We start from the raw sequence: 54076 nt of genomic DNA, 5'->3' as shown, positions 1-54076 counted from the left end.
CCCAGCGGGTACAGCAGGGCGCTCAGAACGGGGTGGCCGTCGGTCGAGCCGTACATCGAGGCGTACAGCAGGAACGTGATCGTGATCGCGAACCCGGCCGCGATCCCGCTGAACAGCAGCTCGCGGCTGCCGGAGGTGACCTCCTCGTCGGCGGCCGCGACGATCCGCTGAAAGACCTCGTCCGCGGAGAAGCGATCGCGGACGACCGACCCGACCGCCGGCGCCCCGCTCGCCGAGCGCTCGAAGGCGCCCCGGACGGCGTCCTGCTGTCGTTCCCGATTCCGGCGCTCCTCGAGCTCGTCGGCGGGCCCGCGGGCTCGCGGCGACTCGCCCGGCGGGGTCGAGTCGCCGTCCGCCTCCGGATCGGGAGCGGACGTGTGCTCGTGTTCGGACGTATCCATTACTAGGTGGAGTCTCGCAGACGAACTAAGACGTTGGTATTTCGGCCCGGCGGGTTCGGAGCGTACATTCATCACCCTGCTACCGCTACGATTCGAGTATGCACTCCCTGAACGGAACGTCCGTCGCCGTGATCGGCGCCGGCGTCGGCGGGCTCTCGACGGCCTGTTACCTCGCCGACGCGGGTGCGGACGTGCGCGTGATCGAGAAGAACGAACAGCTCGGCGGCCGAGCGAGCCGCCTCGAGCGCGACGGGTTCCGGTTCGACATGGGTCCCTCGTGGTACCTGATGCCCGACGTCTTCGAGCGGTTTTTCGGCCACTTCGATCGAACACCGACCGACTACTACGGGCTGACCCACCTCGATCCCCACTACCGGCTCTTCTTCAAGGACGGAGACGAGGTCGACGTCACGCCCGACCTCGAGCGCACCAAACGGGTCTTCGAGTCCTACGAGGACGGCGCCGGCGAGGCCCTCGAGCGCTACCTCGAGAAATCGCGGGAGAACTACGAGGTCGGGATGGAACACTTCGTCTACGAGGACCGCCCCCGCCTGCGGGACTACCTCGACCTCGACGTCGCGCGACAGGCCCGCGGGCTCTCGCTGCTGGGCTCGATGCAGGACCACGTCGAGAACTACTTCGACCACCCCAAGCTCCAGCAGATCATGCAGTACACGCTGGTCTTTCTGGGAGGGTCGCCGAAGAACACGCCCGCCCTCTATAACCTGATGAGCCACGTCGACTTCAACCTCGGCGTCTGGTACCCCGAGGACGGGATCGGCGGCGTCATCGACGGGATCGCCGAACTGGGCCGAGAACTCGGCGTCGAGTACGAGATGAACCGCCCTGCGACCGAGATCAAGGGTCGGGAAGGGGCCTTCCTCGTCGAAACCCCGAAGGGGCCGCTGCGGCCCGATCTGGTCGTCAGCAACGCCGACTACCCCCACACCGACCAGGAGCTGCTACCGGCCGAACGGCAGGGGTACGACGCCGACTACTGGGAGTCCCGAACGTACGCCCCCTCCGCGTTCCTGCTGTACCTGGGCGTCGAAGGCGACGTCGACGAACTCGCCCACCACACCCTCGTCCTCCCGACCGACTGGGAGGAGCACTTCGAGCAAATCTTCGAGGACCCAGCCTGGCCCGACGATCCCGCCTACTACTGCTGTGTCCCCTCCGAGACCGACGACGACGTCGCCCCCGACGGCCACAGCGCCCTGTTCGTGCTCGTCCCCATCGCGCCCGGGCTCGAGGACACGCCCGAACAGCGGGATCGGTACCGAGAACTGGTCCTCGACGACCTGGCCGACCACACTGGAACCGAGCTGCGGGACCGGATCGTCCTCGAGGAGCGCTTTTGCATCGAGGACTTCGCCGACCGGTACAACAGCTACGACGGGACGGCGCTGGGCCTGGCCCACACGCTCCGCCAGACCGCGCTCTTCCGACCGCCCCACCGCGCCAAGGAGGCCGATGGGCTCTACATGACCGGCGGGGACACGACGCCGGGGATCGGCGTTCCGATGTGTCTGATAAGCGGCGAGCTGACGGCCGAGAAAGTCCTCGAGGATCACGGGTGAGCCGGATGGCGGACGCCGACGGAGGGCCGGCCCAGCGATGACCGACGACTCGGACTCCGTCGCATCGAGCCAGTCAGCGAGTGATCGCGGCGTCACGGCGGAGCTATCGTACCTGCTGGTGCTCTCGCGACCCCGGTTCTGGCTCTACCTGGCAGGGCCAGTGCTTGTCGGGGCTGCCTACGGCGCCTCGTCGATCGGGGAGCTGTTCGAGCCCGCCGCGGTCGCCCTGTTCGTGTACTTCCTGGTGCCCGCGAACGTCTTCCTCTACGGCATCAACGACATCTTCGACCGCGACATCGACGCGGCGAACCCCAAGAAGGACGACCGGGAGGCCCGCTATCGGGGCCAGCGAACGGTCCCGCCCGCGGTCGCGCTGACGGGCGGGCTCGGCCTCGCGCTGTTCCCGCTCGTCTCGCGGGCGGCCTGGCCCTGGCTCGTGGGGTTTCTCGTCCTCGGCGCGGCCTACAGCGCCCCGCCGCTGCGGTTCAAGACGACCCCGCTGCTGGACTCGGTCTCGAACGGGCTGTACATCATGCCGGGAGCAGCGGCCTATGCTGCGGTCGCCGGCTCGCAGCCGCCCGTCCTCGCCGTCGTCGGCGGCTGGCTGTGGGCGATGGGGATGCACACGTTCTCGGCGATTCCCGACATCGAACCCGATCGGGAGACGGGGATCCGGACGACGGCGACGGTCCTCGGCGAGGACCGCACCTACGCCTACTGCGGCGCGTGTTGGCTCGCGAGCGCGGTCGCCTTCGGCGCGCTCGATCCCCGCCTCGGCGCGGCGATGGCCGTCTACCCGCTGGGGGTCGTCGCGATCGCGACCTCGAGCGTGGCCGTCGATCGGGCCTACTGGTGGTTCCCGGCGATCAACACGATCGTCGGCGCGGCGCTGACGATGGGCGGTCTCTGGGTGATCCTGTATGGCTAACGACGGAGGTGTCCGAACGTGGACGGCGTGACGACGGATCGAACCGAGGAGCGGACCCGTGCCGCCCTCCAGCGACGGCTCGAGGACGTCGTCCGCGAGAACCGGTTTACGATCGCGGTGGTGTTTCCCGCGATCGGCGCGCTCACGCTGCTGGCCAGCGCCGAGGGGCTGTTGCCCGAACCGCTCGCGTACAACCCCCTGCTGATCCTGTTCGGGACGGCGGTGATGCGCTCGCCGCTGGTCGTCGGCCTCCTGCCGCGGATCGACCGACGGGCCGCGGCCTGTCTCGCCGTTCTGACCGCGTACACGTACGCGATCGAGACCGTCGGCGTGCGGACCGACTGGCCCTACGGCGCCTTCGAGTACACGATCCAGCTCGGGCCGATGCTGCTCGGCGAGGTGCCCGTCGCGCTACCGCTGTTTTTCATCCCACTGGTGCTCAACGCCTACCTGCTGACGCTGCTGGTGCTCGGCGATCGGGCCGACGCCGCGCTCGTCCGGATCCCCGCGGCGGTCGCCGCCGTCGTCGCGATCGACCTCGTGCTCGACCCCGCGGCCGTCGCGATCGGGTTCTGGGCGTACGAGTCGGGATCCTACCACGGTGTCCCCGCCTCGAACTACGTCGGCTGGGCGATCTCGGGTACCGTCGCCGCCGTCCTCGTCGATCTCGCCTTCGATCGGGCGGCGCTGCTCGAGCGCGTCCGCACCTGCGTGTTCGTCCTCGACGACCTGGTCAGCTTCGTCCTGCTGTGGGGGACGATCAACCTCCTCTACGGCAACTGGATCGCCGCGGGGGTCGCCGGCCTGTTCTGTCTGGGACTGTTCCGGACCGACCGGTACGACCTCGAGATGGTGAAAACGGCGCTCCCGGGCGGGAGCTGATCGGGTCGGCACGAGAAGGCGAGTCGGTTTTCGGCGCCGTTCAGACGAAGAGTCCGCTGATCGCGGGCCCGAACTGGAGCAACAGGGCGATCGCGAAGACCGTCAGGGTAAGCCAGGCGGCCAGCCCGGTCGCAGCGAGACGGGCGTTCTCTCGGTCGAACTCGAGTGGGTCGTGTTGGACGCTCATACCTCGTCGTTCGAGCCCGCGAACAACGAACTCACAGCCTCGATATCGGGGGAGTTTAAGGTATCGGCAGCTGGTGAGACAAGTTCGTTCTTCAGAGTAGGGGTGGAACTCACGTTCAGCACAGGACAAAGACCTACCGAGTTGATGCCGAACACGAAATGCGAATCTGTTCCTGAGTTGTATAGTCCCGTGATTGGTATTTATGCTCAGGGCACCACGGATCGGACGATGGCTACAGAGCCTGAATAGAGCACGCCGATTCCAGGCATTTCGCAGTCTCGAATTAGAACAGCTGTCAGAGTCAGTGGGGATATTAATATGTTTGCACCCGCTCTTGTAACGGAGTGGCTAACCTGATTACCAAATTCGCCGATTACGACTCATTTGCCCGTGAGTGGCATTCAGATACCCTCACCGACTATGATGTCTCTCTCGAAGATGCTCGGGAACGGGGGCTTCTCAACGAACAGAAGACCCGCCAACTATGGCAATTGTTAGGGCTTCTTGATACCGGTGAGCTTTTCATTCAACTTCCGGAGTGGTTAGCCATCGAGAAGGTTGGGTCCAAGGATAGAACTACATCCACCATGTTCATTGGATACATCTCCAGAGAGACTGAGGACGCAATTCTGTTCAAAGAGTCCGCGGCGGCCCAGCCGTTGATGCAACTCGCACATAAGATTCACTCACTCGAAAAGGGGGTTGCTAATACAGAGGCCGATACCGACCGCCACAAGCGGTCAGAGAAGCGTCTTCGGGAACACTATCAAAAGTTAAGCAACCGAGATAATCTTCCTAGCCTCTCCGATGAGTGGCTTCCAAAAAGCCAACTCATAACGGCTGTTCAGCGGTGTGAATAACTCGAATTTCGGAATTCATAATAAAATCGTACTGCTATCGCGTCGGGACGCCGTCGCCGTGTTCCGGACCGCGCCGATCCGGCTCGAGGGAGGGGACCGCCGACACCCTGTCGAAGACCGCCTCGGGATCGCGGTTCCAGTGCCAGTGCCAGCGGGTCTTCGCGAGGCATTTGAGTTTCCTTACCGTCGACAGCGACGGCTCCGCCGAGAGGACGTCGTACTCCCGGTTGCGGATCACCGTGTGGTGTTCGGCGTACAGCACCGCCGCGAGCAACACCGGGAGCTGGCAGTCCTCGGGCAGGTAGCGGATGCCGGCGACGCCCTCCCGGTAGAGCGTCTCGGTCCGCCGGAGCTCCTCGGCCATCGCGTCGCGGAACGACTCGGAGTACTCGAGGCGCTCGATCTGACGCTCCGGAACGTCGTGGGCTCGAAGCGTCTCCAGGGGGAGGTAGATCCGATCGCGCTCGAGGACGTCCTCGCGGACGTCCCGCAGGAAGTTCGTCATCTGGAACGCCTCGCCGAGTTTGATGGCGTGGAGGAGAGCGGTCTCGGGGTCGTCGGGCTCCATGATCGCGGTCATCATCACGCCGACGGAGGCCGCGGAGCCCCGCATGTACCCCTCGAGGTCCGCGTAGGTGTCGTAGCGGTCGGTGTCAATGTCGGACTCCATCGCATCGAGGAAGGTCTCGACCTCCGCGTCCTCGATCCCGTAGCGGTCGCAAAGCTCGCGAAAGGCCTCGAGCACCGGGTCCTCGGGCTCGGCGCGGCCGAGTGCCTGCCGGCGAAGCGACTCGAGTTCGGCGCGCTGCTCGGCCGGCGGAACGTCGGCCGCGTCGTCGACGATCTCGTCCGCGATGCGGAAGAACGCGTACAGGACGTGAGTCGCGTTGCGAACGCGTTCCGGAAGGAACCGCGTCGCGAGATAGAACGTCTTTCCGGTTCGCTTCTGAATCGCCTTGCCCGCGTCGATGTGTTCCTGTTGCATTTGCGACTCCAGCCGTCCGACAGTCGCCCGTCCGGGGGCGTCGCCCGACGGCGATCAGGAATAGCTCATACGACAGATACATATAAAACTACTAGCCCTCACAGAGATGGCTTCGTCGCCGAATTCCGACGAGACGGGGCCGAAAGCGGGCGATGCTGCCGACTCGAGCGGGCTACGTCTCGTAGCTCTCCACGAGCAGTTCGTCGGCGAGCATCGGGATGAACGCCCCGATATCGGTGACCATTCCGATCGCCTGGGCGCTGCCCCGGTCCAACAGTTGGGTGACGGTCGCGGGGTTGATGTCGACGCAGACGGTCTTGGTCGTCGAGGGGAGGCAGTTGCCGACGGCCACGGAGTGCAACAGCGTCGAGAGCATGAGCACGAGGTCGGCCTCCTGGGCCTGCTCGCGGATCGCGTTCTGGGCCTCGATCGAGTCGGTGATCGTGTCAGGCAGCGGGCCGTCGTCGCGGATCGACCCCGCGAGCACGAAGGGGACGTCGTTGGTGACGCACTCGTACATCACGCCCTCGTCGACGACGCCCTCCTCGACGGCCGCCTCGATCCCGCCCAGGCGGGCGATCTCGCTGATCGTGTAGATGTGGTGTTTGTGGCCCTTCCGGGGGTGTTCGAGGCTCTCCGTGTCGACGCCCAGCGAGGTGCCGTACAGATCCCGCTCGAGGTCGTGGACGGCGAAGCCGTTGCCCGCGCTGATCGCGTCGATATAGCCCGCCCGGACGAGGGCCGCCAGCGCGTCCCGCCCGCCCGAGTGGACGATCGCCGGGCCACAGACCGCCAGCACGGTGCCGTCCTCGGCGTTGACCTCGCGCATCTCGTCGGCGATCTCCTCGATCAGCGACGCAGAGGGTCGCTCGCTCGAGACCCCGCCCTGCATGAACCCGAACGAGCCCCCGCCGCCGTTGCGTGGGCGTTCGGGCGGATCGACCCGGATCCCGGTCTCGCCGGTGACGACCAGGTCGCCCTCCTCGATCGCGTTGAGCACCTTCGTTCGGATCCGGACCTCGTCGCCGCGGTCGACGACGAGCGCACAGTCCATCTCGACGTCCTCGACGTCGTGCCACTCGCCGTCGACGCGAACGGCCGTCGGGTGGTTCGTCGTCGAGTAGAAGTCGACCGGGACGATCCCGTCCCCCGGCGCCGCCTCGAGGGTTGCGTCCCGGGGATCGGCCACGGTCGCCCCCTGCTGGTTGAGCTCGTGGAGGATCGCCCGTAGCTCCTCCTCGGTGTCGGCCATCACCCGCAGCCGGCAGTAGGTCTCGGCGTGTTTGTGCCGGCCGACCTCGAACTCCTCGACCTCGAACTCCCCGTCCATATCCATCACGGCGCCGAAACAGGCGCCCATCGTCCCCGAGTCGATGATATGCCCCTCGAGCTCCACGGTTCGCGCGACTGTCATTGTCCCCTCGTTGGCGAGCGGGGACCGTCAATCTGTGCGTCTCGACTCGCGGATACGGGCGGATCGTCCCGGAATCAAGCTATATAGGCCTCCAGGACGTACGGTACCGTATGGCATCCACACTCGGCCAGTCGCGGTGTCGACGCTGCGGGTTCGAAGCGCCGGGCGGCGACGACGCCTGGGTTCGACTCGAGGTTCCGAAGCTCGGTCGGATGACCCAGTGTCCGGACTGTGGCAGCACCGACGTCATGACCCACCGGTAGGGGAGACAGACTCTTGCCCGTCAGGATCCTATCGGGTTCCATGAGCAACGAACCCGACGTGCCGACCGACGACCGGGAGTGGCGCGAGGAACTCACCGACGAGCAGTACCGCATCCTCCGGGAGGCCGGCACCGAGGCGCCGTTCAGCGGCGAGTACGTCGACCACAAGGCAGACGGCAGCTACGCCTGCGTCGGCTGTGGCGCCACCCTGTTCGACTCCGAGACGAAGTTCGACTCCGGCTGTGGCTGGCCGAGCTTCTCGGACGTCGACGACGACCGCGTCGAGACCCGCCCCGACACCAGCCACGGGATGCGCCGCACCGAGGTTCTATGTGCGAACTGCGGAGGTCACCTCGGGCACGTCTTCGACGACGGCCCCGAACCGACGGGGAAACGGTACTGCATCAACTCGGCGGTCCTCGAGTTCGACGGCAAGTAACCCGATCGGCCCGCTTCGGGGCTCGGCCGACGCCGCGACGCGAATGCAGGCACTACCCTTTTCGAACGCACGCGCCCACCTCCGTCCATGTCGAGCGAGCGCCCCACCGCCGAGGAGCTGCGACAGGGACTGACCGTCGAGATCGTCCAGGAGGACCAGGACGTCCACTCCGAGGACACCGAGCCGCTGATCGGCGAGGTCGGCACCGTCTACGAGGACACCCCCGACGGGCCCCGCGTCGAGCTGCAAAACGGCGTCGTCGGCCACGTCCAGTCGGTCGTCCACGACGAGTAGCTCTCGACGCTATTTTACCCCGGGCCGCTCGAGTTCGTCTCGAGTAGTCGATGAGAAGATCACGCTGGCTCGAGGTCGGCCGTCGCGTCGTCGCCGTCGCCAGGGAACGACAGATCAGCGTCAAGTCGGCGGGACTGGCCTACCACGCGTTCAACACGCTGGTCCCGCTCGTTATTCTCGTGCTCGTCGGCGCGGCGCTCGTCGACGCCCTCGAGCCGATCCTCACGGGGGTCGCCGAGACGTTCGGCCTCGGGAGCGTGCTGGCCGACGCGGCGATCGAGGAGATCGCGGGGGGACGCGGCGGTCGGCGCCGAGCGGCCCTGCTCGCGCTCGCGATCCTGTTGTGGAGCGCGGCCCGTTCGTTTCAGGCCATAAACAGCGCGTTTACCGGGATCTACGGCTCCCGGGAGCGCCAGTCGTACGTGGGAAGCGTCGCGACCGTGACCCTCGTGACCGCGCTCAACGCGTCGCTCGCGACGGTCACGATCGCGCTGGGGGTCGTGCTCGTCGGGGTCGTCGGGATCAGCCTCCCGATCCGGGCGGGCGGACTGCTCGCGGCGGTCGGGAGCGCGGTCGGGCTCCTCGTCGCGCTCCCGCTGGTCTTTCTCCCGATGTACTACCTCTTCCCCCAGACCGACGTCTCGGTGCGGGAGGTGGTTCCGGGAACGGCGTTCACCGCCCTCGCCTGGGCGGCGCTGGCGGTCGGCTTCCGGCTCTACGTCGCGAGTTCGGAGAGCGTCGCGCTGTTCGGGATCGCCGGCGCCGTCCTGTTGATCCTGAGCTGGGTCTACCTGGGCGCGCTCTGCCTGCTGCTCGGGGCCGTCATCAACGCGGTGCTGGCCGACCGCGTCGCCGCCGACGAGGAGTGGCTCCCGCCGGCGGAGCTCGAGGTCACCGACGACTGACCCCGCTTTCGACCGACAGCCTCCCGCGCTCGCGACGATCGCCGACGGCGACCGTCCACCCGTGGTCGCCCGGGCCGAACCGGTCGCTCGCGTAGCTCGCGTACGCCTCGACTTCCTCGCCGGGCGCCAGTTCCAGGGGCTCGAGTTCGTCGACCAGGCAGGCGATCTCGAGGACGATCGGCGCCGACGCCGTTCCGTCGCCGCAGTTCCGGACGATGAGCAGGAACTCGACGCGCCCGTCCGTCGCCGAGACCGAGTTCGGCGCCGAGACGGACAGCCCGAGGGCGGACGCGGCGGTATCGTCTCCGCCGGTTTCGTCGTCGGCCTCGTCAGTTCGCTCGCCGTCGGCCGTCCCTCCGACGTCCGCGCTGCTACCGCTCGAGTCCGCGTCGACTCCCTCGCCGGGGCCGACGGCTCCGACCACGCCGCCGATCGACGCGAACCCGACCGCGATTACGCCCCGTCGATACGGCTCTATCATACGCAAAACATCTCAACTACAGTATATCAGTATCCGGTTAATATGGACGATTAGGACTGATAGAACAATTTACAGAGATATGTTACCGAACTTCGACTCGGTTTCGCTTCGCCGAACCGGGTGAAACGTCGTGAAACGGACGAAACGTCGTGAAACGAGGCCGTCTCGAATCGTTCCCGCGCTATCGGTCGGTTCCGCGAACCGCGGCGTGTATCGTCCGCGCTCGCTGCGCACCGATCCCCTCGAGCGCCTCGAGGTCGGCGACGCTGGCCTCGAGCAGGTCGGCCACTGACGGGTAGGCGTCGTACAGCGTCGCCGCGAGTTCGGGTCCGATCCCCTCGATGCAGCTGTACATCCGCTTGGTGGTCGGTTCGTTGCGGCTCGGCACCGAGCCGACGGGCAGCGCACGACTCGACGGAGCCTCGGTGTGTTTTCGCCCGAGTCGGACCGCGAAGTCGACGAGCCGTCGGCGGTCGGTACACGGGATCACCGGGACCCCGTAACGGGCCGTGATCGAGGCCATCGAGCCTCGGATCGCTGTCGGCTCGACGCTCGTCCGCAGCGACTCGAACGCCGAGACGTCCCCCTCGAGGAGGACGTAGGCGTGGTCGTAGCGCTCGGCCAGGCGCTCGAGCTGGTCGTACAGATCCGGCCCCGAACGGCTCATGACGCCGTTGACGTAGTCTCGTGGAGTCTTTCGCTCGAGGCCGACCGGGCCGACGACGAGATCGCCCGCGGGAAGGCGTTCGACGGCGGTCTCGGCGACGTCGGGGTGGCCCCGAACGGCCTCGACGACGGCGGCGGGCTCCCGGTCGTCGACGGTAACCGCGACGCACATGGACGTCCGTACGGGCTCGGTCGGTGAACGAGTGTCGGTTCGCCGCGCGGTCGATCGATACGTTCTCACGGGACGGGGACGAAGGGACGGCGAATGGATTCCGCACGGATCCGCGACGATCGCCGACTGCTCGTCGTCGAGGCCGAGGCCGCGAGCCGGCTCGCGGACGCCGTCTGCGACCTCGAGTCGGCCGAGAGCCGCGCTGTCGCGAGCGTCGACGCCGCGCTCGAGGCGCTCTCGGAGACCGGGATCGACTGCGTCGTCGCCGCCCGGGAGCTCGAGGACGGAACCGGACTCGAGCTGCTAGAGCGGATCCGGGAGGAGGATCCGGCGTTACCGGTCGTCCTCGCTCCCGAGACGGGCGACGAGAGTCTCGCGAGCGACGCGGTCGCCGCGGGGGTCACCGAGTACCTCCCCCGCGAGCGGCTGGCCGAGCTCGCGGACGCGGTCGACCGCGCGATCACGGCGGAGGCGGCCGGGCGAGCCGACCGGGAGCGAGCCCGGCAGTTCGAGTCGATCTTCGCGGACCCGGACGCCTACTCGTGGATCCTCACGCCCGACGGGCGGATCCGACGAACCAACCCGGTCGCGCGCGAGGCCCTCGAGGCGACCGCGGACGCGCTCGAGGGACGCTCGTTCTCGAGGCTTTCCTGGTGGGACGGAGCCGACGCCGATCCGATCCGCGAGGCGGTCGACCGGGCCGCGGCGGGAACGATCGCCCACCGGGAGCTCGAGGTCGTCATCGACCCGGAGCGGGACTCGGAACCGCGAACACTCGACGTGACGGTCCGGCCCGTCCGGGACGCCGACGGCGGCGTCGTCTCGCTGCTGGCCCGCGCGGTCGACGTCACCGAGCGGGTCCGCCTCGAGACCGAGCTCCGCGAGTCCGAGCAGCTCCACCGGGTGACGCTCAACAACATGACCGACACCGTCCTCATCACCGACGACGAGGGCGCGTTCACCTACGTCTGTCCGAACGTCCACTTCATCTTCGGCTACACCGACGACGAGATCCGCGAGATGGGGACGATCGACGAACTGCTGGGGCCAGAGCTGTTCGATCGCGAGGAGCTCGCCGCCGAGGGCGTGCTGACCAACATCGAGCGCACCGCCACCGACAAGGCGGGGCGGGAACACACCCTGCTGGTCAACGTCCGCGAGGTGTCGATTCAGGGCGGAACCGTCCTCTACAGCTGTCGGGACGTCACCGCGCGAAAGCGCCGCGAGGAGGCGCTGACGGCGCTGCACGGCACCGCCCGCGAGCTGCTCTACGCCGAGACCGACCGCGAGATCGCCGACCGCATCGTCGCGGACGCCACCGACGTCCTCGGCCTCGAGGCCAGCGCGGCGCTGCGGTTCGACACCGACGAGAACGTGTTACGGCCCGTCGCGTCCTCGCCCGGGATGGATCGGCTGCACGGCCCGCTCCCGGCCAGGCGCGCCAACGACGACACGATCTCCGGGCGAGTCTTCCTCGAGGGCGAACCCCGCTTTTTCGCCGACGTCCGCGAGTCGCCGACGCTGTCGGATCCGACCACGGCGCTGCGGACCGCCGGGTTCGTGCCGCTTGGCGACCACGGCGTCTTCCTCGTCGGCTCGCCCGAGGTCGACGCCGTCGACGAGGTGACCAGGGAGGTAACCGAGTTGCTCGCGGCGACCGCCGAAGCCGCGCTCGATCGGGTCGAGCGCGAGCGGCGCCTGCGCGACCGCGACCGCGAACTCAAGCGTCGGAACCGCCAGCTCACACGCCTCAACCGGATGAACGAGATCATCCGCGAGATCGACGCCGCCCTGGTCCGGGCCGAAACCCGCGAGGAGATCGAGCGTGCAGTCTGCGAGCGACTCACCGCAGCCGAGCGGTTCGCGTTCGCCTGGATCGGTACCGTCGACGCCGCCGGCGATGCCCTTGAGTCGGCCGCCCACGACGGCAGCGCGCGGGGACGGGAGTACCTCGACAGCGTCTCGCTGTCGCTGACCGAGGCGACCGAGCCTGCGGCGCGGACGGCGACGACCCGCGAGGTAACGGTCGTTTCGAACGTCGTCGACGACCTCCGCGACGAGCCCTGGCGGCGAGCCGCGCTGTCGCGGGACTACCAGTCGGCGATCGCGGTCCCGCTGTCCTACGACGAGTTCGCCTACGGCGTGCTGGCGGTCTACGCCGACCGCCCCGACGCCTTCGACGACACCACCCGCGCGGTGCTGGCGGAGCTGGGCGAGACGATCGCCTCCGCGATCGCCGCCGTCGAGCGCAAGCGGGCGCTGCTGTCGGACTCGCGGACCCGCCTCGAGTTCGACGTCGCCGACGAGGAGTTCGCCTTCGCGCGGCTCGCCCGCCATCTCGACTGCGTGCTGTCGTTCGACGGCGGCGTCCGCCAGCACGAGGGGACGGTGGCGGTGTTCGTCACCGTCGACGGCGCTCCCGCGGCCGACGTCGCGGCCGCCGCAGCCGAGCTCGTCGCGGTCGAGAACGCTCGGCTCATCGGCGACGAGGACGGGTCGACGGTGCTGCTCGAGTTCTCGCGACCGTTCCTGGCGCCGCGGCTCGCGGACCACGGGATGACCCTGCGCCGGCTCGAGGCCACCCCCGAGACCACCCGCCTGGTCGTCGACGTCCCCAGCAGCGTCGACCCCGCCGCGGGCACCGACGTCGTCGAGAGCGCCTTCGCGGACGTCGAGCTCCGCTCGAAGCGACGCGTCGAGCGGACGGCGCCGCGGGACCTGCGGGCCGACCTGCTCGAGCGCCTGACCGACCGTCAGCTCGAGGTCGTCCAGATGGCCTACTACGGGGGGTACTTCGAGTCGCCCCGCGAGCGCTCCGGCGAGGAGATCGCCGACGCGCTGGGAATCTCGCCTGCGGCGTTCTACCGCCACGTGCGACGCGTCCAGCGGACCCTCTTCTCGGTGATCCTCGAGGAGATCGGACTTCCGTCGGCGTCCGGGGTTGAATAGTGAACCCCGATTCGAGGGCGAGGCTAGTTATCTGACGGACACGTTGAACCTAGTATCCCTATTATTGTTCATACACGGCGACAGCTTCCCCGAACCGCTCGTCGTCCCCCACCATGAAAGACGTCAAACTCGACCCGAGCGAGGAATCGACATACGAGTGTTTCGACTGCGGGACCGTCGTCGTCAGCGCGACGGCGCCCGGCAGCTGTCCCAACTGCGGCGCGGACATGCGAAACCGCGCCACGCCGCTCGAGTAACTCCCCCGCGACCGAAGCCGCGACCGTTCCTCGCTGCGAGCACCCCCCGGCCGAATCCGTCCGCGCCGGTGGCTACTCCCCGCGGCCCTCGAGGTACGCGACCGCTTCCTCGTCGGCGACCTGCCCGAACTCCCGGTAGAACTGTCCGACCGCCCGGAAGGTCTCGGGGGCGAGCAGCGCGATCACCGCGTCGGCCTCGGACTCGAGGGCGGCGACGGTGTCGGGCGCGCCGACCGGCACCGCGAGGACGACCCGTTCGGCGCCGGCCTCGCGGACCTGCCGGAGGCAGGCGATCGCGGTCGCCCCGGTCGCGACGCCGTCGTCGACGACGACGACCCGTTTTCCCGCGAGATCGGGCACGGCGTCGCCCGATCGGTACCGGTCGGCCTTCTCGCGGGCGTTCTCGCTCTCCCGTCGACGGACGTCCTCGAGGTACGACTCCGAGACGCCCAGCCGATCGACGAGGTCGTCGTTCAGCCAGACGCTGCCGTCGCTCGCGACGGCGCCGATCGCCAGTTCGGGGTTCGACGGCGCGCCCAGCTTTCGGGCCACGACGACGTCCAGGTCGGCCTCGAGCGCGTCCGCGACGGGCCGGGCCACCGGTAATGCGCCGCGGGGGATCCCGAGGACCACGTCGGCGTCGATCCCCCGATCCGCGAGTTCGGCTGCGAGTCGATCGCCCGCGTCGGTTCGGTTCGCGAACATGGGCGTCGTACGACGTCCACCTACTACGTTGTTACCGCTGACCGGAGAGCGCTTGCCGAACGGCTACCCCGACCGCCGACGAAGCGGTACGTATGGGACGACTCCAGCGAACGCTTTCGAACATCAGCGAGGAGTCCGGGATCGACAGCGGCCGCGTCGGCGTCGTCGGCGGGGGCGTCGACTACCCGAATCAGCCCGCGCTCGTCGGGCGGGCCGCGCTCCGAACCGGATCCGACCACGTCCGGGCCGTCGTCACCGAGGAGATCTACGAGATCGTCGCGGGCCACGACCCGAACCTGCTCGCCAGCAAGTACGAGGGCGAACGCTTCGACGCGGTCGCCGTCGAGCGCGCCGTCGAGGTCAGTGAGTGGGCCGACGCGATGGTGATCGGGCCGGGGCTCGCCGACGCCAAACCCGGCGCAATCCGCGAGGCGGTCGATCGGTTCGAGGTCCCGACCGTCGTCGACGCCATCGCGATCGATCCCTCGCTCGAGGCCGACCTCTCGAGGGCGGTACTGACGCCGAACGAGGCGGAAGAGGAGCGGATCTACCGGGAGTACGACTCGCTGAGCGAGTTCACGGACGAGACCGACGCGGTGATCACGCTCACCGGCGGCACCGACGAGATCGTCGCCAGGGGTGACCGAATGGAAAACGACACCGGAACGTCGGCGCTGACCGTCGCCGGGACGGGCGACACGCTGGCGGGGATCACCGCCTCGCTGCTGGGCCAAGGGATGGACCGCGAGGACGCCGCCGAACTCGCCGCGTGGATCCTCGGCAAGAGCGGCGAACTCGCGACCGCGAAGATGGGTCCCGGGGTCCTCGCGACCGACGTCATCGACGAGATCCCGGCTACGATTCGCTGACCGATCCGCCCCGGAAGCAGCTTTTTGTCGCCCCGCGTTCGACTCGAAGGCGTATGCTCGACTCGAGCCCGCAACGGGAACTCGGAGGGATCGACCACCCGTTCGTCGCGGCCGTCTACGATACCGCCGTTCCGGATCGGCTGCTGTTCGGGACCCACCGGGAGTACCTGACCGCGGACCTCTCGGGTCGGGTGCTCGACGTCGGGGCCGGGACGGGGGCGAACTTCCCGTACGTCGCCGACGGAAGCGACGGTATCGACTACCGTGCGATCGAGCCCGATCCCCACATGCGCCGACAGGCGGCCGAGAAGGCCCGCGAGGTCGGCTGCGAGGTCTCCCTGCGGGACGCGCGGGCGGAGTTGCTTCCCTACCCCGACGACAGCGTCGACGTCGTCCTCTCGAGTCTGGTCTTCTGTACCATCGCCGACCCCGACCGCGCCCTCGAGGAGGTCGCCCGCGTGCTGAAACCGGGCGGCGAGTTGCGCTTCCTCGAGCACGTCCGCGCCGACGGCTGGCGGGCGACGGGCCAGGAGCTGCTGAACCCTCTCTGGAGTCGCGCTGCGGGCGGCTGCCAGCTTACCCGGGACACCGTCGAGCGGTTCGTCTGCCACGACGCCTTCGCCGTCGAGGAGATCGAGCGCACCGCGGTCGGGATCTTTCCCGCGACGCCGATCGTCCGCGGACGGCTCCGGCGGCGTCGCGACGGGAGCCGGGGCTGAGGTCGGGCCAGCTTTATTGGGACGGAACTCCCCGGTCAAGCTATGTCCGACGACAGGCTGCGGATGACGCCGGGACCCACCGCGGTACCCGAGGCCGTCCGACAGGCGATGGGGGAGCCGACGCCGAACCCGGACCTCGAGCCCGAGTTCTTCGAGTTCTACCGCGGGCTGACCGACAAGCTCGAGCGGGTCTACCGGGCCGGCGACGGGACGGACGGCGACAGGGACGTCGTGGTCCTCGGCGGGGAGGGGATCCTCGGGCTCGAGGCTGCGGTCGCCTCGCTGGTCGGTCCCGGGGATCGCGTGCTCTGTCTTTCGAACGGGATCTACGGCGACGGGTTCACCGACTTCGTCGAGAACTACGGCGGCGAGGCGGTCGTCAGCGAAGTGCCCTGGCGGGAACCGCTCGACGGCAACGTCGTCGCGGACGTCCTCGACAGGCACGGCGAGTTCGACGTCGCGACGATGGTCCACTGCGAGACGCCGACCGGGTCGCTGAACGACCTCGAGGGGATCCTCGACGTTCTCGGAGATCACGACGTGCTCTCGATCGTCGACGCGGTCTCCTCGCTGGGCGGGACCCCGGTGCCGACCGGGAAGATCGACGTCTGTCTCGGCGCGAGCCAGAAGTGTCTCAGCGCGCCGCCGGGGCTGGCCACCTGCGCCGTCAGTGACCGCGCCTGGAAGCGCATGGAGTCGGTCAACAACCCCTCGCTGTACGCCGACCTCGGCCCCTGGCGAACGGCGGCTGAGGAGGAGTGGTTCCCGTACACACACCTCTCGTCGAACCTCTACGGACTCGACGCCGCCGTCGACCTGCTGCTCGAGGAGGGCCTCGAGGACGTCTTCGCGCGCCACGAGGCGGCCGCGAGGCGGTGTCGCGAGCGCGCCGCGGCGCTGGGCCTCGAGCCGTACCCGACCGACGAGGCCGCCTGCTCGCCGACCGTCACCGCCCTCGCGGTCGAGGGGCGAGCGACCGACCTCCAGCGGGCGGTCCTCGAAGAACAGGACGTCCTGCTGGCGACGGGACTGGGCGACCTCGAGGACGACATCCTTCGGATCGGCCACATGGGGCACAACGCTCGGGTCGACCGCGTCGACCGGGCGATGGACGCCCTCGAGGCGGTGCTGTCCTGACGGCGGATTCCGGGCTCGAGGCTACCCGGAGCCTGCAGGTGGAACCGTTTCTTGTGCGTCGACGCTACATCGACGCATGGACGAACCCGACAGGGAGCCAACCGAGAAGACGACCGACGACAGGCGGGAAGCCGAGCGGGAGACGAAGTGGATGGCCCGCAACTGGATCGGCGTCGCCGTCGTGTCGATCCTCGCCTTGCTCGTGCTCGTCGTCGGGATGATGCAGGCGACGGGACTGGTCGACGTCCTCGCGCCGATCGCCGACTCCGGAACCGGACAGTGGGCCGCCTTCGGCGTGCTCGCGCTCGTCGTGCTCGCACTGGCCGGCTGGAGCTGGCGCGCAATCGTGAGCTAGCGACCGCCGACTCCCTCTCGAACCCACCCTCGCCCGGCCGTGCCGTCCCGTGACACGCCGACTCCGGACAGAAACCCGTTTAGGCGTCGACGAACCAGACAGCCCAATGAGTTACCGGATCGGGCTGGTCGGCAAACCCTCCGTCGGCAAGTCCAGCTTTTTCAACGCGGCGACGATGAACGACGTCCCTGAGGGGGCCTACCCGTTCACGACCATCGATCCCAGCGTCGGCGAGGCGTACGTTCGCGTCGACTGCGCCGCCCCGGAGTTCGACGAGGAGTGTACGCCGTCGGTCGGCTACTGCGACGACGGGACGCGGTTCGTCCCGACGAAGCTCGTCGACGTCGCCGGGTTGATCCCCGGCGCCCACGAGGGCGCGGGGCTGGGCAACCAGTTCCTGACCGACCTCAACGAGACCGACGTGCTCGTCCACGTCGTCGACTTCTCCGGCAAGACCGACCTCGAGGGCGAACCCACCGAGGGCCACGACCCCCGAAAGGACATCGACTTCCTCGAGACGGAACTCGACCAGTGGTACCTCGGCATCCTCGAGAAGGGGATCAACAGGTACGAGTCCGGATACACGACCGAGGACGACGCCGTCGAGGAGGAACTCGCCGAACAGATGAGCGCGTTCAAGACGAACGAGGACGAGATCAAGCGCCTGATCCGCAGAGTCGGACTCGGCTTCGAGCCCGCCGAGTGGGACGCCGACGACAGGCTCGCCCTCGCCCGCGAGATCCGCACCGAGACCAAGCCGATGCTGATCGCGGCGAACAAGATGGACACGCCGGAGGCCCAGGAGAACTACGCGGAGATCACCAGCGATCCCGACTACGACCACCTGACGATCGTCCCCTGCAGCGCCCACGCCGAGCGCGCGCTCAAGTCCGCGGACAAAGCCGGCGTCGTCGACTACCGGCCCGGCGACGACGACTTCACCATCACGGGCGACGTCTCGAGCGAGCAGGAGCAGGGTCTCGAGGAGATCCGCGAGTTCCTCGAGCGCTACGGCGCGACGGGCGTCCAGGCCGCCCTCGAGAGCGCGCTGTTCGACGTCCTCGGCGTCGTCCCCGTCTTTCCGGGCGGCGCCAACGGCCTGGGCAACGAGCGCGGCGAGGTGCTGCCCGACTGCTACCTGATCCCGCCCGGATCGACCGCCGAGGACTTCGCCTACAGCCTCCACTCCGACATCGGCGACGGCTTCCTCCACGCCATCGACTGTCGGTCGAACCGCCAGGTCGGCAAGGACTACGCCGTCGAGGACAGGGACGTCCTCGAGGTTATCACGACGAACTGACGGGAACGACTAGCGACGGCCCCAGGCGACCCGGTCCCCGACCGAGCCGATCCGGTCGGCGAGCCCCGAGAGCCAGGCACCCGGCGAGAGTCGCCTGAGTTCGCGTTCGTCGACCTCGATGCGGGCCTCACGGTACGGATCGTGCTCGGCCCGCTCCCCGTCGTCGCGGTCGGCGTTGGCCGCCTCGACGGCGACCGAGACCCCGCAGCGACCGCAGGACTCGCGTTTCTTGGCCATACGCGGGACACGTCCCCGAGCGACTAAAGCGTACCCGCCGACGCGTGCCGACGAGTTTTTGGCCCCGCCGTGGTATCTCCAACCATGGATACCGACGGGCCGCCAGAACCCGACCTCGAGGAGCCGTCGGGCGACGGTCCCGCGAACGTCCCCGACTGGGACGACGAGTACGTCGATCGGGTGAGCGATCGGCTCATGCACAACTACGACCTCGAGAAGGCGTACCGGGTCGACGGCGAGCGCTTCGCGCTGTACGGTCGGATGGAACTGCGCAGCCAGAAGCACTTCCTCCACCCCTCGATCTCGATCGGCGAGCACGGCTCGACCGAGCACCTGTTCGTGCGACGGGTCGACCGCGTCGACGAGCGGGCGCTCGACCGGTTCGTCGAGCTGGGCGAGCGCCTGGCCGACAAGTGGATCGACACCGACGAGGAGCACTTCTCGACGGATTTTACGTTCGTCGCCGTCGCGCCCGCGATCCCCGGTTCGATCCGCGAGCGCGTCGCCGGCTTCGACGGCCGAACCCTCCTGAAGTACGGCTACAACGGCCACTACGAGATCAACCTGATCGTCGTCGCGCCCGACGAGGAGGAGCTGGTCGCCAGCGAGAACGCCGACGTCGCGGCCGCCTTCCGGCTCTGGGAGCCGATCGAACGCGAGGAGCCGAGTTTTCTCGACCTGGTCGCGAGACGGCTCCAGCTGTAGTCGAGCAGCCCGAACACCGCCGGTTTCGTCGGGAGATCCGACTCGGACGCGTCTCGAGCCCGCCTCGGATCGGCGGCGAAAAGGCGTCGTCGCCGCGGTCGAAACCGCGAGTTCCGGCCGCGGTCAGTCGTCGTCGGAACCGACGTCGGTCGTGAGTCCGTCACCCGTTCTCCGGGCCGTCGTCATGTTGTCGTAGCCGATCTTGAACAGCGAGAGCGCCAGTCCGATCAGGACGGCGATGATGATCAGCTGGACGACCGCCGAGGCCTGACCGAGCAGCCCGGTCTCGGCGTCGGCGGTGATTCCGAGCAGTCGACCGCCGAGGATCTGGTAGAGCCCGGTCCAGAGGAGGCCGATCGTCGTGATAAAGCCCATCAGCGCCATCGGTCCGCCGGTCGAGATCAGCTGTTTGGACCTGTCCCAGTTCGCCAGCCAGATGGTGCCCGTAAGCAGCGCCAGCGACGCCAGCAGCTGGTTCGCACCGCCGAACAGCGTCCAGAGGTCCTCCCACCGACCGCTGGCCAGCAGGAAGAACGCGACGACGGCGATGACCGACGTGTTAACGTAGCGGTTCGCCGCGAACGACTCGACCTGCGTCTCCGGTGTGCCGACGATCTCCTCGAGCATATACCGACCCAGTCGGACGGCCGTGTCCATGCTCGTCAGCAGGAAGCTCGCGAGCACGAGCGCCATGAAGGGCGCGGCGTACTCGAAGGGGATCCCGAGGGCGGTGAGGATCGCCCCGCCGCCGGTCGCGAAGTTCGGCAGCGCGAGCCCGATACCGCCCGTGGCCGCCGGGATGGCGACGACCGTCACCGCACAGAGCGCGACCGCGGCCAGCAGTCCCTCCGCGAGCATGCCGCCGTAGCCGATCAGCTTGGCGTCGGTTTCCTTGTTCAGCTGCTTGGCCGTCGTTCCCGAGGACACCAGCGAGTGGAAGCCGCTGATGGTCCCGCAGGCGATGGTCAGGAACAACAGCGGGAACAGCGGCATGAGCGGGAGGTCAGCCGCGAGGGGACCGCTCGCTCCGAAGAAGCCGTACCAGGCCCCGGTCGTCATATCGAAGCTCAGTTGCGCGCCGGTTTCGGGGTGGACCGCGTCGGTACCCATCCCGGTGACGAACGTACCGACGATAACCGCGAGCAGACTCCCGCCGACTCCGGTATAGAGGAGGAACGACGAGAGGTAGTCGCGGGGCTGCAACAGCATCCAGACGGGGAGGACGCTGGCTGCGGCGCCGTAGACGAGCATCACCAGCACCCACGCGCCGATGTTCGCGCTCTCGAGCAGTTCAGGGAAGAACAGCGCCGAGTCGAACAGCACGATCGTTCCGGCGGGGTAGTCGCCGGGAACGATCGCGAGCGGGTACTGGATGCCGGCCCAGACCGACGCGAACACGCCCGCGACGAAGACGACCGTTCCGACCGAGAACGGCAGCCCGAGCTGGTAGAGCCAGACTCCGAAGACGAACGCGAGCGTGACGTACAGCAGGCTCGCGGTCGCCGCCGACGGGTACGCGTTCAACACGACCCCGATGACCAGCGCGAACACCGCCACCACGAGGATCGTCAGCAGGAACGCGAACCACAGCAGCATGTTCTTCCCGCGCTCGCCGACGTACTCGCCGATGATGTACCCGATCGACTTCCCCTCGTGTCGCAGGCTGCTCGACAGCGAGACGAAGTCGTGAACCGCACCCAGCAGCGGGTTGCCGATCGCGACCCACAGCACCGCCGGAACCCACCCCCAGACCAGCGCGGCGGTGATCGGTCCGACGACGGGCGCGCCGCCCGCGATACTCGAATAGTGATGCCCCAACAGCACCGGCTTCTTCGCCGGCACGTACTCCTGTCCGTCTCGATACTTGTGCGCCGGCGTCTCCCGACTGTCGTCGAGCCCCACGAACTGCGACAGGTACCGCCCGTACCCGACGTACGCGACGGTAAACGTCGCCAGCACCAGCGCCACGATCCAGATTACACCTACCATGATATCCTCTCTCGAACGGGTGGTCGTACGGAGTGACTATAAATATAATTCATTGCGTTCAGAGAGCGCGGATCGTAGACAAATTTCGGCGCGGTTATTGAGTATTTTTGCCGAAGATGGTGAGAAATCCGACACGTGGACACCGAGCCCCCCTCTCGACCCGGTCCCGGCGAGCCGCGGCCCGCCTCAGTCGGTCCGCGCGCGCCCGCCCGCCTCCGACTCGAGATCGAGGTCGCTCGCGACGTCCTCGAGCAGGCTCCCACGGACCTCCTCGACGCGGGTCTCGATGGTCGCCGCCACGGGCGCGTCGAGTTCGCGCTCGATGCGCTCGAGGCGCTCGCGCTCGGTCGCCACCCGCTGGCGGAGGTAGCGCGCGCCTCGTCCCTCCTCGTGGGGCTCGGGCTCGGGCGTCAGTCGGTTGACCACCAGCCCGCGGACCGGCAGCTCCGCCTCGGCGAGGGTCTCGAGCGAGCGCTCGGTCTCCCGGATCGAGAGCTCGTCGGGGTTCATCACCAGGTAGAACGCGGCGTTCCCGCGCAGCGTCTCGCCCGCGAACTCGAAGCGCTCCTTGCGCTCCTGGAGTCGGGCGAGGATCGGATCGCCGTCCATCACGCGTCGGGGCTCCCGGTTGCCGATCGCGGCCTTCTCGTAGCGATCGATGCTGCGCTCGCGTTTGTCCACCAGCCGCGCGATCCAGCCCTCGAGCAGTTCCGGCAGCGCGAGCAGTCGCAGCGTCGACCCCGTCGGCGAGGTGTCGAAGACGACCCGATCGTACGGCTCGGCCGACCGCATCACGTCGACGAACCGGTCGAACAGCGCCGCCTCGTAGGCCCCCGGGGTCTGGTGGGCCATCTCGAGTTGCACGTCGACCTCGTTGACCATCGCGGCCGACAGCTGGGCGTTCAGCTGGCGTTTCAGCCCCTGGAGGTGGTCCTGGACCTCCGCTTCGGGGTCGATCTCGAGCGCCGAGAGCCCGTCGTACCCCTCTACCGGACGGGGCTCGTCGCCGAACTCCTGGTCGAAGACGTCGGCCGTGCTGTGGGCCGGGTCCGTCGAGACGACCAGCGTCTCGAGCCCGTCCTCGACGCAGTTCAGGGCGTACGCGCTCGAGACGGTCGTCTTGCCAACCCCGCCCTTCCCGCCGAAGAAGACGAACTCGGTCATCAGAAGTGGTACTGGTGGCCCTTCCGTTCGATCACCGACCCCCGGTCCCACAGGCGTCGCTGCCAGGCCTCGTACTCGTCCTCGAGGTAGGGCAGCAACTCGGCCGTGTAGTACGACACCGGGCTCGGGATCCCGAAGGCATCGGGGAAACACGCCAGCATGAACGCGTCCTCGAGGTCCTCGGCCTCGGCCTCAATCTTCTCGTAGGCCGGGTGGCTGATCATCCCGTGGTAGAGTCCCCGGAGCCACTCCTCGAGAGTTTCCCGAAACCGCTCGATCCGGTCGGCGAGTGTCATTATCGATGGTGCTCGGCGCTCGAGCCTAAAAGGTGTCGTGCTCCCATCCTCGAGCCGACGCACCTTAGTCGTCGAGTACCAACACACCCGTATGTCAGCGATCCCCGTCACCGTCCTCTCGGGCGGCCTCGGCGCCGGCAAGACGACGCTGCTCAACCACCTGCTTCGCAACGCCGGCGACCGCGAGCTCGCGGTCCTGGTCAACGACATGGGGGAAGTCAACGTCGACGCCGAGCTCGTCGCCGAGGGGTCGGACCTCGACGCCGGCGGCGTCGCCGAGCTCTCCAACGGCTGTATCTGCTGTGAGCTGCAGGACGACCTCGAGACGGCGGTCGTCCGCCTGGCCCGCGAGCGGGAGTTCGATCACCTGCTCGTCGAGTCCTCGGGGATCTCCGAGCCCGAGCCCGTCGCCCGGCTCTTTACGACCAGCTCGCGGGTCGCGGCCCGCTACGAGCTCGACGCGCTGGTGACGGTGCTCGACACCCGACGCTTCCTCGACACCTTCGCGGGCGAGGACGTCCCCGAACGCCGCACCGACCCTGACGAGGCCGACCGCCCGCTCTCGGACCTGCTGATCGAACAGCTCGAGGTCGCGAACCTCGTCCTCCTCAACAAGGCCGACCTCTGTGAGCCCGACGAGCTCGAGGAGGCCGAGGCGCTGGTTCGGGCGCTCCGTCCCGACGCCGAGTTGTGCAAAACGGAGTTCAGCGCGATCGATCCCGACGAACTGCTCGGGATCGACCTGTTCGATCCCGGCCAGCTTGGGGAAGGCGCGGGGTGGCAGCGCGCGCTCGAGGACGACGACGGCGGGGCCGAGAGCAGGAGAGCCGAAGCCGGGGACCCCAGCCGGGATCACGACGGGCACGGACACGATCACGACGGGAACCACCACGACCACCGCCACCCCGACGAGGTCTACGGCGTCGACTCGATCACCGTCCGGGAACGGCGCCCGGTCCACCCCGAGCGCTTCGCCGCCTTTCTCCGGGAGCTGCCCGCGAACGTCGTCCGCTCGAAGGGGGTCGCGTGGATCGCCGGCAGCGACGCGAGGGTAGATATCTCCCAGGCCGGGCCCTCCGTTCGGGCGACGAGCGACGGCCCTTGGATCGCCGCGCTGCCGGAGGTACAACGGGACCTCTACCGGTCGAACCGCCCCGACCTCGAGTGGCACGACGAGCACGGCGACCGCCGGACCGAGCTCGTGTTCATCGGGACCGACCTCGAGGGCGAACCGCTGCGCTCGCGGCTCCGGGACTGTCTGGTCACCGACGAAGAGTGGGAGCGGGCGGAAGCGCTCGAGGACCTCTTCCCCGGCGAGGACGACGAGGCCGTCGTTCTTCGGGAACCGTAGAACACGTCGAGTGTCATCTCAGGGACGCTAAAACCGTCAGCCGTCGCCTCGAGGGCTCTAGAACGCGTCGGCCATCGCCTCGAGCGCCCGCTCGAGTTCGCCCGTGCGCTTCCAGGCGGCGATCCGGTCGCCGAAGGGCAGCGGGACCGCGAGCGAGACCGACGACCGAAACCGGACCTCGGTGCCGTCCTCGCGCTCGTCGAACTCGAGCCACGTCTCCATGTGCTCGAACGGTCCCTGCTCGCCCTCCTGGGTGTAGTACAGCGCGTCCTCGCGGTACTCGAACCGCAGCGGGAGCGACATGCCGGGCCCGCTGGCGACGACGACCGTCGCGTCGCCGTCCTCGCGGACGTCCGCGACGGTGAAACTCCCCTCGGCCTTGACGATCGCCGGCGGATCGAACCGCGAGGAGAGCTCGACCGCCGTCGCGTCGATCCGTCGAGAGACCGTGACTTCCCGCATGGGTGTGTCGTTCGCGGGCATCGCCATAAGTGTCGGCCCCGGCGGCCGACGGAAACGGCTAAGTGAGCCACGTTCCCGTACTCCGGTATGGCCGACCCCGACGCCGACCGGGACGGGTTCCGCGAGGGACTCGAGTCCTCCGGCGGAGACCCGCGCGTGCTGCTCGTTCTCAACGCGGTGCTGTCGCTGCTGTTCGGCTGGACGATCGTCGCGGGCGCGGCGGTCGTCGGGCTGGTCGAGGTCGGGCCCGCGACCGTGCTCGCGGTCGCGGCCGGACTGTTCGTGCTCGCGCTCGTGATGACGCGGCCGTAGCCGGCTCGAGGCGGGACGGGATCGAGCCGACAGGTACTCACGGTCCCGGCCACACTGTGACAACGAATGCGGAACGCGCTCGCGTCCTACCGACCGACGAAGCCCGAACTCGCCGTCTTCGTCTCGGGAATCACCAGCATGGGGCTCGAGATCCTCGCGGTGCGGATCGTCGCGCCGCAGTTCGGCAGCCACATCTACACCGTCGGCGGCATCCTGACGGTCCTGCTCGCCGCGTTGAGCCTCGGCTACTGGCAGGGCGGCAAGCGGGCGGCGCGGGCGACCGTTCGAGAGATGGTCTGGCTCATGCTCGCGACCGCGGTGTACGTCGCCGCGGTGGTCTACGCCGACGAGTTGCTGTTGTCGTACACGTCGATGCTCGCGCTCCCGCCCAGGTACGCCTCGCTGCCGGCCGTCGTCATCCTCTTCGGGCCGCCGACGTACCTGCTGGGGTTCATTAGCCCCTACGCGGCCGAACTCTCCCGGAAGCGCGGGGTCGGCGAGGCCTCTGGCCACGTCTACGCGCTCGGGACGATCGGGAGCATCCTCGGTTCGGGCGCGACGACGTTCGTGCTCATCCCCGCTCTGAGCATCACCCAGATCGGGGTGGCGTTCGGGCTGATACTGGTCGCGACGGCGGTCGCGCTCACGCTGCCGTCGCCACCCCGCAGGCCGACCGTCGCCAGCGTCGCCGTCGTTGCGTTGCTCGTCGTCGCCGCCAGCGGGACCCCCGCCGCGCTCGACCACCGCGGCGACGTCGTCTACGAGACCGAAACCGCCGTCCAGCAGCTCGAGGTGGTCGACGACGGCGACGTCCGGACGATGTACCTCGACGGCGCCCGCCACAGCGCGACGGACCTCGAGGACCCCGATCGCCACGTCTTCGCCTACACGGAGTACTTCCACCTGCCGATGCTGATGGCCGACGATCCCGACGAGGTCGAGGACGTCCTCTTCATCGGCGGGGGCGGGTACACCGGCCCGCAGGACTTCCAGCGCCACTACGACGTCGATGTCGACGTCGTCGAGATCGACCCCGAAGTCACCGCAGCGGCCGAGGAGTACTTCGGGCTCGAGCACGGCGAGAACATGACCAGCCACGCCGAGGACGGTCGACAGTTCCTGCAAAACGCCGACGAGGAGTACGACGTGATCGTCCTCGACGCCTACAAGAAAGACCAGGTGCCGTTTCACCTGACCACCGAGGAGTTCATGCAGTTGGCCGCGGATCGGCTGAGCGACGACGGCGTGTTGCTCGCAAACGTCATCGCGGCACCCGAGGGATCGGGCTCGGAGTTCTACCGCGCCGAGCACGCGACCGCCGAGCAGGTGTTTCCGCAGGTCTACGGCTTCCGGACCTCGGACTCCGACGCCGTCCAGAACGTCCAGCTCGTCGCGACGAAAGACGACGAACGGCTCACCCGCGAGGAGCTCGAGCGGCGCAACCACGAGCGCGACCTCGGGGTCGACCTGAGCGACGAGCTCCGGAATCGGCTGGACGACCCCGAGACCGACGACGTCCCCGTCCTGCGCGACGACCGGGCGCCGGTCGACACCCTACTGGATCCGATGTTCGGCCAGCGCTACGTCATCGAGGAGACCGAGGACTCGGAGCCGACGACGGCGAATCCAGCGATCGTCGCGGGAGCGGGGTAGACGTCGACTCCGAGAACGCGGTGGAAGAAGGATAGGGCTCGAGCCCGTCGGTCCGCTATGGACGCCGAAACGACGGAGGTCGAGTTCCTCGTCATCGGTTCGGGATCCGGACTGGACGTGGCCAACGCCGCCGCCAACCGGGGCCAGTCGGTCGCGGTCGTCGAGAAGGGACCGCTCGGTGGCACGTGCCTCAACCGCGGTTGCATCCCCTCGAAGCAGCTGTTGTACCGCGCCGAGGTGATGGAGACCGTCGCGCGCGCCGACGAGTTCGGCATCCGCGCCGACGTGACCGACGTCGACTTCGCCGGTATCGTCCGCGAGGTTACCGAGGACGTCTCGGAGAGCGCCGACTCGATCCGCAACGGGCTCGGCGCTTCCGACCAGCACGCGCTGCTCGAGGGGGAGGGTCGGTTCGTCGACGATCGCACGGTCGAGGTCGTCGACGGCCCCGACGCGGGCAGGCGCGCGCGGGCCGACACGGTCCTGATCGCGGCCGGAACGCGGCCCTGGATCCCGCCGATCGACGGCATCGAGGACGTCGACTACCTCACCAGCACGGAGGCGCTGCAGCTCGAGACGCCGCCCGAGCGCCTGGTCGTCGTCGGCGGGGGCTACATCGCGGCCGAGCTCGCCCACTTCTTCGGCACCTTCGGGAGCGACGTCTCGATCGTCGGCCGCCGTCGGCACCTGCTGCCGGACGCCGACGGGGAGGTCGCGGCCGCGTTCACCGAGCGCTACGCCGACCGGTTCGACGTCTACGCGGGGTACGAAGCCGTCGCCGCGTCGCAAGCCGACGGCGAGGTGACCGTCGAGGCCCGACCGTACCCCCCGGCGTGGAACGACGCATCCGATCGCGAACCCGTCTCCGTCACCGGCGACGCCCTGCTCGTCGCCGCGGGTCGGCAACCGAACACGGACCTGCTGAACCTCGAGGCGACGGGCGTCGAGACCGACGCCGCGGGGTTCGTCGAGACCGACGAGTACCTGCGGACGACCGCGGATGGGGTCTGGGCGCTCGGCGACATCGTCGGCGAGTACCTGCTGAAACACAACGCGAACCACGAGGCCCGGACCGTCGCCCGGAACCTGTTCGGCGACGAACTCGAGCCCGTCGACTACACGGCGATGCCGTTCGCCGTGTTCGGTTCGCCGGAAGTGGCCGGCGTCGGCGCTCGAGAGGGCGAGCTCCGGGACGCCGGGCGGGAGTACGCGACGCGGACGTACCGGTACGAGGACACCGCCCGCGGGAAGGCGATGAAGGTCGAGGGGTTCGTCAAGGTGCTGATCGACCCCGACGGGACGATCCTCGGCTGTCACGTCGTCGGCCCGGAGGCGTCGAACCTGATCGAGGAGGTCGTCGTCGCGATGAACGCGGGCACCGGGACGGTGTGGGACATCCGCGAGTCGGTCCACGTCCACCCCGCGCTCTCGGAGGTCGTCGACCGGGCGTTCGCCGGGCAGTTCACCCACCGTGGCGGGGCGGACGACCACGACGGTCAGCATCACCACCACGGTCACCACGAGCACGATCACGACCACGAATGATCGGTCGAGGCGCCGGGGCGTCGCCCCTCGAGTGCCACAAACGATATACAGACCGTTCCCGTTGACGTGACCGATGGCGACGAACTCGGAGACGGCGTCGCGACGGGCGAAGCTCGGACTGGCCGGGCTGGCGAGTCTCTGCTGTCTCGGCCCCGGAGCGACCGCGGTCTCGGGCGGCGCCCTCGCGTACGGGCTGGCCGCCGGCGGCGCCCAGCTGCTCGTCACCGCGCTCGCGCTGGGCGTCATCGGACTCGTCGTTCGGCGTCGGAACTGTTCGACCTGTAGCGACTAGCGATGCTGTCGCGCAAACTCGAGATCTCTCGAGCGGCGCGAATCGACTCCGAGTTCGGCGACGCCCGCGTCCGCAGCGTCGAGGGACGACCGGCTGTGGCTCTCGTCGTGGGCGAACGAGAGGCGGTAGCGTTTGTAGGGGTTCGGCGAAAGACCGTCCGCGCCAGCGCATCCCCGCCGCGAACGCACGGAACCCTCCACCTCGAGGACGGCCACCTCGGTTCGCGCCTCGCCGCGGTCCGAACTCCACGCTACCGTCCCAGCACGGTCGAGTTCACTCGCACACGAGGACGTCGTTTTCGATCGGTTCGACGGCGCCGATCCGACCGTCCGGATCCACTTCGGCGAGGTCCCGAACGGCGACGATCGGCCCGTCGTACTCCCGTGCGATCAGTTCCATCTCTCGCTCGATCTCCGTCTCGTCGGTCTGACTGAGGTGGGAGAGCACGAGCGTCCCGACGTCGGCGGCGCTCGCGCTCGCGCCGATATCCGTCGCGTAGGCGTGCAGATCCGTCTTTGGTTCGTCGGGATCGACGTGGGCGTCCACGATGCGGTTGTGGACGAGCACGTCCGTCCCGTCCGCGAGCCGCCGGAGGTTGTCGGTCTCGAGGGACGTGTCGCCGCTGAACGTGATCGACCGTCCTCGACAGGTGAATCGGTAGGCGAGCGCCGGAATCGCCCCGTGTGTCTGGGGGATCGCCTCGACGGTGACGCCCTCGTCGCGCACGCAGGCGATTTCGTCGTCCTCGCCGACCGTCGCGTCGATCTCGGTCGGCTCGACCTCCAGCTCGCCGTCGGTGTAGCGCTCGACGAACGGCTCGAGGTAGTTGTACGCGCCCGTTTCGGGATCGAACAGCCGCGAGAGGAAGGTCTCGGTTCCGGGAAGGTCGTCGGTTCCGGTCGGACCGTAGATCGGGAGGGAGCGGTCGCGACCCTGCTGGTAGCTGGCCTTGACGACCGCCGGGAGAGCCGCGGTGTGGTCGATGTGGAGGTGTCCGAGGAAGACCCCGTCGAGGGCGGTGAGATCGACGCCGGCCTCGCCGAGTCGCGCCCCGACGCCGCCGCCGGCGTCGAGCAGAAACGTCGGCTCGCCGTCGACGTGAACGACGTGGCCGGCGTTCGCGCGGCCGTTCTGGAACGAGGACGCCCCGGAGCCGAGGACGGTGACCGAAATCCCGTCCGATCGACTCCGATCCGACGAGGTCGAACGTTCCGCGGTCGACGACTCCGTGCCGCTCGCTACTCCCGCGATCGCGCCGGTTCCGGACGCGATCCCGGTCAGCTTCACGACCGTTCGGCGTTCCAGATTCATCGGGTCGACGTCCAACCCGCCGTTCAATAAAAACGCGAGTCGATATTCTATATCAGAAAACGAATTAGTCACTTCACTGACCGGAAGACGGGTCGATACGAGTGAAACGAGCGGACTCGGACGAGCGAGCGGTCGTCGACTTCGTCCCCTCGGGTCGGCCGAAATCCGATCCCGTCATCCGTCCGTTCCCGGCGCGATTGCACACCGCTCAGGGTGTCCCGCCCGTCCCAGAAAGAACACCAGGAGGACGAGCCCGCCGAGCTGTAGCAACGTCCCGTCGTAGGGCAGCAGCGTCAGCGCGCCAGCGAATCCCAGAAAGCCGAGCAGCCCGGCGCCACAGCTCGCACAGCCAGACGCGAGGAGACCGGGAACCACGCCGGAGATGTCGGTCAGGCTTGAGAGCCCGACCAGGCGGAGCTGCGCGGCGGCGTTGACGACCGCGACACCCGTCAACAGGGCGTAGAGGCCGATGATCGCGAGTCCCGAGAGGCCGTCGGTACGGTAGATCGTCTCGGTCAGCGAGACGAGGACGTCGTCGAACCAGTGGAGCCCGTCGCCGAGCATCTGCAGCGTGAACTCGGGCATCGTGCTGCCGACGAGCAGGACGTACGTGGCGAACCCGACGAGGACCAGCCCGGCAGTTCCCGGCCAGCTCTCGAAGGGGTAGGTCATCGATTCGGTGAGATTTCGGGCGAAGCCGGCGACACGGCTGCGCGGGCTCACCGCTCGCTCACTCCGTTTCCGGCTCGGACGGCCGTGGAGACTCGCCCCGGGATCGCCGATCGGATCTCGCTCGAGTGCACGGACGAACCGACGGGCGCCGTCGGCAAATCACCGACCCCGTTTTACAGGCTCAGTAAATCGGCGGATCCGTTACGGCCCGACGGTTCGAACGTCGGCCGTACCGAATGAGTCTCGACCAGCCGTCCCGTCGCGCCCTACTGGCCGGTACCGTCGTCGCTGCCGGCGGCGGCGGGGCCTACTTACCTCGCGCGCGACGACGGAAACGACGACGAGCACGACCGTTCGTTGACCCTCCACGCGAGCGACGAGACGACGTCGTTCGGCATCGACCTGACCGGGAAACCGATCGTTGGATCGCCGGACGCGGCGCTGGATATCTACTACTGGACCGACTTCCAGTGTCCGTTCTGCGCGGAGTTCGAACGAGAGACGTTTCCCGAACTCGTCAGGGACCACGTCGAACCCGGGCGGGTTCGAATCGTCTGTATCCCGCTGCCGTACTTCGGCTCGGATTCGATGACCGCCGCGGTCGCCTCGCGGTGCGCGTGGGCACAGGTCCGCGACGACGACTCGTCGGCCTACTGGAACTGGCACGCGGCGGTCTTCGACGAACAGGGCGAGAAGGAGTCAGAGTGGGCCGACGCCGACGCACTCCTCGAGTACACGCGCTCGGTCGATTCCGTCGACGCGGACGACCTCGAGACCTGTCTCGAGGAGCGAGGCGACGAGTTCGAGTCCTCGGTCGAGGGCGACGCCGAGCAGGCTCGCTCGTTCGGAATCTCGGGTACGCCGACGTTCGCCGTCTTCGATCCCGATACCGAGAGAGCCGGAACGCTCGTCGGAGCCCAACCGCCCGAGCGCTTCGACGAAGCCATCGAGCGAATCCAATCGACGGAAGAACGATAGTCCCTTGCGGCTAGCGGTACCGTCTCGTATCGAGCCCGCTCTCTCGCATCCAAAAGACCTTGTACTACTGGTTCTATTTCGTGAATGAATGGAACGGAGACAGGTACTCGCCGGAGCGGGAACGGTCGGGCTCGCGAGCCTCGCGGGCTGTCTCGGGACCGTCGGGCTGGACAGCCACGAGGCCACGCCCGCCGGGATCGATCCAGCGGTCCGCGAGGAGGCCGGCTACGAACGAACCGCCGTCGACGAGCTCCGCCTCGAGGAGACGGTCAGCGCCTGGATCGTCTCCGAGGAGGTCGTCCTGATCAACGCGCTCACCGAGTACGAGAAGACGATCGACATGGGACTGCTCGGCGAGCACAAGGGCGCGGAGTTCGCCGTGCTCTCGAGCCCGCAGGTCGGGGTGCTCGGCCGGGAGTTCAACCCGCTCGCTGAGCGATCGACGAGCGGGCTCGTCGACCTCGTCGCGAGCGTCCACGGCGGGCTCGGCGACGTCGAACACGAGGCCGACGAGGAGCTGCCCGTTCTCGGGCAGTCGACGACGGTGTCGACGTTCGCCGGCGAGGCGACCTTCAGCGGACGAACCGTCGACGTCGAGGTCCTGGTCAGCGAGACGGTCGACGCCGGCGACGACCTGGTCGCGACGCTGGGTGTCTATCCGACCGCCTTCGAGGACGAGGGTGCGAACGTCCGCTCGCTCATGGAGGGCGTCCGCGAGGAGCTACCCGACTGACTCAGCGCCCGGCGCCCGTCGGGGCGTCCGGAAGCTCGTACTTTTCGCTGTCGATCCCCAGTTCCTCGAGGGCCGCCTCGAGGTGCCGTTCCTCGGCGAAGTCGGCGCCGTCCGCGACGCGCAGGCGCTGGGCGGTCGCCAGCACCTCGCCGCGGCGGTCGTCCGGGATATCGAACTTGTCGGTGGCGAGCTCGATCGTCAGTCCGTTGTGATCGCGGGTGTACAGCGAGTGGAAGATACCGCGATCGAACTCGTTGTAGCCCCGACCCGCGTCCTCGAGGGCCTCCCTGGTCTCGACGAACCGCTCGGGTTCGACCGAGAAGGAGAGGTGGTGGACCGAGCCGACCTGGTGGCGGAGCGGCTGTTCGCTGGACTGTCGGTCGTCGTTCACGAAGAAGGTGAGGATCCGCCCGTCGCCCGTATCGAAGAAGAGGTGTGTTGACTCCGGGTCGTCGAGATTGGGCTGTCTGAGCACCAGCGGCATCCCCAGCAGGTCGCGGTAGAACTCGATCGTGTCGTCCTCGTTGCTGCCGATGAGGGTAATGTGGTCGGTGCCGGCGAGTCGGATCGGGCTGTCGGGTCGGTCGGCCGTGATCTCGGGATCGTCCGTCATCACCGTCCGGTAGGGGCTCCGTGACGTAAACGGTTCCCACGCTCGAGGCAACGATCCGGCCGACGAGCGATCGAACGACCCGGGGTCGCCGTCTCCGGGGCCCGAACGATTATGAGCGGGGTCGGGTACGTATACGCCATGCAAACGGCAGTCATCGTCGACGCGGTACGGACCCCCTTCGGCAAGCGAGACGGGTCGTTCCGGGACACCCACCCACAGGACCTCGCGGCTGCGCCCCTCGAGGCTCTCGAGGAGCGCAACGGGTTCGACCCGGAGACGATCGAGGACGTGATCTACGGCTGCGTCACCCCGGTCGACGAGCAGGGGCTCAACATCGGCCGCATCGCGCCGATGGTCGCGGGCTGGGGCGACACCGTTCCGGGCGTCCAGCTCAACCGGATGTGCGGCTCGGGCCAGCAGGCGGTCAACTTCGCGGCGACGAACGTCATGGCGGGTCAGCACGGCGTGCTGGTCGCCGGCGGGGTCGAGCACATGACCCGCGTGCCGCTGGGGTCGGACGGCGTTGACGGCGTCGCCGGAGAGAGCGCCGTCACCGACACGTACTTCGAGCACTTCGAGGAGCTGACCCACCAGGGCGAGGGCGCCGAGCGCATCGCCGAGAACTACGGGTTCGCGCGTGAGGAGCTCGACGAACTCGCGGTCGACTCCCAGCGCCGCTGGGGCGAGGCCTGGGACGAGGGACGGTACGACGACCAGGTGGTTTCCGTGGAGACGGAACTCGAGGGCGAGGAAAGCGAGTCGCAGCGCGACTCGAACGATCGAGCGGGGAGCGAAGCGACCCGCGAGACGGTCGTCGTCGACCGGGACGAACACCCCCGCCCCGAGACCGACCGCGAGACCCTTGCCGAGCTCCCGCTGTCCTTCCGCGAGGAGGGCGCGGGCGTCCACCACCCGGGCAACTCCTCGGGGATCGTCGACGGCGCCTCGGCGCTGCTGATCGCGAGCGAGGAGGAAGCCGCGGCCCGCGGCTGGGAGCCGATGGCCCGGATTCGACAGACGGAGGTCGTCGGCGTCGATCCCGTGACGATGCTGACGGGACCGATCCCGGCGACCGAGCGCGTCCTCGAGCAGTCCGAGTACGAACTCTCCGATATCGACCTCTTCGAGGTCAACGAGGCGTTCGCATCGGTCGTTGCGGCCTGGCTCGAGGAGACGGGCGCCCCCTGGGAGCGAACCAACGTCAACGGCGGCGCGATCGCCCACGGCCACCCGCTGGGGGCGACGGGTGCGGCCCTGGTGACGAAGCTGGTCCACGAACTCGAGCGGACCGGGCAGGACGTCGGGCTCTCGACGATGTGTATCGGCTTCGGCCAGGGGATCGCGACGATCGTCGAGCGGGCGTAGGGCGAGCCCGGGGCGACGACCGCGCTCGAGGTCACTGTAAAGTATCGCTACCGAGACTCCTCCGGTATGCGACTCGACGGCGTTCGAATCCTCGATCTCTCGAGGCTGTTGCCCGGACCGTACGCGACCCAGCTGCTGGCGGACTCGGGCGCGGAGGTAGTGAAAGTCGAAGACACCGGAGCGGGCGACTACGCCCGATCGATGGAACCGATTACCGACCGCGGCACCGGAGCGATCTTCGAGATGGTCAATCGGGGCAAGCGAAGCGTCGCCATCGACCTCAAAAGCGAGGACGGGCGGGCGGCGTTCTACCGGCTCGTCGCCGAGAGCGACGTCGTCCTCGAGAGCTTCCGTCCGGGCGTCGTCGAGCGACTGGGCGTCGACTACGAGACGCTGGCCGAGCACAACGAGGAGCTGATCTACTGCTCGCTCACGGGGTACGGTCAGGACGGCCCGTGGGCCGATCGGGCGGGCCACGACCTCAACTACGTCGCGATCGCGGGACTGCTCGACATGACCAGAGAGTCCCCCGACGCGACGCCTCAGACCCCCGGCTACCCGATCGGCGACATGGCCGGCGGGCTCTTCGCGGCGTTCGCGATCGTCGAGGCCGTTCTCGCGCGCGAACTCGGCAACGCAGAGGGCGAGTACGTCGATATCGCGCTGGCCGACGTCGTCGCCTCCTTCTCGCAGGCGGTCGCCTACCAGGCGCTCACCGGGGACCCCGCCGAGCCCAGACCGGGCGAGACGCCGCTGACGGGCGGGCTGCCGTGGTACGACAGCTACGAGACGGCCGACGGGAACTGGGTGACCCTGGCCGCCCTCGAGCCGAAGTTCTGGCGGGCGTTCTGCGAGGCCGTCGGCCGGGCGGACCTCGTCGCGGAGCACGGCTCGGACGACCCCGACGCGCGGGCGGCCCTGCGGGTCGAACTCGAGGAACTGTTCCGCCAGCGAACGCGCGACGAGTGGGAGGACGCACTCGAGGGCGCCGACGCCGCGTTTGCGGGCGTATACGCGCCCGGCGAACTCGGCGAGCACCCGCAGTTTCGGGCCCGCGATCTCGTCGAGCGTCCCGAGGACGCACCGCCGAGGATCGGGTTTCCGGCCCGTCACCGCGAGACGCCGACGGAAACGAGCGAGGCCGTCCCCGAACAGGGCGAACACACGCGGCGGTACCTCGCCGAGATCGGGTACGACGAGGCGGCGATCGAGCGACTGCTCGAGTCGGGCGCCGTCCGCTGACCGCGCTGTGGGTACCTACTCGAACAGATCGCCGTGTCGGTTCGCCAGGTCCGTGTACGCGCCCGAGGAGAACTCCTCGAAGATCGCCTCGGGGTCGATCCCGGTCTCCGCCAGCGGCGTGACCTCGGCGGGGACGCCGCGGACGAACGACTCCGGCGGGATCGCGTACTCGTCGGGCACGACGGTCCCCGCGGCGACGATGCTGCCGGCCCCGACCGTCGCGCCGGTGTTGAGCGTGGCGTTGAACCCGACCAGCGCGCCCGTCTCGACGACCGCCTCGTTGAGGACGGCGCCGTGTCCGACCATCACCCGGTCCTCGAGGGTCGCCGCGTGCAGCGTGGCGTTGTCGCCGACGTGGGTCCCCCGACCGACGCGGACGGGACCGACGTCGCCCCGCAGGACGACCCCGGGCCAGACGCTCGCCTCGGCCGCGACCGCGACGTCGCCGACGAGGACGGCGTCTCCGCTCACGCGGGCCTCGGCGTCGATCGACGGGCTGGCGCCCTCGAACTCGTAGGTTCGGCTGTCGACCATACCGAGAGGATCCACGACAGGGCGTATAACCGTTCGTCAGGCGATCCGTGACGGTCACCGCTCCCGACGGGTCCGGCTCGCGGCCGACGGTATTTCCGGCTCCGACCCCTGGCTTCGGGTATGCTCGTCCTCGGCGACGCCCACGCCTCGGATCCGGACCGACGGGAGATGCTTCTCGAGCACTACCGACGGCTCGAGCCCGACGCCGTCCTCCAGGTCGGCGACCTCGAGCGCTACGAGTTGCCGGCACCGACGTGGTTTATCGCGGGCAACAACGAGGACTTCGAGACGATCGAGGCCCTGCGGGAGGGGAAGACGGCGGGAACCCGGAACGTCCACCTCCTGGCGAGTTCGGCGGCGACCGTCGAGGGCATCCGCGTGGCGGGGCTGTCGGGCAACTACGCGCCGACGAAGTACGACCTGCCACGGTCCGAGCTCTCCGGAGAACGGCGCCGACACTTCACTCACGAGGACGTCGAGCGGGCGGCCGAGCTCTCGGACGTCAACGTCCTGCTCCTCCACGAGGCGCCGACGGGACTGCTGTCGTACGGCTACGACCCCGGCTGCGAGCGCGTCAACGAGCTGCTCGAGGCGCTCTCGCCGGAACTCTGTCTAGTTGGCCACCACCACCGCCACCGCGAGGTCGAGCTCGAGGGGGCCCGGGTCGTGAGCCTCGCGCCGGCCTGGGAGCGCTACTACGAACTCGAGCCCGAGACGCTGGCCCTCGAGAGCCGCGGGATCGACGCGGGCGAGTGAGGGCGAAGCGCCGTCACCGTCGAGGCGCGACGCGCTGGCGCATGAAGTTTCGGATCCGCGCGGTGTACGTCTCCGGACGGTGGAGGTTGCAGATGTGGCCGACACCCTCGAGCACCTCGATGCGCGCGTCCTGCGCGGCGGCCGCGTGGGCGCGCTCGCCCCGACGCATGATCTTGTCGTTCTCGCCGTTGATGATCAGCGTCGGTCCCGGGTACGTCGAGAGCTTCTCCCGGAAGTCCACGCCCGCGACGTCCGGTCCCGCGTCGCCGAACTGCTTCGGGTAAAAGCCCGCCTCGATGATCGCCCGCTCGACGTCCGGCTCCAGGTCGCGGTTGCGGACCCACCGCGTCGCCAGCCGTTCGACGGCGCGTTTCCCGACGTCGGGACGGGTGAGCAGGCGGGCGAGCGCGCCGTTGGCCCGCGTCGCCAGCTCCATGCCGCGGACGGGGTTCGCGCTAGATCCCGTGAGCACGAGTCCGTCGACCGCCTCCGGGTGGCGGGAGGCGTACTCGGTCGCCACGTAGCCCCCCAGCGAGAGCCCGACCAGCACCGCGCTGCCGTCGGTCGCGGTCTCGATCGTCTCCGCGAGGCGGTCGATCGCCGGCTCCATCCGGAAGCTCTCGTCGGCGTAGACCCCGTGACCGGGGAGGTCGAACGCGGCGACCCGAAACTCGTCGGCCAGTACCCGCCGCTGGGGGAGCCACATCGTCCGGGTGAACATCGCGCCGTGGACGAACACGATCGCCTGCGCGTCAGTCGGTCCGTCGACGTCGATACGGTCTCGATCGCGGCCGTCGCCGAGTATCGGCATAGCCGTCGTAGGACGGACCGCAACTTAGTTCGCAGCCCGGCAACGGCGCTCGAACGCCACCGAGACGATCGAGTGGACGGCGCTTCCGATCGGTGAACCCTCGAGCGCTATATCGAATCGGGGCCGAGACGTCCATACGTTCGAGATACCCTACCGGGATCAGGAATCGCTCGAGCGAATCCGGGAGACACTCGTCACAGGCGGATGACGATGGACGACTCTCGGGCGTGTGGGGCGACGCCGGCGAGGTCGATCCCGTCACACGTTTCCTCGGAACCGCGATCGCCCGGGCGGAGTCCGGAGACGGACGGGTTCGTCCTCCGCGGACGCCCGAGCAAAACGACGGCGACACGCCCACGTTGAGGGCGTCCCTGTCGACGGGTACTGGTCGGTCACCGTCTACAACAGCGACTGGTGCCTCGAGGACACCGAGTACGACGCGTACTCGACCGACGACGTACCATAGAGCGGGGCGAGGGCCGTTTCGACGCCCTCCGTGAGCGGGGACAGACGGCGACGGTATCGACGGTCGAGAAAAGTACGTGGTACCTGCGACGGTCGGTTTTCGTGGGACGGCTCGAGCGAATTCGGCGTCGGCTCTTACTCGGTCGCGGCCGTGGCGCCGTCGGTTCCGGACGCCGCCCCGCCCGTGGGACGGACGAACTCGCGCTCGAGGTGGATTCGGGTGGCGCTGATCTCGTCGACGTCGCCCTCCTCGAGGACGAAGGCGTCGCCGACCTCCGCGCGGCCGAGTCGAACCAGCAGCTGGTCCAGCGCGTCCGGGCGCGGTTCGACGCGGGCTCGATCACCGCCGACCTCGGCGACGGTGCCGATCACCTTGCCGTCGGCGCGCTCGACGAGCTTCCCCAGCTCGTCGTCGGTGAACGTTCCCTCCGTGACGCTGCCGGCGCCTCCGGCGAGGGCGTCGTCGGAGACGGCGCCGTCGGCTAATTCCGCGTCTGCCGTTCCGGACGAGGCGGTCGGTTCCTCGGCCTCGGCGGTGTCGGCCCGGGAGGCGGTCGTCCGGTCGTCCTGGGAGGTGGCCGCGGCCATCCGGTCCTCGCGGGTATCGGAGGCGGTCGCTCGGCCGTCCGCGGGAGCCGCCGCGGCGACGCCGTCAGTTCCGAGCCGCTCGCTCCACGTCGAGGAGACGACGGGCGCGACGGCGAAAAACACCATCGCGAGCATGAACACTGCAAGCATGGCGGTCGCGACGATCGTGACGCCGTACGTGGGATCGAACGGGACGATACTCGCTGCGATGCCACCGGTAGTGACGAGACTCATTGACGTTAGTCCGGGTATTTCGCTCCGGCTCCTATGAGGATTTCTCTTCGCGGTCGGGACCGATCACTCGATCGGGAACCGAAGGATCGCGCCGATCCCATCGAAGGCGTCGGCGAAGCGGTCGCCGTCCGGAAAGTCGTCGGGGACGAGCAGCGTCTCGCCGCCCTGCTCTTCGGTGCGTTCGCCAAGCTCCTGGAGGGTCGTCCCCTCGAGGGTCGTCGAGAGCAACAGCGTGTCGACGGCCTCGTACTCGAGGGCCTCCGCGATGTCGCGTTCCCCGTAGGCGACCTCGTCGGAGCCGACGTCCGCGAGGAACTCGTCGAGTGCTTCCCGGACCGCCTCGCGGTCGCGCTCCTCGATCGCCTCCTGACCCTTCCCGGCGAGCTGCTCGAGGCCCTGTGCGGTGGCGTACTCGACGGCGAACTCGCCGGCAATGAGATCCTCGAGCTCGTGGTCGAGGTCGGCCTCCTCCCGAAACTGTTCGACGGTCACCGTGGTACCGCCGAGCAGCAGGCCGTCGATCGCGTCGTCCTCGAGGAACGTGACGGCGGCCCGGTCGGCGACGTCGTCGAAGAACTCGCGTTTCTGGCATTCGCGGTCGCGCTCGAAGCGCTCGGCCGACTGGCCGCCCGCGCTGGACTTGTCGGGGACGTCGCTGTCGAAGACGTCGATCTCCTCGACGCCCTCGTCGTCGAGCCGGCCCAGCGCCGCGCCGCCTCGCTCGACGACGAGCAGCCCGTAGGTCGCAGAGGGCTCGGTGACGGCCTCGAGCGGAGAGAGGTCGAACTCGTTGCCGTGCTCGTAGATCGACTCCTCGATCGCGACGGGGAGGTCGTCGAACGTCGCGGTTACGAGGTCGCCGTCGGGGACGCCGGCGTAGACGGCGAGTCCGTTCTCGGGCACCGCCTCGTAGTCGTTCAGTCGATCCCTGATCGCCTCGAGGGCGTCGACCAGCGGCTGTGAGAGCGACTGCTCGTTGAGCTGGGTCGCCTCGGCGTAGTCGGCCTCGACGGGCTGGCGGGCCTCGCCGATCGATTCGTCCGGGGGAACCGCCAGGGAGACCAGGACGTCGCGGTCGGCGGCGGCGTTCGAGAGTCGATCGAGTCGTTCGTGGAGGTCGTAGTTCGAGAGTGACATAGGCACGACGGTCGATCCGAAGCGTCGCGGCGTGTCGGCCCCGAATCGGAACTACTTCACCCTACGCGGGGCGGGCGATTAGGAATCGGGCCGGCGCTCTCAAGCACGCTCGCTCAGTCGGACCGGGAGGGACGGGAATCGCTTTGCACCGACGGTCGATCGGTCGATTCCGCGGCGTTCGACCCCGATCGCTCGAGGGGAAGCCACGCGCGCAGCCGCGGGCGGACGGCGATCGATTCGCTGCCGAGCACCGCAAAGCCCGCGAAGATCGTCAGGAAGCCGACGACCGCGAGCGGGGCGATCCGTTCGCCGAGGATCGCCCACCCGCCCAGCGTCGAGACGACGGGGACGACGTAGAAGACCAGGTTCGCCTCGATCGCACCCGTCTCGTCGAGCAGGGCGAAGTACGCGAGGTAGGCGAACACGCCGGCGAAGACGCTGACGTACCCGAGCGCGGCGACCGCGCCGGGAGCCCAGGTGATCGCGGACGCCGACTCGCCGGAAGCCAGCGACAGCGTGTGGGACAACCCCGCGGCGAGGGGCAGTCCCCAGGCGATCCGGACCGGACTCGAGAGGGTCGCGTCGACCCGCCGGATGAGGACGGCCCCGAGGGCGGCGCTCGAGGCGCCGGCGAACAGGATCGCGTACCCGAGGGCGTCGCCCCCGACCAGCAACTCGGGATCCGGACCGACGACGAGCGCGACACCGACCAGCCCCAGTCCCAGCCCGGTCGCGCCGCGTCTCGAGATGCGCTCGCTCGAGAGCAAGACGGCGGCGAACACCGGCGTCAGGATGGGGTTGAGGCTGAAGACGATCGCGCCGACGGCGCTGGTCGCGTACTGCTGGCCGACGAACAGCAGCGAGTTCGCCAGCCCGATCACCAGCCCCCCGGTCGCGAGGACGCCGATGACGTCGCCGGCGGTCGTCGGAGTCAGCTCCGCCCGCGAGAACCGCAGCGTCGCGTACGCGACCATGACGACGGCCGCGACGTCGAACCGCAGCGCCACGAACAGCAGGGGCGGGAAGTACTCGAGGCCGGCCTTCGCGGCGACGAACGTGCCACCGAAGAAGAGGCTCGCGAGCGCGAACAGCGCGACCGTTCGGCGATCGATCACCGATCGAACACCTCGGTCGATTCGTCCGTAGAGAGTTGAAATTCCGGAAGCATCGTCGTACTACTCCGTAGGGGTCGCGGGGATATAGTTTCGTTCGTAAAAAATTTCATAGTAAGAAAGGTGCGGCGGGGGCGACCGAGTTTCGCACTACGAAACTGTTTCACGGTACGAAAGCGATTTCCGACGGGACCGACGAGACGGAGTATGGAATCGGCACTCGAGGAGATCGAGTTCCTCGCGCTCTCGGAGAACCGCGTCGACGCGCTGGCGTTGCTCGCCGAGGGGCGGCGCACCCGCAGCGAGCTGGCCGAGGCGACGGGTGCCTCGCAGGCGACGCTCGGGCGCATCCTCCGGGACTTCGAGGAACGGTCCTGGATCGGACGCGACGGGGACGCTTACGTGGCGACCGCGACTGGCCGACTCGTCGCGGCGGGGATGACCGAGCTCCGGGAGATCCTCGAGACGGAGCTGCGGCTCCGGGAGGTCGTCGACTACCTTCCGACCCACGCGATGGACGTCGACCTGCGGCGGCTGGCCGACGCGACGATCACCCAACCCACCCAGATGCGGCCGAACGCGCCGCTGTCACGCCTGCTCGAGTTGCTGCGCGAGGGCGAGGAGGTTCGGACGTTCTCCCACGCGTTCAACGAACAGACGCTGACCGTCGTCGAGGACCGAACGGCCGCGGGCGAACAGCGGTTCGAAGGGGTCTTCTCCCGGCGCGCGATCGACGCTCTCGCCGGCGAGTCGGCGCTTCGCGATCGATTGCGATCGCTCGTCGCGTCCGATCAAGCCGAGCTCAGGGTCCGGGACGAGGGCGTTCCGATCGCGGTCATGATCGTCGACGACGTCGTGTGCCTGCTGCTTCGGGACGACAGCGGCGTGCTCAGGGCGGCGATCGACACCGACGACCCGGCCGTGCGCTCGTGGGCCCGGGACACCTACGAGGACTACTGGCAGGCGGCCGACCCGCTCGAGGTCGACGCGTTCGCCTCCGAGTCCTAACCGTCGCCAGCGGGGCCCGCGGGACCGATCGCCTCAGTCGGCTCCGTCGTCCTTCCACTCGCCGGCCTTCTCGTCCTCCCGGAACTCGCCTTTCGCCTTGCGCTCGCGGGGCCACAGCGTGACCGCGACGACTGCGACGTAGAACGCGCCGACGACCGCGAGCACGACGGCGCCGGACAGGGCGCCGACGCTCGCGGCCTCGAGAGGCGACTCGCTCGCGGCGAACGCGGTGATCCGGAAGAGCCAGGCGAGCAACAGGACGACCAGCAACGCGAAGTAGATGCGCCGAAGGCGGTTCGCCACCGCCTCGCCGAGCGTGATCTTCATCGTCGGCGTTCGGTAGTCCTCGCCCAGCTCGGTCCGCCAGTTCGGTCGCTCGGCCGATCCCGACGGATCGAGCGCCTCCGCGAGCAAGTTCTCCTGGATCAACCGCACGCGCGATCGGTAGACGTCGTAGTCGCGGTACCGCCGGGACTCGATCAACAGGAACAGTCCGACGGCCAGCACGCCGACGAGGACGATGTAGTGAGGGTTGTCCGGACTCGAGAACGCCCACGTGAGGATGGCCGCCATCACCGTTACCGCCCAGGAGGTCGTCTGGTCGAGCCGTCCGCGCCAGGTCGTCTCCCGGTCGAGCTCGCCCCGGTAGGTGTCGCCGAGGATCGACGTCATATCGGTCACGTCGCCTTCGATCTCCGCGCCGATATCCGGGGACGACCCCTCCGTGCGTTCGCTCATGGGACGTGATATCGTTCGACGCCGAGGACGAAGTAGTTCGCTCCGCTTCGCGGACACTCGAGGATTCAGTCGTCGCTCGGACCTGGTCGGGTGATGGACTCGAGGGCCGCCTCGTCGAACAGCGGACTCTGCTCGCCGGGGACGGCGGTGTTGAGCGCGAGCGCGGAAAGCGCCGTCAGGATGACGGGTTCGCCGAAGAACGTCCGTGCGGCCGGGGGAAGGCCCTGGATCGCCTCCGGCGTCGTCGCGATGCCGAGCCCGAGTCCGAGCGAGACGGCGACGATCACCATGTTCCGGCGATCGAACTCGGTGTGCAGGACGATCAGCCGAACCCCGCTGGCGGCGACCATTCCGACCATCAGCAGCACCGCGCCGCCGAAGACGGCGCTCGGAATCGTCGTGACGACGGCGCCGATCTTCGGGCTCAGTCCCAGCAGGGCGAGGATACCCCCGCTGACGGCGACGACGTGGCGGCTCATCACGCCCGTGAAGCTGACGATTCCGACGTTCTGGGAGAACGTCGTGACGGGAAAGACCGCGAAGATCGAGCCCAGCGAGCTCACGACCCCGTCGGTGAGGAGGGCGCCGCGGACCTCCTCCCCGTCGGGTGAGCGACCCTCGACGGCCGTCACGCCGGACATGTCGCCGACGGTCTCCATCGCCGAGACCAGAAAGAGGAAGGCGAAGGTGACGATCGCGATCGGCTCGAACTCGAAGCCGTACCGGGTCGGCGAGGGGACGGCGATCCAGGACGCCTCGGCGATCGGCGAGAAGTCGACCATCCCGAGGGGGACGGCGACGGCGTAGCCGACGACGATCGCCGCGAGAATCGAGAGCAAGCGGGCGACGCCGCGGGTAAAGAGGTTGAGTACGACCGCAATCGCGAGCACGAGCGCGGCCAGCCCGACGTTGTGTGCGGCGCCGAAATCCGCGGCGCCGGCACCGCCCGCGGCGTACTCCGTTCCCGTCGGGATCAGGTAGAGGCCGATGATGACGACGACCAGTCCGGTGACGAGCGGCGGGAAGAAGGGTTTGACGCGGTCGAACTGCCAGCCGATGGCGCCCTCGACGACGAACCCGCTGACGAGGATGGCACCGAAGACCGCGGCCAGCCCGAATTCGGCGCCGACCGTCGTGATCGCCCCGACGAACGTGAAGCTGGTTCCCATCACGAGCGGGAGCTTCGCGCCGACGGGACCGATCGTGTACGCCTGGATCACCGTCGCCAGCCCCGAAAAGAGCAGGATCATCTGGACGATGTAGGCCGTATCCCCCGGCGCGAGTCCGACGCCGTCGGCGACGATGTACGCCACCGCGGTCGCCGGGACGATCATCACCGCGACGTGCTGGAGCCCGAGCAGGATCGACTTCGGCCACGGCGGTCGATCGTCGAGGCCGTACTCGAGGTCCAGCTCCCCGTCCCGTTCGGTCGACATCTGTGGCCGCCAGGTTGCGAACCGCCGTACAAAAGCGTTCGCAATCGCGATCAGATCAGGTCGAGTATCGCCGTTATCTATCCACTATCGTGGACAGAGTCGGGGATCGCGCCCGCGTCGATCGACTCCGGCACGTCGTGGACGATCACCTCGCCGTCCTCGACGGTGATGTCGAGGAGGCTGGTCGCCTCGTAGGGGGTGTCGTCGAGCGCGGAGTCGCCGACCTTGCGCATCACGACGACGACGTCGACGATCTCGGCGCCGATCTCGTCGAGGGACTCACAGATCGCGGCCAGGGTTCCGCCCGTCGAGAGCATATCGTCGAGGACCACCACGCGGTCGCCCTCGTCGACGTCGTTGATGTACATCTCCGACTCGGAGTAGCCCGTCTCCTGGTGGAGCGACACCTCCCCCTCGAGCCCGTAGGGGCGCTTGCGGATCACCACGAGCGGGATGTCGGTCTGTAAGGAGACTGCGGTCGCGAGGTGGATGCCCATCGCCTCGGGGGCGACGATCTTGTCGACCTCGAGGTCGGCGGTTCGCATGACTTCGACGACGACCTCCCGCAACAGCGCGGGCTCGAGTTGCGGGACGCCGTTGCTGATCGGGTGGACGAGGTACTCGTAGCCGTCCTTGTCGATGATCGGCGCGTCGTCGAGCGAGGCGAGCAGGCGCTCCATGGCGTGGGTTCGGCTGATCCGAGTAAAAGCGGTTCGTTCTCCGCGGACGACTCAGTCGTCCGCGCGACGCCGCGCGCCCAGGTCGTCGGCCGCCACCAGCGCGTCGCGGACCTCCTCGACGCTCGCGTCGAAGGCGTTGTGGATCGTCTCGCCCTCGGCGACGGCCGCCCGTGCGACCCGCTCGAGGTCGTCCTCGGAGGGGTCGTCGACACCGACCTCCTCGAGCGTGACGGGCAGCCCGAGCGCGATCGAAAACTCGATTACGTCGTCGACGATCGCGTCGTCCCGGCCCTCGAGGACGAGCTGGGCGATCGTTCCGACGTTGACTTTCTCGCCGTGGGTCGCGCCGTGGGCGGCCTCGAGTTGCGTGAGCCCGTTGTGGATCGAGTGGGCGGCGGCGATCCCGCCGTTTTCGAATCCCAGGCCGCTCAGGAGGGTGTTCGCCTCGGTCACCGCCTCGACACTCTCGGTGACGACCCCCCGCTCGACGGCTCGGACCGCCGAGCGGCCGTGCTCCCGCAGGAGGTCGTAACAGAGCCGCGAGATCGAGTGGGCGGCGTGGGTCGGCCCCTCGCCGAAGAAGTTCTCCCCGTCGGCGCGGCGAACCGCGTCGGCCTCGAACCAGGTCGCCATCGCGTCGGCGATCCCGGACCTGAAAAACCGCGCGGGGGCCCCGGCGACGATCGCGGTGTCGACCAACACCAGGTCGGGATGGGCCTCGTAGAACCAGTAGCGCTCGAACTCGCCCTCGTCCGAGTAGATCACCGACAGCGCTGACGTCGGCGCGTCGGTCGAGGCGATCGTCGGCAGCGAGACCATCGCCCCGCCGGCGTTCTCCCGGACGGCCTTGGCCGTATCGAGGGCCTTCCCGCCGCCCGCGCCGACGATCGCGTCCGCACCGCCCTCGCGGGCGATCTCGGTGAGGCGGTCGATCTCGTCCTCGGAGGCCTCGCCGCCGAACTCCTCGAGGGTCGGCTCGACGTCGGCGTCCCGGAGACTCGCTTCGGCCCGATCGCCGACGATCTCGAGGACGTCCGCGTCGGCGAGCACCAGCGCCGACGCCGCGACTGGCTCGAGTCGATCGCCGAGCTGATCGAGCGCGTCGCGACCCTGAACGTACGCCGCCGGCGATTTGAACGATCGAATCATGGGAACCCCTCCCGCACCGGGGACGAAATAAGTGACTGCTTGCGTACCGCGCGATCCGTCGGGAGACGTCCCAGAGGCGCTCAGTCCGTCCGACGCGGGCGCTCGGCGGACGCGAGCGGTGCCCGTCCCGTTCGAATCCGGGGACGACGACCGACCGCTACTCGGGCGGGGTCGTCACGCGGAGTTCGGTATCGACCTCGTAGAGGTACCCGCGCTCGAGCAGCCGCTCGAGCGCGTGTTCGGCGTCCGCGCGCTCGAGTGCGAGCGCCTCGTCGGCGTGCAGGATCGCCACCGCCCGGTCGCGGGCGATCGACGGCGCTCCGTCGTCGTCGGTCGAATCGGCGATCCGAGTCGAGAGCACGGCGTACGCATCCGTGATCCAGTCCGGAAGCGGCGGACGGGGATCGTGGGCCAGGGACATCTATCAGCTCACCCGTATCTGTTCTCTTCGTGATAGTATTAGTTAACTGTATTCCCCGATGACACCAACGGAGAATCGACGTCACGCTGGACTCGCCGCGGCCGCCTACGGCCGTTGAGTGTCGATTTCGGCGTCCTCGTGCTCGCTCTCTCCGTGATCCTCGAGCGCTTGCTGGGACTCGAACGTCGCGTTACAGACCGGGCAGACGAACGAGTCCGACTCGTCGACGTTCTCCTCGTCCCGCGGATCCATTGGCATGTGGACACATCACAGTATCCGCGGTATTAATTGTGTGGGTTGCACGCGATGGGTGCGGCCACGAGCGACGAGCCGGCGCTGACGGTGCGCGCAGCGAGCTTTTCAGTGCGCCCGCGGTACGTGACGTGTGGTTCGACTCTCGACGATCGTCATCGCGATCGGAATCGCCAGAGGAGTACCCGTTCCGCCGCCACTGGGAATCGTGTCCGGCGTCCTGCTGACGCTGCTCGGCGTCGCCCTCAGGACCGTCACCGAGTACTGACTCGGGTGCAGCAGTCCCGGACGCGGCCTTCGGACGAGCCGCGGCGGTAGACCTTTGGGCGCTCGCGACGAGCATCGGTATGGCGATCGAGGCCTCGTTCAGCGCGACGAAAGGTGAGTTTCCGCTCGCCGAGGTGTTCTCGAAGTTCCCCGACGCTCAAATCGAGCTTGATCGGGTCGTGCCCACGAACGACGTGTTGATCCCGTACTTCTGGCTCGAGGGGGGCGACTCCGCAGAGCTCAGTCTAGAGGGGATCGACCACCCCGGGATCGACGACCTTCGCGTCGTCGACGACGTCGACGGGGAGCTGTTCGTCCGCATCGACTGGGACTTCGAGTACGAGAGCGTGCTGACCGCGATCCTCGAGACCGACGTCGCACTCGTCTCGGCGGTCGGTCGGGAGGGCGAGTGGACGTTCGAGGTCCGGGCCGAGGAACAGCGGGCGGTCTCGGCGTTTCAGTCGTACTGTACGGACCACGAGATCCCGATCGAACTCACGGAGCTGCACGCGCTCTCGCCGCTGCAGTCGGGCCAGGAGTACGATCTCACCGAGGCCCAGCGCGAGGCGCTGACGCTCGCGTACGCCCGCGGCTTCTACGACTCACCGCGGCGGGCCACCCAGGCGGCGGTCGCCGAGGACCTCGGGATCTCCCGGCAGGCGCTGGCCTCCCGACTCCAGCGGGGCACCAGACGCCTGATCGCGAGCACGCTGATCGGCACCTCCGAGTAGGCTTATAAATAGGTTACGTACGTAAAAGTCATCCTCACGTGCCGGCCGTCCAATGTTTCGAACGTGATCCAGCGTAATCGATCTACCGCAGCGTCGGGTCCCGGTTCGAGATCCCGGGACGGCGACGAACTCGAGGGGGGAGCGCTCGATCTCGTGCCGTCGGCGACCGCCGTCGACCGCCGCGCCGACGGGCGACGGTACGAACTCGAGTACGATCCGTCGGCGGACCCGCCGAGCCAGGCGGTCGTGGCCGCCGTCGCGGCGTTTACCGAAACCGACCCGGCGGCGCTCGAGCCGCTGCACGCGGCGGTCGACACGGACGCGCTCGACGCGCTGTTTCGTCCGCCGACCGACGCCGGCCGTCGCGTCGCCTTCCGGTACGGTGGGCTCGAGATCACCGTCGGGAGCCCGGGGACAGTGACGGTAACCGAGACGACCGTCGAAACCGATGGGTGACGAGGACGAGCTGCCGAGCGCCGGCGCCGACCGAGTGATCGAGCGGGGGGATTCATACGACCACGAGCGGTACGGCCAGGTTGAGATCACAGGGATCTGGAAGGGAATCGACGGCGTGGACACGACCCGCGAGGCCGACGAGAAGGACGTCTACATCGTCCGCTACGCGGCCGAAGAGGACGGCGAACGGGTCGACGAGCTCACCGATACGCTCGAGGAGTTTCTGGACGCGATCGAGTAAGGCGTTTCTCGCCCGCTCGAGGCCGATTCCGTGCGATGCCCGGGTAGTGATCGGAACGTACACCCCGCGTGCGACGATTCCGGCGAGGGCGAGACCCTGTCACGGGACGATCGAGAGCGTCCGCATCCACGCGAGAGAACACCCACGACCGAAATCGTGCTGGGGACGGCGACGCCCGTCCGCGAGACCGTCTCCGGTGTTCGCCGACGGTCGTCACCAGTCGGGACTGTCATACTCTGGACGAAGTTTTACGGACGTTCGCGACGGTGCATCCGTTACATGGCCGACCTCATCCAACGAACCGCAGAGGGCATCGACGATCTCTCGCGAGCGGTCTGGGACGACTCGAGTCAGTTCGAGAAGGCGATCGTCGCCGTCTTCCTCATCGTCACCGGGTTGGCGATCCCGGTCGTTCCGATCGTCATGGTGGCCCGGTACGTCGCCAACTGAGTTCGGCGGCGACCCGCTCGAGCGCTCGAGTTCTCCGTCGAAGCACCGTGTGAGCACGATCTCCTTCCAGCGGTCTTCGAGACGGGGCTCAGAAACGGAGAACGCTGACTCCGGCGCACTGATTCTCTTACCGTCGCGGCCACCAGCTGCCTCGAGTCGACGGTCATCTCACGTCAGGTCGCCACGATCAGGACGGTGGAGACGACGACGAGTGCGACGTGGAAGGCGGCGTGTGCGATCATCGCGGTCTCGAGGGACCGCCGCCAGAACAGCCAGCCGAGGACGATCCCGACGAGCGCGTTCAGCAGAACGGTGCGGACGATCAGCGGGGTCGTGAGCCCGATCGTCGAGGCGAGCGCGGGCAGGTGGCCGACGCCGAACGCGACGGCGCTCACCGCGATGGCGACCCACACGATCGTCCCGGACGGCGCCTCGGTCGCGTCGCCGACCCTGTTTCGTCCCCACCAGAGGGCGTACGCGAGGGGTGCCATGAACCCCCAGCGCAGGAGGAGCTCCTCGGTGATCCCGCCGTAGAGCAGTCGCATCGGAACCGACGCGACGAGCTCGCGCAGGGCTTCCGCGTCCGTCGGGGTGGCATCGGCGGGGAGTTGCGTGAACTGCGTGAACGCGACGTCGAGGACGGTGACGACGACGAACAGGCCCGCGCCCAGCGCCGCCGCGAGCGGAAGCGAGTCGCGCACCTCGCCCCAGTTCGGCGTCCCGCCGGCCGCCCACGCGAACGCGTGGGAGTCGAACTCGAGGCGCGGGGCCGTGACCGCGCCGAGGATGACGGCCACCGCCAGCAGGAGCGTCGAGTTCGCCGACGCGAGCGCCACCAGCGTCGGATACGAGACCGTCGACAGTTCGGGGAGTTCCCGCAGCGCCGGGACGGAGTAGACGGCCAGGGCGATCACACCGATCATCCCGAGTGCGAACTGCGCGATCGCACCGCGGGCGGAGAATTTTCGGTTTCGGGTATCGGTCATTGCGGAGAATTGATCTCACACCCGTCAAGAAGGTACTGATGGACACTGACTGTCGATCCGAGCGCGTCTCGCTTCCTCCGTCGGCACTCCGAGAGGATTGCTGTCTCTTAGTCTGGCGTTTCTGGTGCCGATCTGAGTGAACGGTGTCAGCTAGCAGGCTATTTCGAAAAGTCGGCGTGAGATTCGTAGCCAGCACTCGGATCACGAAAAATGAAGATTAGTCGGTAGTATCTGGGCTGATAGTAACAAGAGCAATCGATCGGGACCGTATTGAGCAGCCGTACCCCGTCAGGGAGTCTGGCTGGTCAGTGGTAGTCGAGTACTCCACGTTCGGGAACGACCCCGTCAGGAAGATACTGCAGACCGCGAGCGGGTCGACTGATCGCGTTTACCACTCTCCGAAGCAGCTCTGAATACGCTCTAGGTCGTCGTACGCCTCGAGCGCCAGCAACAGCTTGATTCGCGCCTTATGGACTGGGAGGTCGTCGCCGCTCATAGCGCCGTGGCTCCGAAGCGTCTCACCGCCGCCGTTACCGTAGATTGCGCTCAACGGTCCGGCGTGAGATCGCGAGGTTACGACGACGGGGATCCCGTCGTCGATCGCGTCTCGTACGGCGTGGCTCAGCGTCTCGCTCGTGTTCCCGAGACCGAACCCATCGAGGACGATCCCGTCGTCGCCTTCCTCGATCGCGAACCGGAGCTGTCGGTCGCTCATCCCCTGTCCGGAGGAAATGATCGAGACGGTTTTGTCGGTACGGAGCGCGTCGATCGACTCGGAGTAGCTTCCCGGCTCCCGGTACAGCCGAACGTCGTCGCGGGTGAACTGGGCGATCGGTCCCTTATCTGGCGACTCGAACGTCTCGAGCTTATGCGTGTGAGCTTTCGTCACGTCGCGGGCCGTGTGCAACTCCTCGTTGAACGCAACGTAGACGCCGCTACGGATCTCATCGTGAGCCGCGGCGCGAAATGACGTCACGAGATTCGCTGGCCCGTCGGCACTGACCTCATCGGGGCGGCGCTGGGCGCCGGTGAAGACGACCGGGATATCGAGATCGAGAGCCAGATCGAGGTGGTAGGCCGATTCCTCCATCGTGTCGGTGCCGTGGGTGACGACAATCCCGTCGACGACGTTTTCGGTCTCCTGCGCCTTCTCGCCAAGTTCGGCGACGTGCTCCTGCTCGACGTTGAAGCTCCCGAGCTGGGTGACCTGATCGACCAGAATCTCGTCGGCGTACTCGTTGAGCTCGGGCACCGACTCGATCAACGCCTCGCCGCTTTCGGACGGCGAGGCGCCGCCGTCGCCTGGCGTGCTCGCGATCGTGCCGCCCATACTCAGTACCTGGATGACTGTGCCGCCGTACTTCGGTTGCTCGTCGGCTCCGTTCGACTCCTCCGCCTCGTCAGTGTCTGCGGCAGCGCTGCTCGCGAGGGCTGTTCCGCCGGTGATTCCTGCCAATTGCATGAACGACCGTCTGTCGGCATCGTACTTGGTCATCGTGTGGCACGTAAACAGATAACAAAATAAGAGTACGCTTCTCTGCAAAATAAGATTCAGAGCGAGGAGAGGGGTGGTCCTATTTGTAGATGCCAGTAACAGGACGAGGCATAGGTCGGTACCCAGAAGGAGAGCTCACGCTGTATCACCATTCGTTTCCCAGCGACGATACCAGGGTCGTAGCACAAAGTGATATACGGCGGCAACGAGGGACACTATTGTTACGGCGACTCGTCGGCGACTCCAGTTCGGGCGGCTTCGGTGCTGGAGTTCATCGATTCTTGATCGACCTCGCCTCCGCGTCTGTCTCGATACGCTCGAGCGCCCGTGACATCAGATAGCCTGCGAAAGGACCGATGATCCGCCAATACCGTCGGAAATTCCGGTGTGCGAGATCGTCCGTCGTTGCCGTGCGAGCCTCGTAGGACAGCAGTGTCCGCTGCTCGCCGTATGGTCGGACGGACAGGCTGATTGCGAGCTTCGCGTAGCCAGGCTCGTCGAACTCCGAGAAGGCTTCCGATTCGATCTGTCGCCATTCGATTTCCGGTTGCCAGAACTTCCCGACCGCACCAAAGACGAACTCCGCACCCGGCACCTCATCGAGATATGTCCACTCTGTCGTGTCCGCAATATCGACGAACCGCATCCGCTCGGGTGACGGTGTTCTGGGAGTTCCCCGGATCCGATGTGAGAGTACCTGTGGAACGTCTCGCAGTTGTCCGAGGGTACGAACGATCGGCCCCAGCTTCATCAGGTCAGCCGTGAGCATCGCATCATAAGTCGTATTGGGATCTGCATCCACGACCACGTGCCGACCCGTCGTAACGTCGTACTCGGGTAGGTACTGATCGATCAGCATTGCCGAGTCAGCATCACTCGACACGGTGTTTGCGAACCTGTTTGGTAACATTGCTCCATGCACACTTCCAACCGCGAGTATAATAGAGCACACAGTGGTATCCACTGCCGATCGGATCGTGACGTCCAGTGGCTGTTATACTCGAGTATCTGACCGTGCCCATCGTCCGCGTTATATGCTGTGCAGTAGGCGACCTCTCGTCGAATATACCTCTATTACTATCTAGCAATCCGTTATATCGATCACTCGTGGCACAGAAAGTACAGCGTGCAGTGCGACACTGAGTTCAGAAGTTCTCAGACCGAACGGATAGCGCGAGTTCCACCGACACTCGTTATTGCGGCGAGGAAGCGAGAAGACCATGGATACGAGATCCGTTGAATGTGAATTGAAGGCCTCTGCACTCAAACAGGAATGACTTACAAGTAATCAGATATTAAAGGATCAAAATCCGCATACGAAATCCATCTATCGATATCATTATAATCTGATGTGGATTCCATCTATGTGTGCTTTCGCATGTCCGAAATACCTCCAGCACCACGACGAGCAAGCGACGAAGCCAAAAACCTACCCGAGGATACGACGAGTCTCGAGGTATACTGCCATCGCCAGCATAAGGGTGAGTGGATGAAAGAAGCCGAGGAACAGGGTTGCAGTCTTAGCCAGTATATATATATGATCTAATTCAGGAGGCTCGATGGCATCGGAACGATGGTGAGATACCTGTTGAGGTAAAGTACTGATTCTCATCCTAGCTTGAACTTTGAGCAGTCAGGGAATAGAGAAAAGGTCCTAAAATACTGCATCTATATTATGCAAATTAGAATGAACTACGGGCAGAGAATATGACTCTGAGCTAGTGAATTTATTTACTACCGTCTCTACAGCCTCAGCTTTCCACTTCGGTGCGTTCTCTGATACGTGTATCCTCGTACAGAGGATTCCAGGATTTACGTTAACGGGAATCCCCCCTTGTGGATTCTCTGGTTCAACACCCATTTCCACCTGTTTATCGCCAGGATATAATTCAGGCCCCTCTGGAGTCTGGCGTATTACCACTCGTGGCTGTTGTTGTACAATAGCTCGTAGTTCACTTTCACCCGCGAACTCAAGTCGTTTATACAGATATGGTGGGAGATAATCACCAATATTAATCGGATCCCAGTCAGGAACATCAAATTCCTCGTAATCGACATACTGAACTTTGTGTATGAAGACCTCATCGTCCTTGTTTGAATTAGCCCGGTTAATCGCGTCCCTAAGACGTCCAACCGTAGATTCTATACAGATCGTTGGGTCACCACCTGAATATGAACCCCACATAGTCGCTGATTCGCTTTCTTTCAGATGCCAACAACTAATATCGGTAGTTCCCATCGAGTCAGCAGTTAGTTACGACTGATGAGATTAGATTCTCAGAAAGCGTCTAGATGGGTGTTGTGAGATTCCTCTACCATCCAGACACCGTTCTTACGGCCTCTGACCTTGAAACCTTAGCGCTTGATCTCCTCTCTGAGATCCCGATCCTCGGAGTCGAAGGCTGCGGCTTCGACTCCGGGATCATCCGACAGACGCTCCTCCAGGCTGCTGTCGATCAGA

Annotated in this window: 61 protein-coding genes and 1 pseudogene (1 of these 62 cut by a window edge); 32 read left to right on the top strand and 30 right to left on the bottom strand. The window is 67.4% G+C overall.

Annotated elements, in window-relative coordinates; all coding sequences use genetic code 11:
- Positions 1–401: the beginning of a formate/nitrite transporter family protein gene (locus GWG54_RS13220; RefSeq protein ID WP_167938220.1), read on the bottom strand. It extends 1513 nt beyond the left edge of the window; the window shows 401 of its 1914 coding nt (coding positions 1–401); it begins with the start codon at positions 399–401; the stop codon falls past the left edge of the window.
- A 98-nt stretch (positions 402–499) separates the two neighbouring features.
- On the opposite strand from GWG54_RS13220, the gene GWG54_RS13215 reads away from it, so the two are divergent.
- From GWG54_RS13215 to cruF, 3 genes are read left to right on the top strand one after another with little or no spacing between them, the layout of a single operon-like run.
- Positions 500–1981, top strand: coding sequence for an NAD(P)/FAD-dependent oxidoreductase (locus tag GWG54_RS13215; RefSeq protein ID WP_167938219.1), 1482 nt, complete (start codon positions 500–502; stop codon positions 1979–1981).
- A 37-nt stretch (positions 1982–2018) separates the two neighbouring features.
- Entirely contained in the window at positions 2019–2909 is an 891-nt protein-coding gene (locus GWG54_RS13210) for a prenyltransferase (protein WP_167938218.1), read from the top strand.
- 18 nt (positions 2910–2927) lie between these two features.
- Positions 2928–3791: a bisanhydrobacterioruberin hydratase gene (gene cruF, locus GWG54_RS13205; RefSeq protein ID WP_167938217.1), complete on the top strand. Its 864-nt coding sequence runs from the start codon at positions 2928–2930 to the stop codon at positions 3789–3791.
- 40 nt (positions 3792–3831) lie between these two features.
- Here the strand turns inward: cruF and GWG54_RS13200 are convergent, their stop codons facing one another.
- On the bottom strand, positions 3832–3978 hold the full coding sequence (locus GWG54_RS13200) for a hypothetical protein (RefSeq protein WP_167938216.1): 147 nt from the start codon (positions 3976–3978) through the stop codon (positions 3832–3834).
- A 344-nt stretch (positions 3979–4322) separates the two neighbouring features.
- On the opposite strand from GWG54_RS13200, the gene GWG54_RS13195 reads away from it, so the two are divergent.
- Positions 4323–4838, top strand: coding sequence for a hypothetical protein (locus GWG54_RS13195; RefSeq protein ID WP_167938215.1), 516 nt, complete (start codon positions 4323–4325; stop codon positions 4836–4838).
- 34 nt (positions 4839–4872) lie between these two features.
- Here GWG54_RS13195 and GWG54_RS13190 read toward each other — a convergent pair whose 3' ends face one another.
- A complete protein-coding gene (locus tag GWG54_RS13190; protein ID WP_167938214.1) occupies positions 4873–5823 on the bottom strand; it encodes a phytoene/squalene synthase family protein in 951 nt (316 codons plus the stop codon).
- A 172-nt stretch (positions 5824–5995) separates the two neighbouring features.
- Positions 5996–7237 carry a TIGR00300 family protein gene (locus GWG54_RS13185; RefSeq protein WP_167938213.1) on the bottom strand — a complete coding sequence of 414 codons (1242 nt, stop codon included), beginning with the start codon at positions 7235–7237 and terminating at the stop codon, positions 5996–5998.
- 110 nt (positions 7238–7347) lie between these two features.
- Between GWG54_RS13185 and GWG54_RS13180 the strand changes: the two genes are divergently transcribed.
- The 4 genes from GWG54_RS13180 (at position 7348) to GWG54_RS13165 (ending at position 9138) form a co-directional block, all read left to right on the top strand.
- The gene (locus tag GWG54_RS13180; RefSeq protein WP_008423759.1) at positions 7348–7500 is read left to right on the top strand and encodes a hypothetical protein; all 153 of its coding nucleotides are present in this window, start codon (positions 7348–7350) and stop codon (positions 7498–7500) included.
- A gap of 40 nt (positions 7501–7540) precedes the next feature.
- Positions 7541–7939 (top strand): peptide-methionine (R)-S-oxide reductase MsrB, encoded by a 399-nt coding sequence (gene msrB / locus GWG54_RS13175; RefSeq protein WP_167938212.1) that lies wholly within the window; start codon positions 7541–7543, stop codon positions 7937–7939.
- A gap of 87 nt (positions 7940–8026) precedes the next feature.
- A complete protein-coding gene (locus GWG54_RS13170; RefSeq protein ID WP_167938211.1) occupies positions 8027–8233 on the top strand; it encodes a YwbE family protein in 207 nt (68 codons plus the stop codon).
- A gap of 50 nt (positions 8234–8283) precedes the next feature.
- Complete coding sequence (locus GWG54_RS13165; protein WP_167938210.1) at positions 8284–9138, top strand: YihY/virulence factor BrkB family protein; 855 nt, start codon at positions 8284–8286, stop codon at positions 9136–9138.
- Here the strand turns inward: GWG54_RS13165 and GWG54_RS13160 are convergent.
- Both GWG54_RS13160 and GWG54_RS13155 read right to left on the bottom strand, forming a co-directional pair.
- Positions 9125–9619: a hypothetical protein gene (locus GWG54_RS13160; protein WP_167938209.1), complete on the bottom strand. Its 495-nt coding sequence runs from the start codon at positions 9617–9619 to the stop codon at positions 9125–9127. The two genes, GWG54_RS13165 and GWG54_RS13160, sit on opposite strands and share 14 nt — an antisense overlap.
- A 181-nt stretch (positions 9620–9800) precedes the next feature.
- Positions 9801–10457 carry an ERCC4 domain-containing protein gene (locus tag GWG54_RS13155; RefSeq protein WP_167938208.1) on the bottom strand — a complete coding sequence of 219 codons (657 nt, stop codon included), beginning with the start codon at positions 10455–10457 and terminating at the stop codon, positions 9801–9803.
- 93 nt (positions 10458–10550) lie between these two features.
- Between GWG54_RS13155 and GWG54_RS13150 the strand changes: the two genes are divergently transcribed.
- Together GWG54_RS13150 and GWG54_RS13145 are read left to right on the top strand one after the other, a co-directional pair.
- Positions 10551–13406, top strand: coding sequence for a bacterio-opsin activator domain-containing protein (locus GWG54_RS13150; protein WP_167938207.1), 2856 nt, complete (start codon positions 10551–10553; stop codon positions 13404–13406).
- Between the two features lie 113 nt (positions 13407–13519).
- A complete protein-coding gene (locus tag GWG54_RS13145) occupies positions 13520–13663 on the top strand; it encodes a rubrerythrin-like domain-containing protein (protein ID WP_167938206.1) in 144 nt (47 codons plus the stop codon).
- 72 nt (positions 13664–13735) lie between these two features.
- Here GWG54_RS13145 and GWG54_RS13140 read toward each other — a convergent pair whose 3' ends face one another.
- A complete protein-coding gene (locus GWG54_RS13140; protein ID WP_167938205.1) occupies positions 13736–14368 on the bottom strand; it encodes a phosphoribosyltransferase in 633 nt (210 codons plus the stop codon).
- A 92-nt stretch (positions 14369–14460) separates the two neighbouring features.
- On the opposite strand from GWG54_RS13140, the gene GWG54_RS13135 reads away from it, so the two are divergent.
- The 5 genes from GWG54_RS13135 to GWG54_RS13115 all read left to right on the top strand — a co-directional run bounded on the left by GWG54_RS13135 (position 14461) and on the right by GWG54_RS13115 (position 18748).
- Entirely contained in the window at positions 14461–15237 is a 777-nt protein-coding gene (locus GWG54_RS13135) for an NAD(P)H-hydrate dehydratase (RefSeq protein WP_167938204.1), read from the top strand.
- Between the two features lie 53 nt (positions 15238–15290).
- A complete protein-coding gene (locus GWG54_RS13130; protein ID WP_167938203.1) occupies positions 15291–15956 on the top strand; it encodes a class I SAM-dependent methyltransferase in 666 nt (221 codons plus the stop codon).
- A 42-nt stretch (positions 15957–15998) separates the two neighbouring features.
- Positions 15999–17093 carry an alanine--glyoxylate aminotransferase family protein gene (locus GWG54_RS13125; protein WP_167938202.1) on the top strand — a complete coding sequence of 365 codons (1095 nt, stop codon included), beginning with the start codon at positions 15999–16001 and terminating at the stop codon, positions 17091–17093.
- Positions 17094–17169: 76 nt separating this feature from the next.
- Positions 17170–17448 (top strand): hypothetical protein, encoded by a 279-nt coding sequence (locus GWG54_RS13120; protein WP_167938201.1) that lies wholly within the window; start codon positions 17170–17172, stop codon positions 17446–17448.
- 106 nt (positions 17449–17554) lie between these two features.
- Positions 17555–18748: a redox-regulated ATPase YchF gene (locus tag GWG54_RS13115; RefSeq protein WP_167938200.1), complete on the top strand. Its 1194-nt coding sequence runs from the start codon at positions 17555–17557 to the stop codon at positions 18746–18748.
- 9 nt (positions 18749–18757) lie between these two features.
- Here GWG54_RS13115 and GWG54_RS13110 read toward each other — a convergent pair whose 3' ends face one another.
- Positions 18758–18985: a hypothetical protein gene (locus GWG54_RS13110; protein WP_167938199.1), complete on the bottom strand. Its 228-nt coding sequence runs from the start codon at positions 18983–18985 to the stop codon at positions 18758–18760.
- Positions 18986–19069: 84 nt separating this feature from the next.
- Between GWG54_RS13110 and GWG54_RS13105 the strand changes: the two genes are divergently transcribed.
- Positions 19070–19690, top strand: a complete 621-nt coding sequence (locus GWG54_RS13105) for a hypothetical protein (protein WP_167938198.1) — start codon at positions 19070–19072, stop codon at positions 19688–19690.
- Positions 19691–19813: 123 nt separating this feature from the next.
- Here GWG54_RS13105 and GWG54_RS13100 read toward each other — a convergent pair whose 3' ends face one another.
- The 3 genes from GWG54_RS13100 to GWG54_RS13090 all read right to left on the bottom strand — a co-directional run bounded on the left by GWG54_RS13100 (position 19814) and on the right by GWG54_RS13090 (position 23139).
- Positions 19814–21679 (bottom strand): carbon starvation protein A, encoded by a 1866-nt coding sequence (locus tag GWG54_RS13100; RefSeq protein ID WP_167938197.1) that lies wholly within the window; start codon positions 21677–21679, stop codon positions 19814–19816.
- A gap of 186 nt (positions 21680–21865) precedes the next feature.
- Positions 21866–22843, bottom strand: a complete 978-nt coding sequence (locus GWG54_RS13095; RefSeq protein WP_167938196.1) for a TRC40/GET3/ArsA family transport-energizing ATPase — start codon at positions 22841–22843, stop codon at positions 21866–21868.
- The gene (locus GWG54_RS13090) at positions 22843–23139 is read right to left on the bottom strand and encodes a hypothetical protein (RefSeq protein ID WP_167938195.1); all 297 of its coding nucleotides are present in this window, start codon (positions 23137–23139) and stop codon (positions 22843–22845) included. The genes GWG54_RS13095 and GWG54_RS13090 overlap by 1 nt, the downstream gene beginning before the upstream one ends.
- A 91-nt stretch (positions 23140–23230) precedes the next feature.
- Here GWG54_RS13090 and GWG54_RS13085 point away from each other — a divergent pair, with 91 nt between their 5' ends.
- Positions 23231–24490, top strand: a complete 1260-nt coding sequence (locus GWG54_RS13085) for a GTP-binding protein (protein ID WP_167938194.1) — start codon at positions 23231–23233, stop codon at positions 24488–24490.
- A 57-nt stretch (positions 24491–24547) separates the two neighbouring features.
- Here GWG54_RS13085 and GWG54_RS13080 read toward each other — a convergent pair whose 3' ends face one another.
- Positions 24548–24952 carry an SRPBCC domain-containing protein gene (locus GWG54_RS13080; protein ID WP_167938193.1) on the bottom strand — a complete coding sequence of 135 codons (405 nt, stop codon included), beginning with the start codon at positions 24950–24952 and terminating at the stop codon, positions 24548–24550.
- A gap of 87 nt (positions 24953–25039) precedes the next feature.
- Here GWG54_RS13080 and GWG54_RS13075 point away from each other — a divergent pair, with 87 nt between their 5' ends.
- The 4 genes from GWG54_RS13075 (at position 25040) to GWG54_RS13060 (ending at position 28754) form a co-directional block, all read left to right on the top strand.
- A complete protein-coding gene (locus GWG54_RS13075) occupies positions 25040–25264 on the top strand; it encodes a hypothetical protein (protein WP_008423719.1) in 225 nt (74 codons plus the stop codon).
- Between the two features lie 66 nt (positions 25265–25330).
- The gene (locus tag GWG54_RS13070) at positions 25331–26917 is read left to right on the top strand and encodes a spermidine synthase (RefSeq protein WP_167938192.1); all 1587 of its coding nucleotides are present in this window, start codon (positions 25331–25333) and stop codon (positions 26915–26917) included.
- Between the two features lie 57 nt (positions 26918–26974).
- Complete coding sequence (locus tag GWG54_RS13065; RefSeq protein ID WP_167938191.1) at positions 26975–28462, top strand: dihydrolipoyl dehydrogenase; 1488 nt, start codon at positions 26975–26977, stop codon at positions 28460–28462.
- 73 nt (positions 28463–28535) lie between these two features.
- Positions 28536–28754: a hypothetical protein gene (locus GWG54_RS13060; protein ID WP_167938190.1), complete on the top strand. Its 219-nt coding sequence runs from the start codon at positions 28536–28538 to the stop codon at positions 28752–28754.
- Positions 28755–29027: 273 nt separating this feature from the next.
- On the opposite strand, the gene GWG54_RS13055 is transcribed toward GWG54_RS13060, so the two are convergent.
- Together GWG54_RS13055 and GWG54_RS13050 are read right to left on the bottom strand one after the other, a co-directional pair.
- The gene (locus tag GWG54_RS13055) at positions 29028–30065 is read right to left on the bottom strand and encodes an MBL fold metallo-hydrolase (protein ID WP_167938189.1); all 1038 of its coding nucleotides are present in this window, start codon (positions 30063–30065) and stop codon (positions 29028–29030) included.
- A gap of 174 nt (positions 30066–30239) precedes the next feature.
- Positions 30240–30737, bottom strand: coding sequence for a hypothetical protein (locus tag GWG54_RS13050; RefSeq protein WP_167938225.1), 498 nt, complete (start codon positions 30735–30737; stop codon positions 30240–30242).
- A 236-nt stretch (positions 30738–30973) separates the two neighbouring features.
- Between GWG54_RS13050 and GWG54_RS13045 the strand changes: the two are divergent.
- Both GWG54_RS13045 and GWG54_RS13040 read left to right on the top strand, forming a co-directional pair.
- Positions 30974–31715, top strand: a pseudogene (locus tag GWG54_RS13045) (DsbA family protein).
- Positions 31716–31803: 88 nt separating this feature from the next.
- A complete protein-coding gene (locus GWG54_RS13040) occupies positions 31804–32448 on the top strand; it encodes a DUF6517 family protein (RefSeq protein WP_167938188.1) in 645 nt (214 codons plus the stop codon).
- Between the two features lies 1 nt (position 32449).
- Here GWG54_RS13040 and GWG54_RS13035 read toward each other — a convergent pair whose 3' ends face one another.
- Positions 32450–33061 (bottom strand): VOC family protein, encoded by a 612-nt coding sequence (locus tag GWG54_RS13035; protein ID WP_167938187.1) that lies wholly within the window; start codon positions 33059–33061, stop codon positions 32450–32452.
- A gap of 138 nt (positions 33062–33199) precedes the next feature.
- Between GWG54_RS13035 and GWG54_RS13030 the strand changes: the two genes are divergently transcribed.
- Positions 33200–34426: a thiolase family protein gene (locus GWG54_RS13030; RefSeq protein WP_167938186.1), complete on the top strand. Its 1227-nt coding sequence runs from the start codon at positions 33200–33202 to the stop codon at positions 34424–34426.
- A 66-nt stretch (positions 34427–34492) separates the two neighbouring features.
- The gene (locus tag GWG54_RS13025; RefSeq protein WP_167938185.1) at positions 34493–35668 is read left to right on the top strand and encodes a CaiB/BaiF CoA-transferase family protein; all 1176 of its coding nucleotides are present in this window, start codon (positions 34493–34495) and stop codon (positions 35666–35668) included.
- Between the two features lie 15 nt (positions 35669–35683).
- Here the strand turns inward: GWG54_RS13025 and GWG54_RS13020 are convergent, their stop codons facing one another.
- Complete coding sequence (locus GWG54_RS13020) at positions 35684–36202, bottom strand: gamma carbonic anhydrase family protein (RefSeq protein ID WP_167938184.1); 519 nt, start codon at positions 36200–36202, stop codon at positions 35684–35686.
- 120 nt (positions 36203–36322) lie between these two features.
- Here GWG54_RS13020 and GWG54_RS13015 point away from each other — a divergent pair, with 120 nt between their 5' ends.
- The gene (locus GWG54_RS13015) at positions 36323–36958 is read left to right on the top strand and encodes a metallophosphoesterase family protein (RefSeq protein WP_167938183.1); all 636 of its coding nucleotides are present in this window, start codon (positions 36323–36325) and stop codon (positions 36956–36958) included.
- A gap of 13 nt (positions 36959–36971) precedes the next feature.
- Here the strand turns inward: GWG54_RS13015 and GWG54_RS13010 are convergent, their stop codons facing one another.
- The 4 genes from GWG54_RS13010 to GWG54_RS12995 all read right to left on the bottom strand — a co-directional run bounded on the left by GWG54_RS13010 (position 36972) and on the right by GWG54_RS12995 (position 41308).
- A complete protein-coding gene (locus GWG54_RS13010; protein ID WP_167938182.1) occupies positions 36972–37769 on the bottom strand; it encodes an alpha/beta fold hydrolase in 798 nt (265 codons plus the stop codon).
- Between the two features lie 600 nt (positions 37770–38369).
- Positions 38370–39056 (bottom strand): hypothetical protein, encoded by a 687-nt coding sequence (locus GWG54_RS13005; RefSeq protein WP_167938181.1) that lies wholly within the window; start codon positions 39054–39056, stop codon positions 38370–38372.
- A gap of 63 nt (positions 39057–39119) precedes the next feature.
- On the bottom strand, positions 39120–40193 hold the full coding sequence (locus GWG54_RS13000) for a Vms1/Ankzf1 family peptidyl-tRNA hydrolase (RefSeq protein ID WP_167938180.1): 1074 nt from the start codon (positions 40191–40193) through the stop codon (positions 39120–39122).
- 113 nt (positions 40194–40306) lie between these two features.
- On the bottom strand, positions 40307–41308 hold the full coding sequence (locus tag GWG54_RS12995; RefSeq protein WP_167938179.1) for a DMT family transporter: 1002 nt from the start codon (positions 41306–41308) through the stop codon (positions 40307–40309).
- Positions 41309–41512: 204 nt separating this feature from the next.
- On the opposite strand from GWG54_RS12995, the gene GWG54_RS12990 reads away from it, so the two are divergent.
- Positions 41513–42313, top strand: a complete 801-nt coding sequence (locus GWG54_RS12990; RefSeq protein WP_167938178.1) for a winged helix-turn-helix domain-containing protein — start codon at positions 41513–41515, stop codon at positions 42311–42313.
- A gap of 33 nt (positions 42314–42346) precedes the next feature.
- On the opposite strand, the gene GWG54_RS12985 is transcribed toward GWG54_RS12990, so the two are convergent.
- From GWG54_RS12985 to GWG54_RS12960, 6 genes are all read right to left on the bottom strand, one after another.
- A complete protein-coding gene (locus tag GWG54_RS12985) occupies positions 42347–43051 on the bottom strand; it encodes a DUF2270 domain-containing protein (RefSeq protein WP_167938177.1) in 705 nt (234 codons plus the stop codon).
- A gap of 65 nt (positions 43052–43116) precedes the next feature.
- Entirely contained in the window at positions 43117–44487 is a 1371-nt protein-coding gene (locus GWG54_RS12980; protein ID WP_167938176.1) for a uracil-xanthine permease family protein, read from the bottom strand.
- Positions 44488–44564: 77 nt separating this feature from the next.
- Positions 44565–45167 carry a hypoxanthine/guanine phosphoribosyltransferase gene (gene hpt, locus GWG54_RS12975; RefSeq protein WP_167938175.1) on the bottom strand — a complete coding sequence of 201 codons (603 nt, stop codon included), beginning with the start codon at positions 45165–45167 and terminating at the stop codon, positions 44565–44567.
- A gap of 51 nt (positions 45168–45218) precedes the next feature.
- Positions 45219–46316, bottom strand: coding sequence for a glycerol dehydrogenase (locus GWG54_RS12970; protein WP_167938174.1), 1098 nt, complete (start codon positions 46314–46316; stop codon positions 45219–45221).
- A 157-nt stretch (positions 46317–46473) separates the two neighbouring features.
- Positions 46474–46737, bottom strand: coding sequence for a hypothetical protein (locus tag GWG54_RS12965; protein ID WP_167938173.1), 264 nt, complete (start codon positions 46735–46737; stop codon positions 46474–46476).
- Positions 46738–46842: 105 nt separating this feature from the next.
- Positions 46843–46995: a C2H2-type zinc finger protein gene (locus GWG54_RS12960; protein WP_167938172.1), complete on the bottom strand. Its 153-nt coding sequence runs from the start codon at positions 46993–46995 to the stop codon at positions 46843–46845.
- 127 nt (positions 46996–47122) lie between these two features.
- On the opposite strand from GWG54_RS12960, the gene GWG54_RS20675 reads away from it, so the two are divergent.
- From GWG54_RS20675 to GWG54_RS12940, 5 genes are all read left to right on the top strand, one after another.
- Positions 47123–47257: a transporter gene (locus GWG54_RS20675; protein WP_209438437.1), complete on the top strand. Its 135-nt coding sequence runs from the start codon at positions 47123–47125 to the stop codon at positions 47255–47257.
- 79 nt (positions 47258–47336) lie between these two features.
- Complete coding sequence (locus tag GWG54_RS12955) at positions 47337–47987, top strand: helix-turn-helix domain-containing protein (protein ID WP_167938171.1); 651 nt, start codon at positions 47337–47339, stop codon at positions 47985–47987.
- 63 nt (positions 47988–48050) lie between these two features.
- On the top strand, positions 48051–48443 hold the full coding sequence (locus GWG54_RS21285; protein WP_167938170.1) for a HalOD1 output domain-containing protein: 393 nt from the start codon (positions 48051–48053) through the stop codon (positions 48441–48443).
- Positions 48436–48684, top strand: a complete 249-nt coding sequence (locus tag GWG54_RS12945) for a hypothetical protein (protein WP_167938169.1) — start codon at positions 48436–48438, stop codon at positions 48682–48684. Before GWG54_RS21285 ends, GWG54_RS12945 begins: the two co-directional genes overlap by 8 nt.
- Positions 48685–48963: 279 nt before the next feature.
- Complete coding sequence (locus GWG54_RS12940) at positions 48964–49134, top strand: hypothetical protein (RefSeq protein ID WP_167938168.1); 171 nt, start codon at positions 48964–48966, stop codon at positions 49132–49134.
- 173 nt (positions 49135–49307) lie between these two features.
- On the opposite strand, the gene GWG54_RS12935 is transcribed toward GWG54_RS12940, so the two are convergent.
- From GWG54_RS12935 to GWG54_RS12920, 4 genes are all read right to left on the bottom strand, one after another.
- On the bottom strand, positions 49308–50120 hold the full coding sequence (locus tag GWG54_RS12935) for a CPBP family intramembrane glutamic endopeptidase (protein WP_167938167.1): 813 nt from the start codon (positions 50118–50120) through the stop codon (positions 49308–49310).
- A 388-nt stretch (positions 50121–50508) separates the two neighbouring features.
- Entirely contained in the window at positions 50509–51615 is a 1107-nt protein-coding gene (locus GWG54_RS12930) for an asparaginase (RefSeq protein WP_245242807.1), read from the bottom strand.
- Positions 51616–51886: 271 nt separating this feature from the next.
- Positions 51887–52474, bottom strand: a complete 588-nt coding sequence (locus GWG54_RS12925) for a hypothetical protein (RefSeq protein ID WP_245242806.1) — start codon at positions 52472–52474, stop codon at positions 51887–51889.
- 795 nt (positions 52475–53269) lie between these two features.
- Positions 53270–53854, bottom strand: coding sequence for a hypothetical protein (locus GWG54_RS12920; RefSeq protein ID WP_167938166.1), 585 nt, complete (start codon positions 53852–53854; stop codon positions 53270–53272).
- Between the last annotated feature and the right edge of the window lie 222 nt (positions 53855–54076).

The sequence above is a fragment of the Natronococcus sp. JC468 genome (assembly GCF_012163165.1).
Lineage (GTDB): Archaea > Halobacteriota > Halobacteria > Halobacteriales > Natrialbaceae > Natronococcus > Natronococcus jeotgali.
The sequence above is the reverse complement of the archived record's forward strand: the minus strand, read 5'-3'. Positions and strand labels throughout refer to the sequence as shown.

Excerpts from the sequence above, each read along its gene's own strand:
- GWG54_RS13000 (WP_167938180.1), bottom strand. The coding sequence starts at position 40,193 with ATGTCACTCTCGAACTACGACCTCCACGAACGACTCGATCGACTCTCG.
- GWG54_RS12945 (WP_167938169.1), top strand. The coding sequence starts at position 48,436 with ATGGGTGACGAGGACGAGCTGCCGAGCGCCGGCGCCGACCGAGTGATC.
- GWG54_RS13165 (WP_167938210.1), top strand. The coding sequence starts at position 8,284 with ATGAGAAGATCACGCTGGCTCGAGGTCGGCCGTCGCGTCGTCGCCGTC.
- GWG54_RS13120 (WP_167938201.1), top strand. The coding sequence starts at position 17,170 with ATGGACGAACCCGACAGGGAGCCAACCGAGAAGACGACCGACGACAGG.
- GWG54_RS13215 (WP_167938219.1), top strand. The coding sequence starts at position 500 with ATGCACTCCCTGAACGGAACGTCCGTCGCCGTGATCGGCGCCGGCGTC.
- GWG54_RS13050 (WP_167938225.1), bottom strand. The coding sequence starts at position 30,737 with ATGACCTACCCCTTCGAGAGCTGGCCGGGAACTGCCGGGCTGGTCCTC.
- GWG54_RS13040 (WP_167938188.1), top strand. The coding sequence starts at position 31,804 with ATGGAACGGAGACAGGTACTCGCCGGAGCGGGAACGGTCGGGCTCGCG.
- GWG54_RS13085 (WP_167938194.1), top strand. The coding sequence starts at position 23,231 with ATGTCAGCGATCCCCGTCACCGTCCTCTCGGGCGGCCTCGGCGCCGGC.
- GWG54_RS13065 (WP_167938191.1), top strand. The coding sequence starts at position 26,975 with ATGGACGCCGAAACGACGGAGGTCGAGTTCCTCGTCATCGGTTCGGGA.
- GWG54_RS13190 (WP_167938214.1), bottom strand. The coding sequence starts at position 5,823 with ATGCAACAGGAACACATCGACGCGGGCAAGGCGATTCAGAAGCGAACC.
- GWG54_RS12960 (WP_167938172.1), bottom strand. The coding sequence starts at position 46,995 with ATGCCAATGGATCCGCGGGACGAGGAGAACGTCGACGAGTCGGACTCG.
- GWG54_RS13150 (WP_167938207.1), top strand. The coding sequence starts at position 10,551 with ATGGATTCCGCACGGATCCGCGACGATCGCCGACTGCTCGTCGTCGAG.
- GWG54_RS13025 (WP_167938185.1), top strand. The coding sequence starts at position 34,493 with ATGCGACTCGACGGCGTTCGAATCCTCGATCTCTCGAGGCTGTTGCCC.
- GWG54_RS13210 (WP_167938218.1), top strand. The coding sequence starts at position 2,019 with ATGACCGACGACTCGGACTCCGTCGCATCGAGCCAGTCAGCGAGTGAT.
- GWG54_RS12940 (WP_167938168.1), top strand. The coding sequence starts at position 48,964 with ATGGCCGACCTCATCCAACGAACCGCAGAGGGCATCGACGATCTCTCG.
- GWG54_RS13090 (WP_167938195.1), bottom strand. The coding sequence starts at position 23,139 with ATGACACTCGCCGACCGGATCGAGCGGTTTCGGGAAACTCTCGAGGAG.
- GWG54_RS13140 (WP_167938205.1), bottom strand. The coding sequence starts at position 14,368 with ATGTTCGCGAACCGAACCGACGCGGGCGATCGACTCGCAGCCGAACTC.
- GWG54_RS13135 (WP_167938204.1), top strand. The coding sequence starts at position 14,461 with ATGGGACGACTCCAGCGAACGCTTTCGAACATCAGCGAGGAGTCCGGG.
- GWG54_RS13075 (WP_008423719.1), top strand. The coding sequence starts at position 25,040 with ATGGCCGACCCCGACGCCGACCGGGACGGGTTCCGCGAGGGACTCGAG.
- GWG54_RS13145 (WP_167938206.1), top strand. The coding sequence starts at position 13,520 with ATGAAAGACGTCAAACTCGACCCGAGCGAGGAATCGACATACGAGTGT.
- GWG54_RS13130 (WP_167938203.1), top strand. The coding sequence starts at position 15,291 with ATGCTCGACTCGAGCCCGCAACGGGAACTCGGAGGGATCGACCACCCG.
- GWG54_RS13070 (WP_167938192.1), top strand. The coding sequence starts at position 25,331 with ATGCGGAACGCGCTCGCGTCCTACCGACCGACGAAGCCCGAACTCGCC.
- GWG54_RS13080 (WP_167938193.1), bottom strand. The coding sequence starts at position 24,952 with ATGCGGGAAGTCACGGTCTCTCGACGGATCGACGCGACGGCGGTCGAG.
- GWG54_RS12920 (WP_167938166.1), bottom strand. The coding sequence starts at position 53,854 with ATGGGAACTACCGATATTAGTTGTTGGCATCTGAAAGAAAGCGAATCA.
- GWG54_RS13005 (WP_167938181.1), bottom strand. The coding sequence starts at position 39,056 with ATGAGTCTCGTCACTACCGGTGGCATCGCAGCGAGTATCGTCCCGTTC.
- GWG54_RS12985 (WP_167938177.1), bottom strand. The coding sequence starts at position 43,051 with ATGAGCGAACGCACGGAGGGGTCGTCCCCGGATATCGGCGCGGAGATC.
- GWG54_RS13125 (WP_167938202.1), top strand. The coding sequence starts at position 15,999 with ATGTCCGACGACAGGCTGCGGATGACGCCGGGACCCACCGCGGTACCC.
- GWG54_RS12930 (WP_245242807.1), bottom strand. The coding sequence starts at position 51,615 with ATGACCAAGTACGATGCCGACAGACGGTCGTTCATGCAATTGGCAGGA.
- GWG54_RS13155 (WP_167938208.1), bottom strand. The coding sequence starts at position 10,457 with ATGTGCGTCGCGGTTACCGTCGACGACCGGGAGCCCGCCGCCGTCGTC.
- msrB (WP_167938212.1), top strand. The coding sequence starts at position 7,541 with ATGAGCAACGAACCCGACGTGCCGACCGACGACCGGGAGTGGCGCGAG.
- GWG54_RS13110 (WP_167938199.1), bottom strand. The coding sequence starts at position 18,985 with ATGGCCAAGAAACGCGAGTCCTGCGGTCGCTGCGGGGTCTCGGTCGCC.
- GWG54_RS13010 (WP_167938182.1), bottom strand. The coding sequence starts at position 37,769 with ATGCCGATACTCGGCGACGGCCGCGATCGAGACCGTATCGACGTCGAC.
- GWG54_RS13115 (WP_167938200.1), top strand. The coding sequence starts at position 17,555 with ATGAGTTACCGGATCGGGCTGGTCGGCAAACCCTCCGTCGGCAAGTCC.
- GWG54_RS12990 (WP_167938178.1), top strand. The coding sequence starts at position 41,513 with ATGGAATCGGCACTCGAGGAGATCGAGTTCCTCGCGCTCTCGGAGAAC.
- GWG54_RS13020 (WP_167938184.1), bottom strand. The coding sequence starts at position 36,202 with ATGGTCGACAGCCGAACCTACGAGTTCGAGGGCGCCAGCCCGTCGATC.
- GWG54_RS12970 (WP_167938174.1), bottom strand. The coding sequence starts at position 46,316 with ATGATTCGATCGTTCAAATCGCCGGCGGCGTACGTTCAGGGTCGCGAC.
- GWG54_RS13060 (WP_167938190.1), top strand. The coding sequence starts at position 28,536 with ATGGCGACGAACTCGGAGACGGCGTCGCGACGGGCGAAGCTCGGACTG.
- GWG54_RS13015 (WP_167938183.1), top strand. The coding sequence starts at position 36,323 with ATGCTCGTCCTCGGCGACGCCCACGCCTCGGATCCGGACCGACGGGAG.
- GWG54_RS13180 (WP_008423759.1), top strand. The coding sequence starts at position 7,348 with ATGGCATCCACACTCGGCCAGTCGCGGTGTCGACGCTGCGGGTTCGAA.
- GWG54_RS12980 (WP_167938176.1), bottom strand. The coding sequence starts at position 44,487 with ATGTCGACCGAACGGGACGGGGAGCTGGACCTCGAGTACGGCCTCGAC.
- GWG54_RS13055 (WP_167938189.1), bottom strand. The coding sequence starts at position 30,065 with ATGAATCTGGAACGCCGAACGGTCGTGAAGCTGACCGGGATCGCGTCC.
- GWG54_RS13030 (WP_167938186.1), top strand. The coding sequence starts at position 33,200 with ATGCAAACGGCAGTCATCGTCGACGCGGTACGGACCCCCTTCGGCAAG.
- GWG54_RS13035 (WP_167938187.1), bottom strand. The coding sequence starts at position 33,061 with ATGACGGACGATCCCGAGATCACGGCCGACCGACCCGACAGCCCGATC.
- GWG54_RS13100 (WP_167938197.1), bottom strand. The coding sequence starts at position 21,679 with ATGGTAGGTGTAATCTGGATCGTGGCGCTGGTGCTGGCGACGTTTACC.
- GWG54_RS12955 (WP_167938171.1), top strand. The coding sequence starts at position 47,337 with ATGGCGATCGAGGCCTCGTTCAGCGCGACGAAAGGTGAGTTTCCGCTC.
- GWG54_RS13200 (WP_167938216.1), bottom strand. The coding sequence starts at position 3,978 with ATGAGCGTCCAACACGACCCACTCGAGTTCGACCGAGAGAACGCCCGT.
- GWG54_RS12935 (WP_167938167.1), bottom strand. The coding sequence starts at position 50,120 with ATGACCGATACCCGAAACCGAAAATTCTCCGCCCGCGGTGCGATCGCG.
- GWG54_RS12965 (WP_167938173.1), bottom strand. The coding sequence starts at position 46,737 with ATGTCCCTGGCCCACGATCCCCGTCCGCCGCTTCCGGACTGGATCACG.
- GWG54_RS13105 (WP_167938198.1), top strand. The coding sequence starts at position 19,070 with ATGGATACCGACGGGCCGCCAGAACCCGACCTCGAGGAGCCGTCGGGC.
- GWG54_RS13185 (WP_167938213.1), bottom strand. The coding sequence starts at position 7,237 with ATGACAGTCGCGCGAACCGTGGAGCTCGAGGGGCATATCATCGACTCG.
- GWG54_RS13170 (WP_167938211.1), top strand. The coding sequence starts at position 8,027 with ATGTCGAGCGAGCGCCCCACCGCCGAGGAGCTGCGACAGGGACTGACC.
- hpt (WP_167938175.1), bottom strand. The coding sequence starts at position 45,167 with ATGGAGCGCCTGCTCGCCTCGCTCGACGACGCGCCGATCATCGACAAG.
- GWG54_RS13095 (WP_167938196.1), bottom strand. The coding sequence starts at position 22,843 with ATGACCGAGTTCGTCTTCTTCGGCGGGAAGGGCGGGGTTGGCAAGACG.
- GWG54_RS13160 (WP_167938209.1), bottom strand. The coding sequence starts at position 9,619 with ATGATAGAGCCGTATCGACGGGGCGTAATCGCGGTCGGGTTCGCGTCG.
- GWG54_RS12925 (WP_245242806.1), bottom strand. The coding sequence starts at position 52,474 with ATGCTGATCGATCAGTACCTACCCGAGTACGACGTTACGACGGGTCGG.